This window comes from Propionivibrio pelophilus DSM 12018 (assembly GCF_059569095.1).
In genome coordinates, this window is the sequence record NZ_JCANUT010000005.1 from 1 (window position 1) to 56895 (window position 56895).

53 protein-coding genes and 1 riboswitch (1 of these 54 only partly in view) are annotated in these 56895 nt (G+C 62.5%); of the genes, 25 read left to right on the forward strand and 28 right to left on the reverse strand.

The features are described 5' to 3' along the window. Positions 1–161 precede the first annotated feature (161 nt). The 4 genes from ahcY to metK form a co-directional block, all read right to left on the reverse strand. Positions 162–1562, reverse strand: coding sequence for an adenosylhomocysteinase (ahcY, locus tag BO74_RS04010; RefSeq protein WP_496440220.1), 1401 nt, complete (start codon positions 1560–1562; stop codon positions 162–164). Positions 1563–1653: 91 nt separating this feature from the next. Continuing rightward, positions 1654–1734: riboswitch (S-adenosyl-L-homocysteine riboswitch) on the reverse strand. A gap of 39 nt (positions 1735–1773) precedes the next feature. Next, positions 1774–3483 (reverse strand): sensor domain-containing diguanylate cyclase, encoded by a 1710-nt coding sequence (locus BO74_RS04015; RefSeq protein ID WP_496440221.1) that lies wholly within the window; start codon positions 3481–3483, stop codon positions 1774–1776. Positions 3484–3502: 19 nt separating this feature from the next. After that, complete coding sequence (locus BO74_RS04020) at positions 3503–4732, reverse strand: HD-GYP domain-containing protein (RefSeq protein ID WP_496440223.1); 1230 nt, start codon at positions 4730–4732, stop codon at positions 3503–3505. Between the two features lie 124 nt (positions 4733–4856). After that, on the reverse strand, positions 4857–6023 hold the full coding sequence (metK, locus tag BO74_RS04025) for a methionine adenosyltransferase (protein WP_496440225.1): 1167 nt from the start codon (positions 6021–6023) through the stop codon (positions 4857–4859). Positions 6024–6219: 196 nt separating this feature from the next. On the opposite strand from metK, the gene BO74_RS04030 reads away from it, so the two are divergent. From BO74_RS04030 to BO74_RS04055, 6 genes are read left to right on the forward strand one after another with little or no spacing between them, the layout of a single operon-like run. Beyond that, positions 6220–7074 carry a lysophospholipid acyltransferase family protein gene (locus tag BO74_RS04030; protein WP_496440226.1) on the forward strand — a complete coding sequence of 285 codons (855 nt, stop codon included), beginning with the start codon at positions 6220–6222 and terminating at the stop codon, positions 7072–7074. Continuing rightward, positions 7074–8195 (forward strand): glycosyltransferase family 4 protein, encoded by a 1122-nt coding sequence (locus BO74_RS04035; protein ID WP_496440227.1) that lies wholly within the window; start codon positions 7074–7076, stop codon positions 8193–8195. The genes BO74_RS04030 and BO74_RS04035 overlap by 1 nt, the downstream gene beginning before the upstream one ends. Further along, a complete protein-coding gene (gene rfaP, locus BO74_RS04040; protein ID WP_496440229.1) occupies positions 8192–9016 on the forward strand; it encodes a lipopolysaccharide core heptose(I) kinase RfaP in 825 nt (274 codons plus the stop codon). Before BO74_RS04035 ends, rfaP begins: the two co-directional genes overlap by 4 nt. Next, positions 9013–9774 (forward strand): lipopolysaccharide kinase InaA family protein, encoded by a 762-nt coding sequence (locus tag BO74_RS04045; protein WP_496440230.1) that lies wholly within the window; start codon positions 9013–9015, stop codon positions 9772–9774. The genes rfaP and BO74_RS04045 overlap by 4 nt, the downstream gene beginning before the upstream one ends. After that, on the forward strand, positions 9771–11240 hold the full coding sequence (locus BO74_RS04050; protein WP_496440232.1) for a lipopolysaccharide kinase InaA family protein: 1470 nt from the start codon (positions 9771–9773) through the stop codon (positions 11238–11240). Before BO74_RS04045 ends, BO74_RS04050 begins: the two co-directional genes overlap by 4 nt. Continuing rightward, positions 11237–11833 (forward strand): BUD32 family EKC/KEOPS complex subunit, encoded by a 597-nt coding sequence (locus tag BO74_RS04055; RefSeq protein WP_496440233.1) that lies wholly within the window; start codon positions 11237–11239, stop codon positions 11831–11833. Before BO74_RS04050 ends, BO74_RS04055 begins: the two co-directional genes overlap by 4 nt. 6 nt (positions 11834–11839) lie before the next feature. Here the strand turns inward: BO74_RS04055 and BO74_RS04060 are convergent, their stop codons facing one another. From BO74_RS04060 to queF, 11 genes are all read right to left on the reverse strand, one after another. Next, complete coding sequence (locus BO74_RS04060) at positions 11840–12187, reverse strand: GlpM family protein (RefSeq protein WP_496440234.1); 348 nt, start codon at positions 12185–12187, stop codon at positions 11840–11842. A 274-nt stretch (positions 12188–12461) separates the two neighbouring features. Further along, the gene (locus BO74_RS04065; RefSeq protein ID WP_496440235.1) at positions 12462–12665 is read right to left on the reverse strand and encodes a hypothetical protein; all 204 of its coding nucleotides are present in this window, start codon (positions 12663–12665) and stop codon (positions 12462–12464) included. A 157-nt stretch (positions 12666–12822) separates the two neighbouring features. Beyond that, positions 12823–13446, reverse strand: coding sequence for an urease accessory protein UreG (gene ureG / locus BO74_RS04070; protein WP_496440236.1), 624 nt, complete (start codon positions 13444–13446; stop codon positions 12823–12825). A gap of 5 nt (positions 13447–13451) precedes the next feature. Further along, the gene (locus tag BO74_RS04075) at positions 13452–14108 is read right to left on the reverse strand and encodes an urease accessory protein UreF (protein ID WP_496440401.1); all 657 of its coding nucleotides are present in this window, start codon (positions 14106–14108) and stop codon (positions 13452–13454) included. A 29-nt stretch (positions 14109–14137) separates the two neighbouring features. Beyond that, positions 14138–14722 (reverse strand): urease accessory protein UreE, encoded by a 585-nt coding sequence (gene ureE, locus BO74_RS04080; RefSeq protein ID WP_496440237.1) that lies wholly within the window; start codon positions 14720–14722, stop codon positions 14138–14140. A 96-nt stretch (positions 14723–14818) separates the two neighbouring features. Continuing rightward, complete coding sequence (gene ureC, locus BO74_RS04085; RefSeq protein WP_496440239.1) at positions 14819–16525, reverse strand: urease subunit alpha; 1707 nt, start codon at positions 16523–16525, stop codon at positions 14819–14821. Then, complete coding sequence (locus BO74_RS04090) at positions 16522–16827, reverse strand: urease subunit beta (protein ID WP_496440241.1); 306 nt, start codon at positions 16825–16827, stop codon at positions 16522–16524. Before BO74_RS04090 ends, ureC begins: the two co-directional genes overlap by 4 nt. 10 nt (positions 16828–16837) lie before the next feature. Beyond that, on the reverse strand, positions 16838–17401 hold the full coding sequence (locus tag BO74_RS04095) for a HupE/UreJ family protein (protein WP_496440242.1): 564 nt from the start codon (positions 17399–17401) through the stop codon (positions 16838–16840). 16 nt (positions 17402–17417) lie between these two features. After that, the gene (gene ureA / locus BO74_RS04100; protein WP_496440243.1) at positions 17418–17720 is read right to left on the reverse strand and encodes an urease subunit gamma; all 303 of its coding nucleotides are present in this window, start codon (positions 17718–17720) and stop codon (positions 17418–17420) included. Between the two features lie 12 nt (positions 17721–17732). Next, positions 17733–18593: an urease accessory protein UreD gene (locus tag BO74_RS04105; RefSeq protein ID WP_496440244.1), complete on the reverse strand. Its 861-nt coding sequence runs from the start codon at positions 18591–18593 to the stop codon at positions 17733–17735. Positions 18594–18666: 73 nt separating this feature from the next. Then, positions 18667–19506 carry an NADPH-dependent 7-cyano-7-deazaguanine reductase QueF gene (gene queF, locus BO74_RS04110; RefSeq protein WP_496440246.1) on the reverse strand — a complete coding sequence of 280 codons (840 nt, stop codon included), beginning with the start codon at positions 19504–19506 and terminating at the stop codon, positions 18667–18669. A gap of 51 nt (positions 19507–19557) precedes the next feature. On the opposite strand from queF, the gene BO74_RS04115 reads away from it, so the two are divergent. The 5 genes from BO74_RS04115 (at position 19558) to BO74_RS04135 (ending at position 22918) form a co-directional block, all read left to right on the forward strand. Next, positions 19558–19755 (forward strand): hypothetical protein, encoded by a 198-nt coding sequence (locus BO74_RS04115; RefSeq protein ID WP_496440248.1) that lies wholly within the window; start codon positions 19558–19560, stop codon positions 19753–19755. A gap of 177 nt (positions 19756–19932) precedes the next feature. After that, entirely contained in the window at positions 19933–20502 is a 570-nt protein-coding gene (locus tag BO74_RS04120) for a hypothetical protein (RefSeq protein WP_496440250.1), read from the forward strand. Between the two features lie 144 nt (positions 20503–20646). Next, entirely contained in the window at positions 20647–21327 is a 681-nt protein-coding gene (locus tag BO74_RS04125) for a DUF4145 domain-containing protein (protein WP_496440251.1), read from the forward strand. 114 nt (positions 21328–21441) lie between these two features. Further along, complete coding sequence (locus tag BO74_RS04130; protein ID WP_496440253.1) at positions 21442–22392, forward strand: trypsin-like peptidase domain-containing protein; 951 nt, start codon at positions 21442–21444, stop codon at positions 22390–22392. Between the two features lie 91 nt (positions 22393–22483). Beyond that, positions 22484–22918 carry a GFA family protein gene (locus BO74_RS04135; RefSeq protein WP_496440254.1) on the forward strand — a complete coding sequence of 145 codons (435 nt, stop codon included), beginning with the start codon at positions 22484–22486 and terminating at the stop codon, positions 22916–22918. Between the two features lie 95 nt (positions 22919–23013). Here the strand turns inward: BO74_RS04135 and urtE are convergent, their stop codons facing one another. From urtE to urtB, 4 genes are all read right to left on the reverse strand, one after another. After that, complete coding sequence (gene urtE, locus BO74_RS04140) at positions 23014–23784, reverse strand: urea ABC transporter ATP-binding subunit UrtE (protein WP_496440255.1); 771 nt, start codon at positions 23782–23784, stop codon at positions 23014–23016. 525 nt (positions 23785–24309) lie between these two features. Next, the gene (urtD, locus tag BO74_RS04145; RefSeq protein WP_496440256.1) at positions 24310–25143 is read right to left on the reverse strand and encodes an urea ABC transporter ATP-binding protein UrtD; all 834 of its coding nucleotides are present in this window, start codon (positions 25141–25143) and stop codon (positions 24310–24312) included. Beyond that, positions 25140–26261: an urea ABC transporter permease subunit UrtC gene (urtC, locus tag BO74_RS04150; protein ID WP_496440258.1), complete on the reverse strand. Its 1122-nt coding sequence runs from the start codon at positions 26259–26261 to the stop codon at positions 25140–25142. The genes urtD and urtC overlap by 4 nt, the downstream gene beginning before the upstream one ends. Before the next feature lie 8 nt (positions 26262–26269). After that, on the reverse strand, positions 26270–27847 hold the full coding sequence (gene urtB, locus BO74_RS04155; RefSeq protein WP_496440259.1) for an urea ABC transporter permease subunit UrtB: 1578 nt from the start codon (positions 27845–27847) through the stop codon (positions 26270–26272). A 174-nt stretch (positions 27848–28021) separates the two neighbouring features. Here urtB and BO74_RS04160 point away from each other — a divergent pair, with 174 nt between their 5' ends. Next, entirely contained in the window at positions 28022–28867 is an 846-nt protein-coding gene (locus BO74_RS04160) for a fumarylacetoacetate hydrolase family protein (protein WP_496440260.1), read from the forward strand. An 82-nt stretch (positions 28868–28949) separates the two neighbouring features. Continuing rightward, positions 28950–29192, forward strand: coding sequence for a hypothetical protein (locus tag BO74_RS04165; protein WP_496440261.1), 243 nt, complete (start codon positions 28950–28952; stop codon positions 29190–29192). Between the two features lie 25 nt (positions 29193–29217). Here the strand turns inward: BO74_RS04165 and BO74_RS04170 are convergent, their stop codons facing one another. From BO74_RS04170 to dhaL, 4 genes are all read right to left on the reverse strand, one after another. Next, positions 29218–31548 (reverse strand): penicillin-binding protein 1A, encoded by a 2331-nt coding sequence (locus BO74_RS04170; protein ID WP_496440262.1) that lies wholly within the window; start codon positions 31546–31548, stop codon positions 29218–29220. Positions 31549–31577: 29 nt separating this feature from the next. Continuing rightward, entirely contained in the window at positions 31578–33224 is a 1647-nt protein-coding gene (locus BO74_RS04175; RefSeq protein ID WP_496440264.1) for an FGGY family carbohydrate kinase, read from the reverse strand. 162 nt (positions 33225–33386) lie between these two features. Continuing rightward, on the reverse strand, positions 33387–34250 hold the full coding sequence (locus BO74_RS04180) for a DeoR/GlpR family DNA-binding transcription regulator (protein ID WP_496440265.1): 864 nt from the start codon (positions 34248–34250) through the stop codon (positions 33387–33389). A gap of 233 nt (positions 34251–34483) precedes the next feature. Further along, positions 34484–36250: a dihydroxyacetone kinase subunit DhaL gene (dhaL, locus tag BO74_RS04185; RefSeq protein ID WP_496440266.1), complete on the reverse strand. Its 1767-nt coding sequence runs from the start codon at positions 36248–36250 to the stop codon at positions 34484–34486. A gap of 374 nt (positions 36251–36624) precedes the next feature. Here dhaL and BO74_RS04190 point away from each other — a divergent pair, with 374 nt between their 5' ends. From BO74_RS04190 to BO74_RS04240, 11 genes are all read left to right on the forward strand, one after another. Then, positions 36625–36909, forward strand: a complete 285-nt coding sequence (locus BO74_RS04190) for a hypothetical protein (RefSeq protein ID WP_496440268.1) — start codon at positions 36625–36627, stop codon at positions 36907–36909. A gap of 106 nt (positions 36910–37015) precedes the next feature. Then, positions 37016–38116 carry an alcohol dehydrogenase catalytic domain-containing protein gene (locus BO74_RS04195; RefSeq protein ID WP_496440269.1) on the forward strand — a complete coding sequence of 367 codons (1101 nt, stop codon included), beginning with the start codon at positions 37016–37018 and terminating at the stop codon, positions 38114–38116. 205 nt (positions 38117–38321) lie between these two features. Continuing rightward, complete coding sequence (locus tag BO74_RS04200) at positions 38322–38981, forward strand: DUF2291 family protein (protein ID WP_496440270.1); 660 nt, start codon at positions 38322–38324, stop codon at positions 38979–38981. After that, positions 38978–40513 carry a sugar ABC transporter ATP-binding protein gene (locus BO74_RS04205; RefSeq protein WP_496440271.1) on the forward strand — a complete coding sequence of 512 codons (1536 nt, stop codon included), beginning with the start codon at positions 38978–38980 and terminating at the stop codon, positions 40511–40513. Before BO74_RS04200 ends, BO74_RS04205 begins: the two co-directional genes overlap by 4 nt. A gap of 22 nt (positions 40514–40535) precedes the next feature. Continuing rightward, the gene (locus BO74_RS04210) at positions 40536–41651 is read left to right on the forward strand and encodes an ABC transporter permease (protein WP_496440272.1); all 1116 of its coding nucleotides are present in this window, start codon (positions 40536–40538) and stop codon (positions 41649–41651) included. Positions 41652–41707: 56 nt separating this feature from the next. After that, on the forward strand, positions 41708–42661 hold the full coding sequence (locus BO74_RS04215; protein WP_496440273.1) for a D-ribose ABC transporter substrate-binding protein: 954 nt from the start codon (positions 41708–41710) through the stop codon (positions 42659–42661). A gap of 372 nt (positions 42662–43033) precedes the next feature. Further along, complete coding sequence (locus BO74_RS04220) at positions 43034–44077, forward strand: NAD(P)-dependent alcohol dehydrogenase (protein WP_496440274.1); 1044 nt, start codon at positions 43034–43036, stop codon at positions 44075–44077. Positions 44078–44483: 406 nt separating this feature from the next. Then, positions 44484–45959, forward strand: a complete 1476-nt coding sequence (locus tag BO74_RS04225; RefSeq protein ID WP_496440276.1) for a sugar ABC transporter ATP-binding protein — start codon at positions 44484–44486, stop codon at positions 45957–45959. A gap of 17 nt (positions 45960–45976) precedes the next feature. After that, entirely contained in the window at positions 45977–46954 is a 978-nt protein-coding gene (locus tag BO74_RS04230; RefSeq protein ID WP_496440278.1) for an ABC transporter permease, read from the forward strand. A gap of 80 nt (positions 46955–47034) precedes the next feature. Next, a complete protein-coding gene (locus BO74_RS04235; protein WP_496440279.1) occupies positions 47035–48015 on the forward strand; it encodes a substrate-binding domain-containing protein in 981 nt (326 codons plus the stop codon). 76 nt (positions 48016–48091) lie between these two features. After that, complete coding sequence (locus tag BO74_RS04240) at positions 48092–48850, forward strand: GolD/DthD family dehydrogenase (RefSeq protein WP_496440281.1); 759 nt, start codon at positions 48092–48094, stop codon at positions 48848–48850. A 65-nt stretch (positions 48851–48915) separates the two neighbouring features. Here BO74_RS04240 and BO74_RS04245 read toward each other — a convergent pair whose 3' ends face one another. The 5 genes from BO74_RS04245 to BO74_RS04265 form a co-directional block, all read right to left on the reverse strand. Continuing rightward, positions 48916–50553, reverse strand: a complete 1638-nt coding sequence (locus BO74_RS04245; RefSeq protein WP_496440282.1) for an FGGY family carbohydrate kinase — start codon at positions 50551–50553, stop codon at positions 48916–48918. 233 nt (positions 50554–50786) lie between these two features. Further along, on the reverse strand, positions 50787–52058 hold the full coding sequence (urtA, locus tag BO74_RS04250) for an urea ABC transporter substrate-binding protein (RefSeq protein ID WP_496440283.1): 1272 nt from the start codon (positions 52056–52058) through the stop codon (positions 50787–50789). Positions 52059–52221: 163 nt separating this feature from the next. Further along, positions 52222–52545, reverse strand: a complete 324-nt coding sequence (locus tag BO74_RS04255) for a helix-turn-helix domain-containing protein (RefSeq protein ID WP_496440285.1) — start codon at positions 52543–52545, stop codon at positions 52222–52224. A gap of 4 nt (positions 52546–52549) precedes the next feature. Next, on the reverse strand, positions 52550–53827 hold the full coding sequence (locus tag BO74_RS04260) for a type II toxin-antitoxin system HipA family toxin (RefSeq protein WP_496440286.1): 1278 nt from the start codon (positions 53825–53827) through the stop codon (positions 52550–52552). 109 nt (positions 53828–53936) lie between these two features. Continuing rightward, positions 53937–55748: a GGDEF domain-containing protein gene (locus tag BO74_RS04265; protein WP_496440287.1), complete on the reverse strand. Its 1812-nt coding sequence runs from the start codon at positions 55746–55748 to the stop codon at positions 53937–53939. A gap of 95 nt (positions 55749–55843) precedes the next feature. On the opposite strand from BO74_RS04265, the gene BO74_RS04270 reads away from it, so the two are divergent. Next, positions 55844–56895 carry the 5' portion of an Ldh family oxidoreductase gene (locus BO74_RS04270; RefSeq protein ID WP_496440288.1) on the forward strand. It continues 28 nt past the right edge of the window, so the window shows 1052 of its 1080 coding nt (coding positions 1–1052); the start codon lies at positions 55844–55846; its stop codon lies beyond the right edge, outside the window.

A 56895-nucleotide genomic window follows, 5' to 3' on the forward strand; every position in this document is an offset into this window, starting at 1 on the left:
GCTTCGTTCCACACACAGGTCGGATATACGGTCGCAGTCGCACCCATTTGCCCTATCTCAACTCGCTCTTGCAAAACGGGAGGAGTCCATATACGGAATCCAGAAAATCCAACGAACTGGACCCCGGCCTTCGCCGGGGTGGCGAATGGTTCAGCGTTTCCTTAGTAGCGGTAGTGCTCGGTCTTGTACGGACCTTCGACCGGAACGCCGATATAGGCCGCCTGCTGTTCGGTGAGCGTGGTGAGCTCGACGTTGAGCGTCTTGAGCTGCAGGCGGGCGACCTTTTCGTCGAGATGCTTGGGCAACGTATAGACGCCGACGGGGTACTCGGCCGTCTTGGTGAACAGCTCGATCTGGGCGATCGTCTGGTTGGCGAACGACGAGCTCATCACGTACGACGGGTGGCCAGTCGCGCAGCCTAGATTCACCAGCCGGCCCTTGGCCAGCAGAATGATGCGGTTGCCCGACGGCAGGGTGATGTGATCGACCTGCGGCTTGATCTCTTCCCAGGTGTAGCCTTCGATCGAGGCGACGTTGATTTCGGAGTCGAAGTGGCCGATATTGCAGACGATGGCGTTGTGCTTCATTTTGACCAGATGCGGGTGGTCGATGACGTGGTAGTTGCCGGTGCAGGTGACGAAGATGTCGGCCTTGTCGCAGGCGTAGTCCATGGTCACGACGCGGTAGCCCTCCATCGCCGCCTGCAGCGCACAGATCGGGTCGACTTCGGTGACCCACACCTGCGCCGAGAGGGCGCGCAGTGCTTGCGCCGAGCCCTTGCCGACATCACCGTAACCGCAGACGACGGCGATCTTGCCGGCAACCATCACGTCGGTCGCACGCTTGATGCCATCGACCAGCGATTCGCGGCAGCCGTAGAGGTTGTCGAACTTGGACTTGGTGACCGAGTCATTGACGTTGATCGCCGGGAACTTGAGTTCGCCGTGCTCGTGCATCTGGTACAGGCGATGCACGCCGGTGGTGGTTTCCTCGGTGACGCCCTTGATCTGGGCGAGGCGCGTCGAGTACCAGGTCGGGTCGGTTTTGAGCTTGGCCTTGATCGCGGCGAAGAGCACGGTGGCTTCTTCGCTGTCCGGCTTGTCGAGGACCGAGATGTCCTTCTCGGCGCGGGCGCCGAGGTGCAGCAGCAGCGTCGCATCGCCGCCGTCGTCGAGGATCATGTTCGAGTAACCTCCATCGGCCCACTCGAAGATGCGGTGGGTGTAGTCCCAGTAGTCGGTCAGCGATTCGCCCTTGACGGCGAAGACCGGGATGTTCTGCGCGGCGATGGCGGCAGCGGCGTGATCCTGGGTCGAGAAGATGTTGCACGAGGCCCAGCGCACTTCGGCGCCGAGCGCGGTCAGCGTCTCGATCAGCACGGCGGTCTGGATGGTCATGTGCAGCGAACCGGTGATGCGCGCGCCCTTCAGCGGCTGGCTGGCCGCGAATTCCTCGCGGATGGCCATCAGGCCGGGCATTTCGGTTTCAGCGATGCGGATTTCCTTGCGGCCCCAATCGGCGAGGGCGAGGTCGGCGACGACGTAGTCGGTAAATGCAGCCACAGCTGTTCTCCTTTGAACTGTCGCCGGGCTGGAAGCAGGAGGTCGTGGTGCTGTGCTGTCTCACGCTGCTTACCATGTCCGGCATGGGTTGGTCAGGTGAGCGCCGTTGAGGGATCCGAGCCTGAAATCGTTCGATACGTTGATCGGCGATCTTGCAGCGCTCCTCGGATAAGTCCGCGATTATACGCGGAAAAATTTGTGACAAGTATTGTCAGGTCGACGTTGGCCGATCGTCGTCTGTCGCGTGCAGTTGTACGCGAACCTGGTTGCGCCCGCCTTCCTTGGCCGCGTAGAGCGCGTGATCTGCGCGGATCAGCGGTGCGTCCGGGTTGGGGTCCGTGCCGGTGATGAGGGTGACGCCGATGCTGATGGTGATGCGTAGTTCAGCGCTGCCGGCCTCGATCGAGCGCGCTTCGATGGCGTGGCGGATGCGCTGGGCAACCGTTTCGGCGTTGGCCGCGTCCGAATTTGGCAGGATGACGCCAAATTCCTCGCCGCCCAGGCGGCCGATCGTGTCGATCTCGCGCAGTGTCGAGTGGACTGCGCTGGCAAAGTCGACCAGCACGGCGTCGCCGGCCGCATGGCCGTAGGTGTCGTTGATGCGCTTGAAATGATCGATGTCGATCATCAGCAAGCCGCTGCTCAGCCCGGAGCGCTTGCCGGTGACGATCTCGCGCTCGAGTTGCTCGGTGAAGCGACGCCGACTGGCCAGCCCGGTCAGGCTGTCGGTGGTCGCCAGGCGGGTGAGCAGCTCGCTTTTTTCCTGCCCTTCGATGGCGCTGATCAGCATTTCCGCCAGCGAACGCAACAACCCGGGGTCGGGCTGCTTCCAGGGCGGGCCGGGTTTTCGGCTGGCGAAACAAAGAACGTAATCGCCGACCTGCTTCCGGCTGAGGAAGGTGCCCACGATGCCGTCGATGCCCAGCTCGGCGAGCGGAGAAAACCGCAGGCGCTCGATCTCCGGCATGTTGTGGATCCCGGCGAAATGGAGGTTTCCTTCGGCGTCGGGGCGGGCCAAGGCGGGCCAAAGTTTCTCTGCCGTCATTTCAGTCAATTGGCCGCTGGCGATGTGCCGATCATCGCCGGTGCTTTCGTCCGCAATCCACAACTGCAGATCGTAGCCGATCGAGTCGGCGTTCCCGGTCATCGTTCTCCGGCGGAGCAGAACGGAATGATCAGCACCGATCCGGCGGGCCATGAGATTCATCGCCCAGCGAACATCGCTTCTGACGTCGGCCGCCGTCTCGTGCGGGAGCCTGACCAGCCGTCCGGCGATATCGCCGAGCGCGCTCTCGAGGTCGCGGCGGAATGCCTGGACGCGGAAGGCATGAATCAGGGCGAGCGCGATGAAGGCAAACAAGGTTGTGACGACCGCCGCGGAGAGCAGAATGTTCCGGTGGAGGTTGTCTTCCATTTCGGTAATATGGGCGTCGGTCTGCTCACCCACGAGCGCTAGCGCCCGTGAATAGACTTCCTTGTCATTCTCGTAGGCGTCGCTGAACAAAAGCTGTTGCGCCTCCTCGAGATGCCCGGAGCGGGCGAGCGCCAGCGCGTCGGTTTCCATTTTGACGAGGCGGTCGTTGGCCTGGCTTGTCTCGTTGATGGCCTTTTCGGCCGGCGGATAAAGGCGGCGCACCCGGGCCAGTTCATTTTCGAGCAAGGGGGCATGGTGGCCGTAACGTCCCCCCCACTTGCCCCCGCCGGTAAAGGCGGCCATTCGCGCCGACATGGTCAGTACTTCATCGTAGTAACGAATTGCGCTGACCGAGGAGGTCAATTCGTGCGCATGGAGTTTCGTCGCACGATAGTCCGAGAATGTCGTGAAGCTGAGATAAGCGGCAGATCCGAACAGCAGAACGGCAACCAGCAGTGTCCGCGCGAAGCGCTTGGAAGCAGCCAGACGGGAGGGGGCGGCCGGCACGTTCCGTCTCCCGTTCGGGTCAGAGGGCGTCCAGCCCTGACCACAATGCATTCAGATCCGGAAAGTTCCACTTCGCGGGGTCTTCCCGGCTGGCGATTTTTTCCGGGCAGCCGGGCTGCGCGAGGTCGATGACTTCCGTCGGAATCCGCGTGTTGCTGCGCGTCGAGAAAAATACCTTGATCCGCGGCGTCAGCAACGACCTGGCCGACTGTTCGATGACGAGGCCCAGACGGCCGGAGTTGAGCCGGACCAGCGAGCCGATCGGGTAGATGCCGAGGCTCTTGACGAAGGCCTGGAACACTGTCGGATCGAAGTGGCCGGCCCACTCGGCCATCTTGCGCAGCGACTCGGCAGGGTCCCAGCCGGCCTTGTAGGGGCGGTTGGAGGTGATCGCGTCGTAGACGTCGCAGACGGCGCCCATCTTGGCGTACAGGCTAATTTCCTTGTTCTTGAGCCCCTTCGGGTAGCCCGAGCCGTCGGTCTTTTCGTGATGATGCAGGACCACGTCGAAGGTGATGTCGTCGATGTCGTGGCTTTCCTGCAGCAGCTTGTAGCCTTCCGCCGGATGGTTCTTCATGATCCGGAATTCGTCGTCGGTGAGCTTGCCCGGCTTGTTGAGCACCTCCATAGGCATCATCGCCTTGCCCAGATCGTGCAGCAGGCCGGCGATGCCGAGCTTGCTGACCAGATCCTCGTCGAGCTTGAGTTGACGGCCCAGGGCGATCATCAGCGCGCAGACGGCGACCGAATGCATGTAGGTGTAGTCGTCGGCGGTTTTCAGGCGGGCGAGGCTGATCAGGGCGCCGGGGTTGCGCGTCACCGAATCGGAGATTTCCTCGACAAGCTTTTTTGCGTTGCCGGCGTCGATGGCTTTGCCCATCCGCGCTTCCTGGAACATCGAGGTGACCGCGCGCCGGGCCTGGGCGCAGATCCTGGCGGCGCGGGCCAGTTCCTCCTTGGTCGACGTCGGTGCTATTTCACGTTGCGCTTCGGCGGCCTTGTGCAGCTCGGCGTCAACCTGCGCCTCCGACTCGGCCTCGGAAATCGCCGATTCATCCGGGGCAACGTCGATGCCTTTCGCGCAGTCGATCCACACTTCCTGGATGCTGCTCGCCCGGATGCGCTCGATGTCCTTCGGGTCGGTAATCACGAAGGAATTGCGCCAGAACGGGTGTTCCATCCAGGAGCCGCAGAATTCCTTGAGGAACATCCCGACGGTGAGTTGCTTGACACTGATTCTCTTGAGCATTTTGGGCGAGGATGGAGGGCGCAGGTCGAAGTTTTATCAGAAATTCTTCCTGGCCGCCATGCGCCTGAAAGATACAAAAAAGCCGACGAACGGCGTCGTCGGCTTTCCGGCTTGCGCAGGGAAATTACAGACCGGCGTCGGCGCGCAACGCGGGGGCCTTGTCGATCGCTTCCCAGGTGAATTCCGGCTCCTCGCGACCGAAGTGGCCGTAGGCGGCGGTCTTGGTGTAGATCGGCCGAAGCAGGTCAAGCGTCTGGATGATGCCCTTCGGGCGCAGGTCGAAGTGCTGGCCAACCAGTTCGGCGATCTTTTCGTCGGCGATCTTGCCGGTGCCGAAGGTTTCGACCATCAGCGACACGGGCTTGGCGACACCGATGGCGTAGGCGATCTGCACTTCGCAACGGTCGGCGAGGCCGGCGGCGACGACGTTTTTCGCCACGTAGCGCGCGGCGTAGGCCGCCGAGCGGTCGACCTTGGACGGGTCCTTGCCCGAGAAGGCTCCGCCGCCGTGACGAGCGGTGCCACCGTAGGTGTCGACGATGATCTTGCGCCCGGTCAGGCCGCAGTCACCGTGCGGGCCGCCGACGACGAAGCGGCCGGTCGGGTTGATCAGGAAGCGGGTCTTGTCGGTCAGCATGTCCTTCGGCAGGACCGGCTTGATGATTTCCTCGATCACCGCCTCGGAGAGCTGGGCGTGCGAAATGTCCGGGTTGTGTTGCGTGGAGACGACGACGGTGTCGATGGCTACCGGCTTGCCGTCGACGTAGTGCACCGAGAGCTGGCTTTTGGCGTCCGGGCGCAGCCACGGCAGGCGGCCGTCCTTGCGTACCTCGGCCTGGCGCTGCATGAGGCGGTGCGCATAGTAGATCGGGAACGGCATCAGTGTCGGCGTTTCGCGGCAGGCGTAGCCGAACATCAGGCCCTGGTCGCCGGCGCCCTGGTCGAGGTCGATGCCCTGGCCTTCATTGACGCCCTGGGCGATGTCCGGCGACTGGCGGTTGATCGCCGCGAGCACGGCGCAGCTCTTGTAGTCGAAGCCGATTTCGGAATCGTTGTAGCCGATGCGGCGCACGGCTTCCTGGGCGATCTCGCGGTAGTTGATGTGCGCCTTGGTGGTGATTTCGCCGGAAATCACGACGAGGCCGGTGGATACCAGCGTCTCGCAGGCGACGCGGCCCGTCGGGTCTTCAGCCAGGATGGCGTCGAGGACGGAATCGGAAATCTGGTCGGCGACCTTGTCGGGATGGCCTTCGCCAACCGACTCGGAGGTAAAGAGATACTCTCTGGACATGTGACATGTGCTCCAATGAAAAACCCCGGTACGACAGCGAAGTCGACTCCGGGGTTCGAGCAGACGACGCTTTAGCAGTATTTGCAGCATCTGACGATGCTTTTCGCCCTGCAAGTTGTCCTGATTAACTCGGCGAATGGGATAATTGTAGTTTTTCGGAAATCCGGGGTCAAACCCGTTATCAACAGGGTTATTCGTGGCGTTCGTCTTTCGTCTGCTCAGTCATCTGCCGCTCCTTTGGCTGCATCGCCTGGGCGCCGTCGCCGGCTGGCTGTCCTGGCTGTTTTCCCCGACCTATCGGCGGCACCTGCGCGAGAACATGCAGCTGGCGCTCGGCGAGGCGGGCGAACGCCGCGTGCGGGCGGCGGCCGTCGCCGAGGCCGGGCGGCAGTCGCTGGAGCTGCCGAAAATCTGGTTGCGCCCGTTGGAGGAAGTCGTCGGGCGTGTTGTGAAAGTGTCCGGCTGGGAGCTGGCCGAGGCGGCGATGCGCGACGGCAGGGGCATCCTCTATCTCACCCCGCATCTCGGTTGCTTCGAAGTGACCGCACAGTACCTGTCGACGCATGCCCCGATCACCGTGCTCTACCGCCCGCCGAAGCAGCGCTGGCTGCAGGCGATGATCGAGGAGAGGCGCGCGCGCGGGCAGTTGCGTATCGCGGCGGCCGATCTGGCCGGCGTGCGTTCGCTGATCAAGGCGCTGAAAAAGGGCGAGGCGGTCGGCATGCTGCCGGACCAGGCACCGAAGATGGGCGAGGGGCGCTGGCTCGACTTCTTTGGCAAGCCGGCCTACACGATGACGCTGGCGGCGCGGCTGACCGAAACCCACGCGGCGGTGATCATGGTCTGGGCCGAGCGCCTGCCGGGCGGCGCGGGTTACCATTTTCACCTGCAGGCGCCGTCGCAACCGATCACCGGGACGACCGAGGAGCGTGCGCAGCGGATCAATCACGAGATCGAACGCCTGATCATGCAGTGCCCGGCGCAGTATCTGTGGAGCTACAACCGCTACAAACGTCCGCGCGGCGTCGAGCCGCCTCCGGAGAATCGCTGATGCAACTCGCCTTCTGTCTCTACAAGTACTTTCCGTTCGGCGGCCTGCAGCGCGACTTTCTGCGCATCGCGCTGGCCTGTCAGGCGCGCGGGCACGCGATCCGCGTTTATACGATGGGCTGGGAGGGCGAAATTCCTCCCGGGTTCGAGGTCGTCGTCGTGCCGGTGAGCGCGTTCAGCAACGTCCGGCGCAATGCTCGCTTCACCGACTGGGTTTTCCGCGACCTCGAGCGGCGGCCGGCCGATCGCGTGGTCGGTTTCAACAAGATGCCCGGCCTCGATGTCTATTTCGCCGCCGATCCGTGTTACGAGGAGAAGGCGCGCACGCTGCGCAATCCACTCTACCGGCTCTCCGCCCGTTACCGCCATTTCGCCGCCTACGAGCGCGCCGTCTTTGCGCCGGAGAGCACGACCGAGATCCTGATGATCTCGCAGGTGCAGCAGCCGTTCTTCGAGAAGCACTACGGCACGCCGCCGCAGCGTTTCCACCTCTTGCCGCCGGGAATCGCGCGCGACCGGCGGGCGCCGGCCAATGCGGCGGAAATTCGCGCCGCTTTCCGCAAGGAATTCGGGCTGGGCGACGATGACCTGCTGCTTCTGCAAGTCGGTTCGGGGTTCAAGACCAAGGGGCTTGATCGCAGCCTGAAGGCGCTGGCGGGACTGCCGGACGCGCTGCGGCAGCGCACCCGGCTGATCGTCATCGGCCAGGACGATCCGGCGCCGTTCCGGCGGCTGGCCGCGACGCTCGGCGTGAGCGAGCGGGTGAGCATCCTGCCGGGGCGCGACGATATCCCGCGTTTCCTGCTCGGTGCCGATCTGCTGATCCATCCGGCGTACAACGAAAACACCGGCACGGTCCTGCTCGAAGCGCTGGTTGCCGGCCTGCCGGTGTTGACCACGGCCGTTTGCGGCTACGCGCACTATATCGAGGATGCCGACGGCGGGCGTGTGGTGCCGGAACCGTTCGTGCAGGAAACGCTGAATGCGACGCTGGCGGAAATGCTCTCCGACCCCGCGGCGCGCGCGCGCTGGCAGACCAACGCCCTGGCCTTCGCGGAGACAGCCGATATCTACAGCAATGCCGAGCGGGCGGCCGACCTGATCCTGCGGGAGCCTGCGTGAGCGAACAGATCGTGCATCTCGACGAACCGTTCCGCCGTCTGTGGGCGGGGCGCGATCCCTTCGTCGCCGTCGAGGAACTGAAAGGCGAAGTGTTCCGCGAACTCGAAGCACGCCGCACGCTGCGCACCGAGGTTGCCGGACGCGGCTATTTCGTCAAGATCCATCGCGGCGTCGGCTGGGGCGAGATCGTCAAGAACCTGCTCTGCCTGCGTCTGCCGATCCTCGGCGCGGGCAACGAGTGGCAGGCGATCCGGCGGCTGGAGCAGCTCGGCGTCGATACCATGCGCGGCGTCGCTTTCGGCCAGCGCGGCGGCAACCCGGCGAAGCAGCATTCGTTCATCGTCACCGAGGAACTGGCGCCGACGGTCAGCCTGGAAGACTACTGCCGCGACTGGCCGACGAATCCGCCGCCGCTGGCGATGAAGCGGGCGCTACTCCGACGCGTTGCGGAAATGGCGCGGCGCATGCACGAGGGTGGGGTCAATCACCGCGACTTTTACATCTGCCACTTCCTGTTGCATCTCGAACCGGCGCCGACGCCCGACAAGCTGAAGCTGTCGCTGATCGACCTGCACCGCGCGCAGATTCGCGACAGGACGCCGCGCCGCTGGCGCGACAAGGATCTCGCCGCGCTGCACTTTTCGGCACTGGCCATCGGCCTGACGCGCCGCGACATCTTCCGTTTCCTCTCGCTGTATTTCGACCGTCCCCTGCGTCGCGTCCTGAAAGAGGAATCCCGGCTACTGGCTTACCTTGCAAGCGAAGCGGCCCGCCTGCAGGCGCGCTATCTTCGCAAGTACGCGAAGGCGGGCGGGCAATGATCTTCTGGTGTTTCGATCAGCAGGACGCTACTGCCCGCCGCCTGTTTGGCTCACTCGACCAGGTGTTCAGCCTGGGCGGCGAGCGGATTACCAAGGACGCGCTCAGCGAAGTGATCCGCGTGGAGGCGGCGGGTGCGCGCTACTACGTGAAACGTTACGCCGGCAACGGCAAGAACGCGCGGCGGCGCTGGTACGGCTTGCGCCAATGGCTGGCGCCGGTGCGCGTGAAGAAGGAATGGCAGAACCTGCTCGCCTTCCGGTCGTGGGGCATCCCGACCGCGCGGCTCGCCGCGTACGGCATCGAGCGCCACTGGGGCGGCTTCCGGCGCGGCGCGCTGGTGACCGAAGAGATTCGCGACACGACCGATCTGGCGAAACTCGCGTTGCAGAACGATGACCGCCTGCGCGACCGGCGCTGGGTTGGCGAGGTGGCGGCGCAGGTGGCGCGTATCACCCGCTGCATGCACGACGCGGGCTTCGCGCACAACGACCTCAAGTGGCGCAATCTGCTGGTGGCCCACGGCGAGCGGCCGCAGGTTTACCTGATCGACTGCCCGAGTGGCAGCTATTGGTGGCAGCCGTTCCTCTCCTACCGCATCGTCAAGGACCTGGCCTGTCTCGACAAGGTCGCCAAATATCATCTGACGCGCACCCAGCGGTTGCGTTTCTATCTCGACTACGCGCAGCACGCGCGGCTGACGGCGGGAGACAAAAAACGGGTGCGGCGGATCGTGAAATTTTTCGAAGGGCGGGAATGAACGTTCAGGCAACTGTGCCGCGAGTTGACGCGAAACCCGACGCACGATTCGACGCGAAGACGCTGCGCCGTGCGCGGCAGAGCCTCGCCGTGCCCTTCCGGGTGCAAGCCGATGACGGCGAGGCGATCGGCATATCCCGTCTGCTCCGCGTGCTGCCCGGGAAACGGATTGTCGGCGAAGCGCGCTGGCGCGACACGTCGGCGCTCGTGAAGCTGTTTGTCGCCCGTGCCAACACGCGGCATTGGGAGCGCGAACGACAGGGCATCGCCGCGCTGCAGGCGGCGAATCTGCCGACCCCCGCGGTTCTCGGTGCTGGCCGGCTCGCCGGTGGCGGCCATTTCCTGCTGACCGAATTCCTCGTCGGGTCCAGGACGCTGGCCGAGCGCTGGTCGGCTGTGGACACTCTTCGCCCGGGCGACCCACAGGCGCTGGAAATCCTCCTGCCGGCGTTTGCCCTGCTCGGACGGCTGCATGCCGCCGGGTTGATCCAGACCGACCTGCATCTCGGCAACTTCCTTGAATACCAGGGCGAATTTTTCCTGATCGACGGCGACGGCATCGAGCCGGTGACGAAAGGCGCCGAGGCGTCCAGACAGCCATTGGACAACCTCGCGTTGCTGGTGGCCCAGTTGCCGCTGGCGTGGGAATCCTGTCTCGACCTGCTGGTCGCGGCCTACACTGCGGAGCAGGAGCGCTTGCGGCCGGAGCGCGATGCGCTGTTGCTGGCGGTCGAGCGCGCGCGCGAACAACGCCTGACGCATTTTCTCGGCAAGACGTTGCGCGATTGCAGCCAGTTCGCTGTGCGCGGCACCACCAGCCTGTTTACGGCCGTCGTTCGCGCCGAGAAGGACGCACTCAGGGACCTGCTGGAATCTCCCGATGCCGCGATCAAGAAAGGGCAGATGCTCAAGGACGGGAACACCTGCACGGTTGTCCGCGTCGACGTCGATGGGCGGGCGCGGGTGATCAAGCGCTACAACCTCAAGAGCTTCCGTCATGCGCTGTCGCGCTTCTGGCGGCCGAGCCGGGCGTGGCATTCCTGGGTGGCCGGGCACCGTCTGGCGTTCTTCGGCATTGCGACGCCGGCACCGCTGGCCATGCTCGAAGAACGGGTCGGGCCGCTGCGGCGGCGGGCCTTTCTGGTCACCGACTTTTGTCCGGGCGAAAGCCTGATGCAGCGCCTTTCGCCTGAGCGCGAGCCGGGCACCGATGAGGCCGCGGCGCTGGTCGATTTCTTCGGGACGCTTTTCCGTCTGAAGATTACCCACGGCGACATGAAGGCAACGAACCTGCTCTGGCACGAAGGACGGATCGTCGTCATCGACCTCGACGCGATGATCCGGCACGACTGCCACACGGCGTTCGTGCGCGACTGGCGACGCGACCGGGCGCGCTTCCTGCGGAACTGGCCGACGCATTCGGCGCTCTACCGTTGGCTGGACGCCAACCTGCCGGAGGTCCCATGATGCCGGGTTTGAAAGTCGTCGCCCACGAGGATTTCCTGGCCCTGCGGGAAGATGCCGAAGTCATCGAGGCCGATGGTCACGGCGAGAAGGTGCTGCGTCTGACCGACGGCACGCTGCTCAAACTGTTCCGCCGCAAGCGCATTCTCTCGTCCGCGGCCTGGTATCCCTACGCGCAGCGCTTCGCGAGCAATGCGTCGGTGCTGCGTGAACGCGGAATTCCGGTGCCGACGGTCATCGCCGCGGTGCGCATTCCGTCGATCAAGCGCGATGCGGTGCGCTACCACCCGCTCGCCGGCGAATCGCTGCGTGCGCTGCTGCGCCGGGGGCTCGACCCCGCGACCGAGCGCGAGTTGAAACGGAAATTCACCGACTTCGTCATCCGCCTGCATGCGCTGGGCATCTACTTCCGCTCGTTGCACCTCGGCAACGTGATCCTCACTCCGTCGGGCGAACTCGGCCTGATCGATTTCTCCGATCTGCGCGTCTATTCCCGTCCGCTACCGCTGTTCATGCGGCGGCGCAATATCCAGCGGATGCTGGGGATGGAAGGCGAGCGGGAGTGGATCGACAGCGGGGCGATCCTTCGGCGGTAAACGTGTTCAGGCTGCCGGAAAGGCCCGCGTCCAGGCGAACAGCAGGATGGCCGCGGCGACGATCCAGCCAGCGGTGGCCAGCAGCAGCGTTGTCGTCAGCGATGCCCGCACGCTCAGCCAATAGACGATGAGCAGATACAGCGCGTAGGGAATCAGCGACCACAGGCCGAACAGCGCTGTCGTGCGCAGGTCGGCGGGCGAACGTTCGCTGCCGACGATGTAGTGGGCAATCAGCGCGAAGGTCGGGAACAAGGGAACCAGCCCGGCAACGAAGAAATTGCTGGTCTTCGAGAGCAGGGCGATGATCAGGACGGCGGCGGCGCCGAGCAGCGATTTGAGGAAGAGGGCGAGCATTGCTTTCGGATTCTACCGGAGGCCGTGGTTGTCCGGGATCACGATGGCTTGCAGGGCGTGCTCGATTCGTCGGGGCGTGAGGCTGGCAGCAATAAAGGCTGCGATTGAAGCCGACGTCTTATTCAGCGGAGTTACAGAATTCGGGTGTTGCAGGGGGAAAATCAGGTTCCAGCCGAAGTGCCTTTTCCATGTCAGGCTGCGCAAAATATCGATGCGCTTCTGTCAGGGGGCGGCGGTCAGATTCTCCGGCCGGAAGTGCCTTGGCCCATGATGCTTAGCGGGCGCCGAGGGCGATGACGCGGCTCAGATTTGCGCCGTGGATGTTGCGCTTTTCTGCAGGGGTCTTGTTGGCGAGACCGGCCCAGACACTGGAGATGGCCTTGGCGATGCCGATGATGGCGAACCCGCCAACGATGGCCAGCAAACCAGCAAGAAGATGAATCTCGACAGCGTGATCAACAAAGAAATTTGCATCCATGATCGTTCCTTTCAGTAAGTCGGAAAACACATGTCTTCAAGGTGTTGAAGCGTCTTCCTATCCGACGGAACTCATGGTATCGAGCACTGGGAGGTGCGTCTGTCGTCCTTTCTTTTTCTCGTGTAACACGTGTCGCAACTATGTGACGCTGTGTAACCTAGGCCGTTATGGCTAGCATCCCTTTCTCGCGGATGAAGTTGATGACGTCGGTGAGCCCGTGTCCGGTCTTGAGGTTGGTGAAGATGAATGGCCTTTCCCCGCGCTGCGCCTTGGCGTCGCGGGCCATGACGTCCAATGAGGCACCAACCATTGGCGCGAGGTCGATCTTGTTGATCACCAGCAGGTCCGATTTCGTGATGCCGGGGCCGCCCTTGCGCGGGATCTTCTCGCCGGCGGCGACGTCGATCACGTAGATCGTGAGATCCGACAACTCGGGCGAGAAGGTCGCGGCGAGATTGTCGCCGCCGGACTCGACCAGGATCAATTGCACGTCGGGGAAGGCGCGTTGCAGACGGTCGATGGCCTCGAGGTTGATCGAGGCATCTTCGCGGATCGCCGTGTGCGGGCAGCCGCCGGTCTCGACGCCCATGATCCGCTCGGGCGGCAGCGCCGAATGCGCGACGAGGAATTTGGCGTCCTCGGCGGTGTAGATGTCGTTGGTGACGACGGCCATGTCGATCTGCTCGCGCAATGCCTGGCAGAGGGCAAGGGTCAGGGCGGTCTTGCCGGAACCGACGGGGCCGCCGATGCCGACGCGGAGGGGAGAGGTTCGTTTAGTCATGGAATTTACGATCGGAAGAGGCGGGAATATTGGGTTTCGTGGCGGGCGCAGCAGAGGGCGAACGCCGGGGTGAGGTTGCTCCAGTCTTGCTCGTCGAGTGTGTGTGCGGCTTCGGCGATAACTGGTACCGCTTGCCCGAGTTCGGCCAACAGGCGCTGACCGGCGGCTTGGCCGAGCGGTACGGCCTTGAGCGCAGCCATTACCTGGTTCTCGGCCCACGCCCACAGGTAGCCGCCAACTGCAGCTTGCGGGTCGATTTGCCAGGCGGCGGCGAGGCCGGACCAGACGGTCGGGAAGGCGATTTCGGGCAAGCGGGCGAGTTCGGCACGCAAGGTTTCCAGCGACGGATCGCGCAGGTCGGCCAGCAGGCGGTTGAGCGAGAAGCCCATCTGCACGGTCTCGGCGCGCAGTTCGGCCGACTCGCGGCTGGCGAGGAAGTCGGCGTTGAGGCGGGCGATCTCAGCGGCGTCGCCGTCAGCCCAGTACTGCATCAGTAACGCGACCAATGGCGCCTCGAAACGGCCGATGCCGTGCCGCATCAGGTCGCCGATCCATTCGCCGGCGCTGGCTTCGTCGCGAATTCGCCCGGAGTCGACGGCCCATTCCAATCCCTGCGAATAGGTGTAGGAGCCGACCGGCAGGGCCGGGCTGACGAGTTGCATGAGGCGCACCAGCGCCAGCGATGAGCGGCTCACGATTTCGCCGGTTTGAACTCGTGGATCTTCGGCATCGACCGGTGCGGGCCGTGACCAGGGTTGTGCAGGCGGGCGTGCTCTGCGCTGTGATGGTCGTGTTCTTCGCCGTGGTGGTGATGGCCGCCGTGGGAGCCCGAATTTGCCCCATAAGCGCCCGATTCGGGCTGAAACGGCGCTTCGGTTTCCGCGACGACACAACCGAGTCCCCTGACCATCTCGGCCAGCACGTGGTCTGTCTGGAAACGGAGCTTGCCGCCATCTGCGGTCGGCACGATCTGCACCGGCACGTGCCGGTTGCCGAGGTGATAGGCGGCGCGGGCGAAAAGCAGCGGCGTGTCGGCGGTCGCCTCGATCAGCTTCTCCGGCGCGGCGAGGATTTCGACGATAGAGCCACCATCCTCGGACAACAGCCGGTCACCGCCATGCAGGTGGTCGCCGCGCTCAAGGAAAATGCCCGCCTCCTTGCCGGAAGCGAGTACGACCTTGAGACGGCTGCGCTTGCGCTCGTCGTAGGCGAGGGCGACGGAGTCGGTAGGGGGGTGGTTTGTGCGGTGGTTGAGGATGAGCATGGCGATTGTCATTCAGTCTCCGTTCGTCACCCCGGCGAAGGCCGGGGTCCAGTTGGGCGGCTGTACTGGATTCCGGCTTGCGCCGGAATGACAGGGTGGGGTCATGGTCTAGAACAAGAAATAACGTTGGGTGAGCGGCAGCGAGACCGCCGGTTCGCAGACCAGCAACTCGCCGTCGGCGCGCACGACGTAGGTTTCGGGATCGACGTCGATCCTCGGCGTCGCGCCGTTGTGCACCATGTCGGCCTTCTTCACGGCGCGCGTGCCGGACACAGCGATCAGCGGCTTCTGCAAACCGAGCGCGGCGACGGCCGGATTTTCCAGCGCGGCTTGCGAGACGAAGGTGACCGAGGTCTTCAGCGCCTTGCCGAAGCTGCCGAACATCGGCCGGTAATGCACCGGCTGTGGTGTCGGGATCGATGCGTTGGGGTCGCCCATCGCGGCGGCGGCGATCATGCCGCTCTTGAGGATCAACGACGGTTTCGCGCCGAAGAAGGCGGGCCGCCACAAAACGAGGTCCGCCAGCTTGCCGACCTCGACCGAGCCGACGGCATGCGCGATGCCGTGCGTCAGCGCCGGGTTGATCGTGTACTTGGCGATGTAGCGCTTCACGCGCAGGTTGTCGTTGCGTGCGTTATCCCCCGGCAGCGTACCGCGCTGCACCTTCATCTTGTGCGCGGCCTGCCAGGTGCGGGTGATGACTTCGCCGACGCGGCCCATCGCCTGCGAGTCCGAACTCATCATCGAGAAGGCGCCGAGGTCGTGCAGGATGTCCTCGGCGGCGATCGTCTCGCGGCGGATGCGCGATTCGGCGAAGGCGATGTCTTCGGCGATCGCCGGATCGAGGTGGTGGCAGACCATCAGCATGTCGAGGTGCTCGTCGATGGTATTTACCGTGTACGGCATCGTCGGGTTGGTCGAACTCGGCAGCACGTTGGGCAGGCCGGCCGCGCGGATGATGTCCGGCGCGTGGCCGCCGCCCGCGCCTTCGGTGTGGAAGGTGTGGATGGTGCGGCCCTTGAAGGCGTCGATGGTCGATTCGACGAAGCCCGATTCGTTGAGCGTGTCGGTGTGGATGGCGACCTGCACGTCCATCTCGTCGGCGACTGACAGACAGCAGTCGATGGCGGCCGGCGTCGTGCCCCAATCCTCGTGCAGCTTCAGCCCCATCGCCCCGGCGGCGACTTGCTCGCGCAGGGCTTCGGGCAGGCTGGCGTTGCCCTTGCCGAGAAAGCCGAGGTTCATCGGGAAGGCTTCGGCGGCTTCGAGCATGCGGTGGATATGCCACGGCCCTGGCGTGCAGGTCGTCGCGAAGGTGCCGGTGGCCGGCCCGGTGCCGCCGCCGAGCATCGTGGTGATGCCGGACATCTGCGCATCTTCCATCTGCTGCGGGCAGATCCAGTGGATGTGCGCGTCGATGCCGCCAGCCGTGACGATCATCCCTTCGCCGGCGATAGCCTCGGTGCCCGGTCCGACGACGATCGTCACGCCGGGCTGGATGTCCGGATTGCCGGCCTTGCCGATGCCGGCGATGCGCCCGTCCTTGATGCCGATGTCGGCCTTGATGATGCCGGTGACAGCGTCGATGATCAGCGCGTTGGTAATCACTGTGTCGACGGTGTCCTTCGATATGCGCTGGCTCTGCCCCATGCCGTCGCGGATCACCTTGCCGCCGCCGAACTTCACTTCCTCGCCGTAGATCGTGTAGTCCTTCTCGACTTCGACGAAGAGTTCGGTATCGGCGAGCCGGAGGCGATCGCCGACGGTCGGGCCGAACATTTCGGCGTAGGCTTGCCGCGAAATCTTCGTGCTCATAGCGCCCCCTGGATCATGCCGCGGAAGCCGTAGACCTTGCGCTCACCGGTCAGCGCGACGAGTTGAATGGTCCGCGTCTGGCCGGGTTCGAAGCGCACGGCGGTGCCGGCCGCGATGTCGAGGCGGAAGCCTCTGGCGGCTTCACGGTCGAACGACAGCGCCGGGTTGGTTTCAAAAAAGTGGTAGTGCGAGCCGACCTGGATCGGCCGGTCGCCGGTGTTGGCGACGACCAGCGTCAGCGTCGGGCGGCCGCCGTTGAGTTCGAGTTCTCCGGGTTCGACGAGCATTTCTCCTGGGGTCATCGGGATTACCTCACAGTACCGTGGAGAGAACGAGACCACCGCCGATCACGGCGACGAGCTGGCCGAGACGTAGCGCCAGCGTCGGACGATTCTTCAGCACGAATTGCGCGAGGCCCATGCCGATGCCGTGCAGGCTCGCCGAGCCGAGGACAATGCCGGCCATGATCGTCGAGCCTTGTTCCAGTTCGCCACCGTGCGCCATGCCGTGGAACAGGGCGAATCCGCCGATGACGGCGAGCGCCGCGGAAAGACCGACGCGGAAGGGCAGGGTCAGCATCACGCCGAGCACCAGCACCGAGGCGGCGACGAGCGGTTCGAGTTGCGGCACGACGATGCCGTGCTGGCCCAGCGCAGCGCCGGCGGCGAGCAAGGTGACGAAGGTCAGCGGCGCCAGCCAGACGTGCCGGGCGTGCAGCACACTCCAGACGCCGACGAGCAGCATCGCCAGCAGGTGGTCGAGGCCGAGGAACGGGTGGGTGAAGCCGTCGAGGAAACCATGATCGCCGTGGCCGGTATGGGCGAACGCGGCGAGCGGAAGGGCGGTGAGCAGCAAGGTGGCGAAACGTTTTGACATGATGTACTCCTCTGGGTCAGACGATGGGGTGATGTACGGTGACGAGCTTGGTGCCGTCGGGGAAGGTGGCCTCGACCTGGATCTCCGGAATCATCTCGGCGATGCCGTCCATCACTTCGGCGCGCGTCAGGACGGTAGTGCCCTCGCTCATCAACTCGGCGACGCTCTTGCCGTCGCGCGCGCCTTCCAGGATCGCGCAGGTGATCAGCGCGATGGCTTCCGGGTAATTGAGCTTCAGGCCGCGCGCGCGGCGCCGTTCGGCAAGCAGGCCGGCGGTGAAGATGAGCAGCTTGTCCTTTTCTCTCGGGGTCAATTCCATAAACGCTCCTTCTCAGGTATTCCAGATTCGTGGGGTTAGCGCGGGCCGGCCGAGCAGGGCAGGGCGCAGGATGTGCCAAAGAGCAGCGAACCACAGGCGAGCAGCCTCGCTGTTATGTCCAAGATAGCGGGCGACCAGCAGCTTGGGCAAGGCGGTCAGCGCGTGTTCGGCACCGTCGGCCGGGGCGATGGCGCGGCAGGCGTCGAGCAGCGTGGCGACGTCGTCGCCCGCGTCCAGCGTCGCCAGCAGGGTGCCACCGATAGAGGCGCCGGCCCACCCGGCAATGCTGGCGAGCATCGGGTTGTTGCCGTCGATGCGTCCGCGTTCGAGCCACAACGGCTGGCCGTTGCGTTCGATGCGCGTGTGCAGCGCAATGTGGCCGTTGGTAAAGCGTTCGCCGGAGGCGCTGCGCCCGAGGCAGAGGATTTCCCAGCCGAGATAGCGGCTGCCTTTGCCCAAGCGCACCCGGGTGTCCATCCGGCTTTTCGCGCCGTCGAAGACGATGGTTTCCTGCGGCAGCCATTCGAGAACGGCGTTGTCGGCGACGCTGAAGTCGAGCGTCTGCGAGGCCTCTGCGCCGCCCGAGCGATACCACTTGCCGGCGCCCGGCGTGGTCAGTTGCGCGCGGGCTTCAGGACCGACCCGCGCCGTGATTTCGAGGTGGTCGCCGCCGACGATGCCCGAAGGCGGATGCAGCAGGATCGCCTGGCAGACCTCGTCGCCTTCCGGGTACAAGGCCTTCTGCACGCGCAAGGGGCCGCGGTGCCAACGCTCGTTCATGACGCAACGCTCTCCGTCCCGGGCAAAGCCGAGGCGCAACTCGGCATGCCATGACGGCGAGTTTTCCGGATTGAGCGGCAGGCGACAGGTCATGCGCCCGATTGTGCGTAACGCCAGTGGTTCGGGCCATACGCAAAATCGCGTATAGGCACGCCCGGTTCCATGGCTATTGCCGGATTTCGCGAATGTTGGCGGGGGGCGAATACTCTCCGCTGCTGCGGAACGGGTTGATGTCGAGACCGCCGCGCCGCGTGTAGCGGGCATGCACGGCGAGCGCCTCGGGCGCGCACCGGCGCTGGATATCGCAATAGATGCGCTCGACGCACTGCTCGTGAAACTCGTTGTGCTTGCGGAAGGACACGATGTAGCGCAACAGCCCCGCGCGGTCGATCGGCCGGCCGCGATAGCGGATGACCAGCATGCCCCAGTCGGGCTGACCGGTGACCAGGCAGTTCGACTTGAGCAGGTGCGAGTAAAGCGTTTCCTCGACGACAGGGGCGTCAGAGACGCTTAACAAACTTGGCGCCGGTTCGTAGGTGTCGATGGCGATATCGAGTTCGTCGAGCTGTTCGCCGTCCGGGTAGGCGATGACGGCCTGCGGGCGTTCGCCGAGCGGCTGCAGATCGACATCGACGGTGCCGCCGGCGGCGGCCGAGAGGTCGCGGGTGAGCGCCGTCGCGACGGCGTCGATGTCGGCAAACGCCGTCTGGTTGAACGAGTTGAGATAGAGCTTGAACGACTTGGATTCGATCAGGTTCGGGCTGTCGGCCGGCACGCGAAAGCGTCCGACGGCGACGACGGGCTTGCCTTTCCCGTTCAGCCAGGAAAGCTCGTAGGCGTTCCAGATGTCTTCCCCGACAAAGGGCAAGGCGGCTTCGTCGACGCCGATCTCGTCGCGCTTGATCCGGCGGGGAATGGGAAACAACAGCTCGGGCGCGTACTGGTCGCAGTAGTCCGTCGGTTTGCCGAGCGGGGAGAGCGGGCTGGGGTCGGTGTGTGCGGTCATGGGGCGGATTCTACCGGTCAACGCGCGGCGGTGATCAACGCGGACCCGCCGATGCTTGATGACGACCTTCATGCTGCTTTCGAAAGCGCCAACATGGTTGGCGACAAGGAAAACGCAGAAGGTCAACGCGAGCAGCTGGATCGGCCACGGACGGCTTTCACGCGAAATGCTCTATGCGTACAATTGACCGAAAGCCGTTTTTCGAACCGTATTCCTCCCGTCGAACGGGCCAGAAGAATCTGGAAATGAGGCTTTTTATGGGATTTTGGGCCCCGCTAAATCGGGGCTAATAGACTTTTTTATGAGTATTAACTGGTTTTTATGCAGCCAGCTATCCGTTTTATCCGTTATGACGGGAATCATTGCGTCATAATTCCTATTTATAGTTAGCCTTTCTGTCACCATCAACAGCTTGCATCGACTAGCATGAAAAAACTTTGGAAATTGCTCATCGCCATTCTTCTGGCCGGATGCGCAACATTTGGGCAGATGGAAGACGGCCTGCGCTCGCTAATGGGGAAATCAGACAGAGAAGCCTTTTCAGTTCTTGGCTACCCATCCGCAAAGCAGGAGTTCGGAAACGACACTGTTTACTCTTGGTACGTGAGTCAATCAGGCTCATTATTCGTTCCTCAGACATCTACAACAACAGGTTATGTGGGTCGCACACCTGTCTATGGGACAACAACTTATACACAAGCAATCCCAGTCAACTACAACTGTCAGATCAAACTGGTAGCTGACAAAGGCGGCATTCTGAGAAGCTGGGAATACAACGGAAATATCGGCGGCTGCGCGCAATATATCAACCGACTAAATACATACGCAGGGTCGGCAAACACAATCATGCCGACAACGCCAGTCCCCATGGAATGCCAAGTGGATTCAGATTGCGGGCAAGGGCAAAGTTGTCGGAGCCGGAAAGGGGGCGGAACGGAATGCCGAAGCAAAGCAAACGCATCGTCAATAGACGAAACCTCCTCTAATCTCAACTAATCGCAACATGCCACAACCACAATCATCCAAGTCACCAAAGAAGGCTAACCCGGCGCTTAACCCCGTTCGCTTCGCGCTCTGGACGCTGCGCGATAAAGCCGTGCAGCGCCGGTTAGCTCTACGTTAGGCCTTTAAGGTTGCGTTATGGCGACAAAAGAAACCGAGGCAATCAATGCCACTCAGGGAAAAGAAGAAAAAGTTCCTTGCTCAAAATGCGATGGAAAGACATTCCATAAAGTTGTTTTGTCCGTCGACCACTCTGGAGAGGAACACGACGGGGATTTTGATTTTTACTGGGATGCGCACTACCAAATAATTCAATGCCAAGGCTGCAAAACAATCTCGTTTAGGAAAACCAGCTCAAATTCTGAAGATTATGAACCGATAAGTTATGACGAATACGAGCACGTCGTTTACGAGGATCTTTATCCTTCTCGAATTGAAGGCCGCAAAGGGCTTGAGAAAGAAGCGCATTACTTGCCGTCCAAGGTTCAGCGAATTTACTCTGAAACATTGCAAGCCTTGAATAGCAAATCTCCAATTCTGGCAGGAATTGGGCTAAGAGCTCTCGTTGAGACCGTTTGCCAAGAGAAGGCTGCAACGGGAGGAAATCTTCTTCAAAAAATTGATGATTTAATTGCAAAGAGCGTTCTTACTCCCGCCGGAGCGCAAATTCTTCACAAAATTCGGACGCTCGGAAACGCTGCAGCGCATGAAGTAAAACCACATAGCGAAAAACAGCTTGGCCTTGCAATGGATGTGATAGAGCACCTACTCACTGATGTTTATATTTTGCCAAAGCAAGTAGAGGCCGAGTTCGATTAACGCCGTGGTCTAACAATTCCGTCGAGAGGGACGTTCCAAAGCTACGCTTTGGGTTCCCTCCGCCTTCGGCTCCGGCCGCCCCTCACGTCAAACGTTGCCCTCAATGCATGCCCTATGATCTCTTATCGAACAATTGCACTCGTCTTCTTGCTGCTGTTCTGCCCAATCGTGTCGGCGATCAATTGTGATAGAGCTAAGACCGCACCGGAGGTGGCAATCTGCTCCAATCCCGTGTTGAAAGCATTTGATGACTACTTGTCTGATGCTTACGCCGCAATTCGGAGCACGGTTCCGACTGATGTCTTCGCTGAAGTCAGAAAGAGCCAGATTCAATGGATTAAGCAGCGTGATGCACGTTGCAGCGGTGAAGTCTCATGTCTCATGCGAGAGACTCATGCGCGAACGGCTGCGTTGAATGGATTCGTGCAGAAATACATAGAACAAACCAAGCCTTGGTATCGTGCACCTGAATCAAATTCACCGCCGTCTACGGAACAGAACTCTCCGCTAAGCCCGTCAGAAATATACAAAATCGCCGCTCAGTCTGTTGTAGTTGTTATTGCATTCGACCGTAGTCGCGAAGCCATAAGTCAAGGCAGTGGCGTCGTCATAGGCACTAATACCGTTGCAACCAATTGCCATGTGCTTGAGGCGGCTAAAACTGCGGTTGTAATGTTTCGCGGCAATCCTTATGAGGCAACCACTGTCCGTGGCAGCAAAGAAATGGATTACTGCCTCCTTAACACTGTTGACCTACCTGCCAGAGTTGCCAGCATTGGCAAGCTATCGTCCGTGCTTCCGGGGCAGCGCGTCTACAGTGTCGGTTCCCCTCGCGGGTTCGAGCTAACCATAGCGGAGGGATTAGTGTCCGGGTTGCGTCAAAAACATGGGATGCCGATGCCCCTAATCCAAACATCAGCCGCAATATCCCCCGGTTCGAGTGGAGGCGGACTATTCGACGAGTTCGGTCGGGTTCTCGGCATCACCACCTTCCTGCTTAAAGATTCGCAAAACATCAACTTTGCTCTGCCAGTCGAGCTTTTCCAAAAGTTTGGGCGTCAATGAAGGCTAACCAGTTGGTGCAGCCGATGTCGTTGCCTTCGATTCGCTGCGGCAACGCCGCGGCTGAACGCGGGCGTTAGACATCGGAAATCCTATGCACGGTCACTGTCTCTGCGGACAAGTCGAGTTTGAAATTGTCGGTGAGCGTTTCAACCTCTACCAATGCCATTGCTCCCTTTGCAGAAGGCAAGGCGGCTCTCTATCCAATGCCGCGACAATTGTTCCGGATGAGAAATTTCACTGGCTTCGTGGCGCTGAGCTCATCTCATCGTGGAAGAAAGAATCAGGGTTCCGCTCTGACTTCTGTTCGACTTGCGGCTCTCCCGTGCCAAATCCGCTGAGGCACCTGCCTTACGTTTGGGTTCCTGCCGGGCTGCTTGAGGGCAACAACAACCTGGAAGTCGTAGCCCATCTCTGTATGGCCTCCAAAGCCGCATGGGACTTCGGGCTTTTTCAGGGGGCTTGCCATGACGAATTGCCGCCGAATCTATCTGAGTTCATCTCCCTTTTGCAGGCAACCGATGCCTGACGATCAAGGGGGGCGTGGTCGCGAAGCGAGCCGGTCCCGCCGAGTTCTATCGGCGGTTGCGTGTTGGGTGGCGCGATCGTGCGCCGGTGGCGCGGCTAGACGGCCAGCGCCTCGCGTACGCCGTCCTGGTCCATGTCCGCGCCGAGTCCGCGCATGATGAACTCGCCGCGTTCCATCAGCAGGTAGTTGTCGGCGAGGTCTCGGGCGAAGTCGTAGTACTGCTCGACGAGCAGGATGGCGACACGGCCGGTTTCGGCGACCTTGCGGATCGCGTCCTTGACCTCGGCGCGCTCGGTGGCGGAAGCGGTGGGCAATTGCGCGACCGGGCGGCGGGCGACGACGCGGATGGCGTGGCCGATGTCCTTGATGATCGACGGCTGGATGCCTTCGGTCGGTTCGTCGAGAATCAGCAGTTGCGGGTCCATCGCCAGCGCGCGGCCGATGGCGAGTTGCTGCTGCTGGCCTCCGGAGAGGTCGCCGCCGCGGCGCTTGAGCATGTTCTTCAGCACCGGAAAGAGTTCGAAGACCTGGTCGGGGATCTTGGCGTTGCTCGGCTTGGTGGCGAGGCCCATCAGCAGGTTCTCCTCGACGGTCAGGCGCGGGAAGATCTCTCGGCCTTGCGGGACGTAGCCGATGCCGGCCTTGACGCGGTCATGCGAGGCGGCGTGGGTGATGTCCTTGCCGTTGAAGGTGATACTGCCGGACTTGGCCTTTACCAAGCCCATCAGGCACTTCATCAGGGTGGTCTTGCCGACGCCGTTGCGGCCGAGCAGGCTGGTGACCTTGCCGGGTTCGACCTCGAAGGAGAGGCCGCGGAGGATGTGGCTGCCGCCGTAGTACTGGTTGAGGTTTTCGATTTTTAGCATTGGTTGTCTCCTCAAGCGCTTGTGTTTGATGATGCGCCGGGTTTCGCCTGCGGGCGAGGTACTTTCTTTTGTCTTGCCAAAAGAAAGTACCCAAAGAAAAGGCGTGCCCGCTGCGTCGCCCGGCTGCGCCGGGTACTCTGCGCTGCTCGTGCGCAACGGGGGGCTGCGGAACTCAGGCCTGCGGCCCTCAGACAGTCCTCGCCCTTTTCCCCGTTGCGCCCTGCGCTGCTCGACGACACAGAGGGCAAGAGGAAAACCAAGCGCAGCGGTGACCGGTCGGTGTTCAAATCCCCCTGCGAGGTGCCGAGCAACGCAGGCTTGAGCGGGGATGTGGGCGAGCACTGTCTGAGGGCGAAGCCCGAGTTGCGCAGCCCCCGCTCAAGGCGAGTAGCGCAGGGAACCCCGCCGCAGGCGGGGCGCCGACCGGGGGTCGCCTTTTCTTTGGCTCCTTTCTTTTGGCGAAGCAAAAGAAAGGACGCCCGCGCGTCAGGCGCGGAATCCAGCGGTTCAGTAAAAAACCACGTATCAGCGCCCAAGATAAACCTCAATCACCCGCTGATCATTCTGCACGGAGTCCAGATCCCCCTCCGCCAAAACCGACCCCTCATGCAGCACGGTAACCTTCCCCCCGAGCGCCTTCACGAACGCCATGTCATGTTCCACCACCACGAGCGAATGCTTGCCCGCGAGAGAAACAAACAACTCCGCCGTCCGCATCGTCTCGTCGTCGGTCATCCCGGCAACCGGTTCGTCAAGCAGCAGCAGCTTCGGTTCCTGCATCAGCAGCATCCCGATCTCCAGCCACTGCTTCTGCCCGTGCGAGAGCATCCCGGCGGGGCGGTCGGACTCCCCGTCCAGTCGGATCAATCGCAGCGTGTCGGCGATGCGGTCGCGATCGTCGTCGCGCAGCCAGGCGGTGAGCGTCTTCAGCGCGCGCTTGTCGGTGGTCATTGCCAGTTCCAGGTTCTCGAACACGCTGTGCTGCTCGAAGATCGTCGGCTTCTGGAACTTGCGACCGATACCGATGTGGGCGATCTCCGGTTCGGTGAGCCGCGTGAGGTCGATCGTCTGGCCGAAGAAAGCGGAGCCGGAATCCGGCCGCGTCTTGCCGGTGATGACGTCCATCATCGTCGTCTTGCCGGCGCCGTTGGGGCCGATGATGCAGCGCAGTTCGCCGGCGTCGATCGTCAGGTTGAGCTTGTTCAGTGCCTTGAAACCGTCGAAACTGACCGTGATGTCGTCGAGGTAGAGGATGACGTTGTGCGAGACGTCGAGCGTGCGCTGTTTGGGCGCGTAGTACGGACTGCTTTCGTCCAGCTCGATGCCGATGATTTTGCGGAATACGTCACGTGCGCTCATGCGTTGGCTCCTTGTGCGATGCGCCCCTCGCGCAGCGTTTTCCACAGTCCGACCAACCCGCGTGGCAAGAGCAGGGTGACGACGATGAACAACAGGCCGAGGAAGAACAGCCAGTATTCCGGGAAGCTCACCGTGAACCAGCTCTTCGCCAGATTCACCACGAAGGCGCCGACGATCGGGCCGATCAGCGTGCCGCGCCCGCCGACGGCGACCCAGATGGCGATCTCGATGGAATTGGCGACGCTCATTTCGGACGGGTTGATGATCCCCACCTGCGGCACGTAGAGCGCGCCGGCGATGCCGCAAAGAACGGCCGACAGCGTCCAGATGAAGAGCTTGAACCACAGCGGGTTGTAGCCGATGAACATCACCCGCGACTCGGCGTCGCGGATCGCCGTCAGCACACGGCCGTACTTCGAGCCGACCAGCCACTTGGCGAAGACGAAGGTCAGCGCGAGGACGGTCGCCGTCAGGCCGAACAGCACCAGCCGCATCTCCGACGAGGTGATCGAATGGCCGAGCACGCGCTTGAAGTCGGTGAAGCCGTTGTTGCCGCCGAACCCGGTCTCGTTGCGGAAAAAGAGCAGCATCGCGGCGTAAGTCAGCGCCTGCGTGATGATCGAGAAATAGACCCCCTTGATGCGCGAGCGGAAGGCGAAGTAGCCGAAGACGAAGGCGACGAGCGCCGGTACCAGCACGACGAGCAGGGCAACCCACAGGAAACTGTCGCTGCCCTGCCAGAACCAGGGAAGTTCCTTCCAGTCGAGGAAAACCATGAAGTCCGGCAGGTCGCTCTGATAGCTGCCGTCGCGCCCGATCTGGCGCATCAGGTACATGCCGAAAGCGTAGCCGCCGAGCGCGAAAAAGATGCCGTGGCCGAGCGAGAGGATGCCGCCGTAGCCCCAGATCAGGTCCATCGCCACGGCGACAATGGCGTAGCACATGATCTTGCCGATCAGCGTGATCGCGTAGGTCGAGACGTGGAACGGCGAGTCGGCCGGCAGCAGCAGGTGCAGGAGCGGCACGGCGACCAGCGTCAGCAGCAGGAAGGCGGCGAGTCCGGCGCGACTCTTGCTGTCGAGCGCGGAGAAGAAACGGAAGATGAAGGGGGCTCGCATGGCGGCACTCAATCGACGAAGCGACCCTTCAAGGCGAACAGGCCTTGGGGGCGTTTCTGGATGAAGATGATGATGAAGACGAGGACGACGATCTTGGCGATCACCGCGCCGGACCAGCCTTCCAGCAGCTTGGCGAAAACGCCCAGCCCGAGCGCGGCCCACACGGCGCCGGCGAGCTGCCCGACGCCGCCGAGGACGACGACCATGAACGCATCGACGATGTAGCCCTGGCCCATGTCCGGCCCGACGTTGGAGATCTGCGACAGCGCCAGTCCGCCGAGGCCGGCGATGCCGGCGCCGAGCGCGAAGGCTAGCGTGTCGATGCGCGCCGTCGGCACGCCGACACAGCCGGCCATGGCGCGGTTCTGCGTGACGGCACGGACGAACATGCCGAGCCGCGTCCTGTTCATCAGCACCCACACCAGCGCCAGGACGAACAGCGCGAAGCCGATGATGATGATGCGGTTCCACGGGAGCAGCAGGTTCGGCATCAGCTCGATGCCGCCGGACATCCAGCTCGGGTTGGCGACCTCGACGTTCTGCGCACCGAACAGCACGCGCGCGGCCTGGATCAGGATCAGCGACAGGCCCCAGGTGGCGAGCAGCGTTTCCAGCGTGCGCCCGTAGAGCCAGCGGATGACCGTGCGTTCCATGATCACGCCGACCAGCGCGGCGCCGAAAAAGGCCAGCGGAATCGCCGCCGGCAGGTACCAGTCGACGGCGTCCGGGAACCAGGCGCGGAAGAGACTCTGCATGGCGTAGGCGGAGTAGGCGCCGACCATCAGCAGTTCGCCGTGCGCCATGTTGATGATGCCCATCACGCCGTAGGTGATCGCCAGTCCGAGCGCGCCGAGCAGCAGGATGCTGCCGAGCGAGAGTCCGGAGAAGACGGCGCCGAGGGTTTCGGCCCGCGAGAGTCGGGCGTCGATCGCCTTGACTGCCGAGATGGCGGCGTAGCGCACCCGGTTGTCGGGCTCGCCGGTCTTCTCGGTCAGCGGCAACAACATGTTGCGGACGGCAGGCGAGGCGCTCTCGGACAAGGTGCGGACCGCTGTCAGCCGCGTGCTTGGGTTCTTGCTCGCCAGGCTGGCCTGGGCGTGCGCCAGCTTGAGCAGCGACTTGATCTCCGGGGCGGTTTCCTTCTTCAGCGCACGCTCGAAGAGCGGTGCCATTTCGCTGCTCACCTTGTTCTGCAGCTGGCGCGCCGAGTCGAGGCGGACGTCCCGGTCGGCGTCGAACAGATTGAGGGCGGCCAGCGCATTGTCCAGCTCGCCGCGGATACGGTTGTTGACCGTGATCGATTCCGCATTGGCCGGCATTTTGGCTGGTTCGCCCGTCGCGGCATCGAAGGCCTTGTCGTCCTCGATGATCAGTATTTTTTCGCCGGCAACCTGAAGCATATCGTCGGCCATGGCCTGGAGGACGCGCGCCGTAGCCGGGTCGCCCTCCTGGGACAGCTTCTGGATCGCTTCGATCTTTACGCTGGAATCGTCGTCGGCCAGTTGGCGGATGAGCGCGGGATCCGGCGCCGCCTGCGCGGCGAGGGCGCTGGCGAACAACAGGGTGGCAAGCACGTGTTTGAACATGAACGGGTCCGTTGGCAGATAAACTCTTTGGACGAAGCTTACGGGGCACGACCGGCAGCGGAAATACGACAAATTGCGTAGGCGTTCGCCGCGACTTTTATGCATGGCCCGGACAAGCGCGCGGGTGCCTCCTATAATTCCTTGCGTGCTTTTCAACCCAACGGGGAAACGATCGTGAAACTATTGCGCTATGGGCCTGCGGGCCAGGAAAAACCTGCGTTGCTCGATGCCGCGGGGAACATGCGGGATCTCTCCGGCCTGCTCGACGACTTCACGCCGAGAACGCTGGCGCCAGCGGCGCTGGAGGTGCTGCGCGCGCTGGATACGGAGCGTCTGCCGATCGTCGCGGGGGAACCGCGGATCGGCGTGCCCTGGAGCGGCATGGGCAAGTACGTGGCGATCGGCCTCAATTACAGCGACCACGCCGCCGAGTCCGGCATGGCCGCTCCGCAGGAGCCGACCATGTTCACCAAGTGGCTGAGCTGCGTCTGTGGCCCGAACGACGACACGATCGTGCCGCCGGAGTCGACCAAGCTCGACTGGGAGGTCGAACTCGGCATCGTCATCGGCCGGCGGGCGCGCAACGTGTCGCAGGCCGAGGCGCTGGACTACGTTGCCGGTTATTGCCTGGCCAACGACATTTCCGAGCGCTCGTACCAGATCGACCGCAGCGGCGGACAGTGGAGCAAGGGCAAGGGCTTCGACACCTTCGGTCCGGTCGGTCCGTGGCTTGTGACCCGTGACGAGATCGCCGATCCGCAGAACCTCGACATGTGGCTCGACGTCAATGGCCAGCGCAAGCAGACCGGCAACACGTCGAAGATGATCTTCCCCTGCGATTTCCTGGTGAGCTACTGCAGCCGGGTGATGACGCTGGAGCCGGGCGACCTGATCATCACCGGTACGCCGCCGGGTGTGGGGCTGGGCTGCAAGCCACCGCAGTTCCTCAAGCTGGGCGACGTGGTCGAACTGGGCGTCACGGGGCTGGGGCGTCAACGGCAGAGGGTGGTGGCGGGGTAATCTTCCTGCTGGAGTTTGCGCTTGCCTTTCGCGTGATTCGGACTAGACTGAAAGTCCCTCATTTGTTCCGAGAGGTGGTGCTATGGCCGCAACCGAGCGTCGTTTCGTGCAGGACCGTCGGCGCCGCGACGTGGGGCCGCCGTCGGGTTATTCTGAGCGCAGGATCATCGCCGAGCGGCGGTTGCCGAAAGTGGTGGAAAAGACGATTTCGGATGCCGAGTGGAAAAGCCTCTTCGGGCGCCTGGAGCGGCGGCAGGGAGTGCAGGCGATCGATTTGCAGGACCGGCCGGAGAATCTTCCCGGACGGTTGTGGACGGATCTGTAGGCGCGCCTATAGCGTCGGCCGTGTATCAGTTTCCTGATTCGGAGAGCGAGCGTATTTCCTCGCTCTTTTTCTTTTCCTCTTCAAGAATCTTGTCGATGAACTCCTGCATGGGGTCGCTCTCGTCTTCCTGACTGTCCTTTTTCTGCGGCGCCGGGAGCGGTGGCTCGGCTACGGGGGCTTCTGTCCGCCGGGTCGTCAGATGCCGGAACCATTGCGCGAATTGTGCAACTTTCGTGGAAAGACGTTGGATCAGCCCGTCGTTGGCCGGCGGCTCGAACCGCTCGCGCGTGTCGATGAGACGCGCGCGCAGCGCGCCGCGAATGACGTCGCCGACGATCGGCAGCGCGCTGTGCGCACCCTGACCCCAGTAGTCGCTGCGTAGCGTGATGCGCGGGTCGTTGAAGCCGACCCAGGCGCCGGCGACCAGTTGCGGGTGCATCAGGATGAACCAGCCATCGGCGTTGTCCTGCGTCGTCCCGGTCTTGCCGGCGACGTCGGCACGGATGCCGAAGCGGCTGCGGATGGACGCGGCGGTACCGCGGTCGACGACGTCGCGCATGACGTCGAGCAGCGTGTAGGCGACCTTTGCGTCGAGGACGTCGTCGGCGTCCGGGGCGGCGAATTCCTCCAGCACGCGCCCGTTCCGGTCCTCGATGCGCGTGACCATGACCGGCTCCCGGAAATGGCCGCCGTCGGCGATCGTCGCGTACGCCGAGACCATTTCCCGCAGCGAGACGGGGCTGGTACCCAGGGCGAGTGAGGGCACCGGCCTGAGTTCACTCTCGCGGACGCCCATCGCGCGGGCGAGCCGGGCGACGCGCGGCGCGCCCACCTTTTGTATCAGTTGTGCGGTGATCGTGTTTTTCGAGAAAGCAAGAGCATCGCCCAGGCTCATCTCGTGGCCGGAGGGCGGCTTGCCGTCGGACGGGCGCCAGAGCTCGCCGTCGCCGACCGGAATCTCGACCGCCTGGTCGATGAGGGTCACCTCGGGACTGAGGCCCTGGCGGAAGGCCTCGCCATAGACGAACGGCTTGAACGTCGAGCCGGGCTGGCGGCGCGCCTGTCGCACGTGGTCGAAGGCGTCGCGCTCGAAGTCGCGACTGCCGACCCAGGCCCTGATCTGTCCGTCGCGCGGGTCGATGGCCAGAAAGCCGGCCTGGATCATCGTCTTCTGCTGGCGCAGGTTGGGCAGGAAGGCGGGGTTGGCCGTGAGCTGGCGGATGGCGTCCGCGTCGTTGACTCCCGCTTCGCGGATCTTGCGGTACTCCGCCGTCTCGCGCACGAGTTCCCGGACCAGGTCGTTCTTCGGCGTCCAGACCGAGCGGCGCGACCAGACGGCGTTCGCCAGGTTCTGCAGTTGGTGCCCCCGGTTTTCGACCGCGCGCGTGGCCAGTGCCTGCAGGCGCGAGTCGAGGGTGGTATGGACGATCAGTCCGTCGCTGTAGATGTTGTAGTCGTTGCGGTCGGCCCAGTCGATCAACCAGCGGCGCAGTTGCTGCGCAAAATGTGGCGCCGGGCCGGATTTCTCGTACTGGCGCTCGAAGTCGAGGCGCAGCGGCGCCTTCTTGAGCGCTTCGAGCTTGCCGGCCGGCAGCTTGCCGTGCCTGGCCATCTGCGCGAGGACGACGTTGCGCCGCTGCAGCGAACGTTCCGGATTGAGCATCGGGTTGTAATAGCTGGTGCCCTTGAGCATGCCGACCAGCGTGGCGCTCTGCAGGACATTGAGCTTTTCGGCCGAGGTGTCGAAATAGGTGCGTGCGGCCATCTCGATGCCAAAGGCGTTGTACAGGAAGGGAACCGTGTTGAGATAGGTTTCGAGGATCTCGTCCTTGCTGTGCACCGCCTCGATCTTGAAGGCGGTGATTGCTTCCTTGAGCTTGCGGGTCAGCGTCGGCGCCCGGCCGATTTCTTCCGGATACAGGTTCCGCGCCAGCTGCTGCGTCAGTGTCGAGCCGCCTTGCCGATTCCCCTTGAAGGTATGGAATGCCGCGGCGAGCGTACGGCGGAAATCGAGCCCGTGATGGGTGTAGAAGCGGTGATCCTCGGTGGCGATCAGCGCGTCGATGACGTGCGGGGAAATGTCCGCCAGCCGGACCCACTGGCGGTGCGAGTGCTTGAACTCGGCGAGCTTCTTGCCGTCGGCGAAGAGGATCTGTGCCGGACGCTCGGTGGTGGCCTTGCGGATGTCGCTGATGGCGGGGGTCAGCGGTACGAGCACGGCGACGTAGATCAGGAAGAAGGCCATCGGAACGGCCAGGGCGATCGTCAGGTCGCGCCGTGTCAGGTGCCGCAGTCGTCCTGCTATGCGATCAATCAACGGGGAAAGGAGTCCGATCAGATGGGAAGGCAGGTGCATTGGTCGCGTTCGCTAGCGGATGCCGGGAATCACGTGTGCATCTTCTCGAATGCACTTTCGAGCCGATCGAGAAAACCGCCGTCCGCATGGTAACGACGCACCCATTCCGGGTCGGGAACATGCGTTGTGCTGCCCTCGTACACGGCGCGGCGCAGGGCGTCGGCGACTTCGTCACGCTGCTCCGGGCTGTCCTCCGGGACCAGTGCGACAGCGGCGGCGATGGCCGCGCCGAGGGGGGCGCCCGCCTGGCCGATATGGATCGCCGGACGGTTCCAGATCGCAGCGACCCGACGCATGATTTCGGGGCTGCCCGAGGGGCCGCCGCAAACGCTGATCGGATCGACCCTGCTGCACTGCCCACCGATCCGGCAGCCGTGGCGGAAAACCAGCCCGAGCGCGCTATCGACGATGGCCGGGTAGTCATTGGTGAAGTCATCCGGCTTGCTGTCGAGGCGGACGACGTTCGGGTTGGCGGCGATGGTCGGGAAAGACTCGGCGTCCGGGTGCCAGAAGCGCAGGCGGCTGCCGGGAGGCGTGCTGGCCAGGGCGGCTTCGCTGGCCGCGTAATCCTTGGCGCTGAGACCATGCAATTTGCGCATGCGATCGAGTGTCAGCGCGCCGTTGGTTCGACAGGCCAGATTGAACGGGCGCCCGAGCGCATCGTACATGGCATTGGCCTCGCCGCAGGGGTCGACCTCGCCGCCGGGGGTCGGGATCATGTACACGAAGCTTGTGCCAAGACTGAGCAGGCTGTCGCTGGCCAGGACTTTCGATTGGGGATTGTCTCCGGATCCGGCAATGATCCGGCAATCCGGGTGGAATCCGTATTTTTCCTGAAAGTAGGCGGCGATGCGGCCGACGACGGCAAGCGGGTGGGCAATGGCCGGCAACTTGTCGGCCAGGGCGCGCGGGCCGCCGGGCAGGTCGCGGGCGGCGGCGTCGAGCAGGGCTTCATCCCAGGCACGCCTCTTGTAGTTCATCAGGCCGGTGCCGCAGGCGTTGCCGAAATCCAGCGGGATCGCGCAATTGCCGGCGAGCAGGGCGGGAATCAGGCTGGAAATCTGCACGATGTGGCGGGTTGCCGCGTAGGCCGCGGGGTAACGCAGCGCGAGCTTGCGGTGAGCCAGGACGGAACTGCGCAGCGGCATGTCGCTGCCGGTAGCGGCGATCAGCGCGGCCGATCCGCCGAGGCGTGTCCGGATGAGTTCCGCTTCGGTCGTTGTATTGGCCGTCTTCCATATCGGCGCGCCCCCGTAGGCGAACACGTCGGCGAGCGCAGCGTTGAGAGAGTCGGGAGAGTTTTGCGTGCTGCCGGGCATGCGCAGCGACTGGAAGGCGGCAGGCGCCTTGTCGTTGAGATAAACGTGGCCGTGTTGCTGGCCCGAGGTGTTGATCGCGGCGATAGCCGCGGTGTCGATGCCGGCAGCTTTCATCTCGTCGAACAGGGCATCGAGCGCCGCGAGGAACAGGCGCGGCGGCTGCTCCGCTTCGCCGGGTTCGCGCGGCGGCAGGATGAGCGTGTCGTGCTCGAAGCCGAAGCCGAGTAGCCGGGGGTCGTCGCGGTACGCCAGCGAGCGTTGCCAGATGACGGTCCCCGTATCGACGTTCAGCAATACGGCGCTCAGGCTCTGGGTGCTGGCGTCGAGGCCGAGGGTGGTGCGATCGGCGGGCGACATGGAGGCTCCTCGTTCTCTCTCTGGTTGCGGCGGGTTCGGACCGGCATGGCTCAGCCGGAAAGCGCGATCATAATCGGAATCACGCCGGCGGGCATTGCAGCCTTTGCGCAGGAGTGTATCGCCTGCGTGTTCAACGTGCGTTCAGGCGCACGGGGGGAGGCGTCAATTGCCCGGACTGGGCGGGGAAGCGATCACGACTTCGATTCCGGCGCTCTTCAGCATCGCGAGGTCTTCACTGCTGATGCCCGCGTCGGTGATCAGCGTGCTGATGCGCGACAGTGGCAGGGAGATGTGCCGGGCCTTGATCGAGAACTTGCTGCTGTCGGCCAGAACGACCACCTCGTCGGCGTGTTTCTGCAGATTGTCGACGGCCTTGACCACGCCGGGGTGCGACTCCAGCAGCCCCCCGCCGTTGATGCCTTGCGCACCGATGAAAAGCCGCGAGGCGTAGAAGTTGAGTTCCGGGCCGCCCGGGGAGTACAGGATGCCCGGTTCGCGATGGAGTTCGCCGCCTGCGACGGTGAGATAACAGGCTCCCTGCTCGAACAGGCTGGCCGCCAGCGGCATGGAGTTTGTGCAAATTTTGACGCTTCGCCGGGCGAGGCGTTGCGCGAAAAGGAAGCACGAGGTTCCGCCAAGAACGATGATCGAATCGCCGTCCGTGCAGAGCTTCTCCGCTTCGGCGGCGATGGCTTCCTTCTGGTCGATATGAATCAGCCGGTTGGCCTCGAAGGGCTTGGCGGGAGTATGTTCGGGAGCCGCATCGTTGGCGAGCGCAATTCCCCCGAAAACCTTGCGGACCTCGCCGGTTTCGTGGAGTTTGGCGATGTCCCGGCGGATGGTGGCGGGTGAGGCGCCAAGCGTTTCTGTCAGGTCCTTGACAGTGGCAAACTGGCGTTTGTTGAGAATGTCGACGATTTTTTCCCAGCGCTCTGACTCGTTCATCTTCCCGTTCCTGGCGTATTTTTGCGCGGAACCCGGCAAGGTCACTACCGTGTCCAGCACCTGGCTTGTTTTGGCTTCCATGGCTGTGCGGTCGGCGTCCCTTGCGGTCAGGAATCGGTCAAAGCGGCCTTGTCAGGTGCTGCCAGGTTCCGTGCCGAAGAGCGCAGATCGTGCGGGGGCGTACGTTATCACAGCGGATAGCATTTCCCGTAAGCACGATTTCCGGATTCCAGGAGAAGTGACGAGGCTATTGCCCGGATGGGTGGGATGCCTGCGGCGGCCCGCACAGATGGCGAGCCGCCGCGGGGGCGGTCTTAACCCGCGAGGTGGCGTTGCAGGGACGTGCTGATCGACTGCAGGATCAGGCTGCACGACGTTGCGCCGGCATCGAGGACGCCGATCGAACGCGCTCCCAGGCGGGCGGAACGGCCGATCCGGGCCTGCAGATTCTTGGTCGAATCCTTGCCCTTCTCCGCCGCAACGCTCATCGCCTGGAGTGCCTCGGCGAAGGGCGCGCCGTTTGCCACTGCTTCGCGGAAGGCGTTGAGTGCCGGCACCATCGTGTCGATCAGTGTCTTGTCGCCGACCTGGGCATTGCCCATGCCTTGCACGTTGGCGACCGCCGCGGCGAGCGCTTCGCTGAACAAGCCAGCGTCGAGCTGGGCGTGCGGTTCGAGCGTGGTGACGAAGCCGAGGAAGAAGTTGCCGTACAGCGGTCCCATCGAGCCGCCGATGTCGTCCATCAGTGCCTGCGAGAGCTGCTCCATCGCCTTCGGCAGGTCGTTGGCAGCAGCGCCCAAGGCATCGAGCCGGGTGCCGCAGCCGGTGAAGCCCTTGCTCATGTTGATGCCGTGGTCGCCGTCGCCGATCAGGCCGTCGATTTCAGAGAGGTAGGCGCGGTTGGTGTTGATCGTGGTGATCAGGTCGCGGACGACGTCGCCGGCGGAGGCCAGGGCGATGCTCGGGCCGGTGACCGCTCGTGGCGCAGCGGCCGATTTCGCGGCGGCAGGTGCCGCAGCTTCAGCCTTTACCGTGCCGGTGACGGAACCGCTGTAGGTACGTCCCGCCGCCATGTCGCCGGCCACTGTAATGCCGACCGAATTGCACGGCGCTTGCAGGCAGCTTTCGAGCTCGTCATCGAGCTTCATCATGGTCAGCGTGACGCCCATCATTTCGAGCGACGTGAACAGGTTGCCGACCTTGTTGAAAGTGACGGTGATGCCCTTGGCCTCCAGGCGCTTGGCGATTTCGCCGTAGAGGATGTAGAGCTCCATGATCGGCGTGGCGCCGAGTCCGGAAACGAGGATGGCAACCTTGTCGCCCGACTGGAACGGCAGGTCGGGCAGGACGACGTCGAGCATCAGGTCGGCCATTTCCGCGGCGCTGACCGTCTTGCGGACGTCGATGCCCGGCTCGCCGTGGTGGCCGATGCCGACTTCCATGTTGCCGTGTTCAATCGTGAAGTTGGCGTGCCCGACTGCCGGAATGATGCATGCCGACAGGCCGATGCCGATGCTGCGGGTGTTGTCGATAGCCTTTTGCGCCGCGGCGATCACTTCGTCGAGCGATCCGCCCTGGGCTGCCTTGGCGGCGCCGACCTTCCACATCAGGATTTCGCCGGCAACGCCGCGCCGTTTGGCTTCGTCGCCCTTGGGCGCGGACGGAACGTCGTCGTTGGCGACGACGGTCTTGACCGTGATGCCTTCGCGTTCGGCCATCGACATCGCCATCTTCACGTTCATGTTGTCGCCGGCATAGTTGCCGTAGAGGCAGGCGACGCCAGCACCGCCGTTGGCGGCGCGCATCGCGTCGAGGAAGCTCTTGGCCGTTGGCGAGGAGAAGATCTCGCCGATGGCGACCGCGTCGACCATGCCGTCGCCGACGTAGCCGAGGAAGGCCGGCTCGTGGCCCGAGCCGCCGCCGGTGACGACGCCGACCTTGCCGGCTTCCGGAGCGCGAACCCGTTTGACCACGCGCGAATTGTCCGTCCCAACGACCGTGTCGGCGTGCGCCGCCAGCCAGCCCTTGAGCATGTCCTCAACCACAAGATCCGCATTGTTGATGATTCTGTTCATAGTCATGATGTGTGCAAGAGAGAGGTTGGAATAAAAAAACAGCGACGGTGAATCAATTGGTGAATGCAGCGGGAGCGCTACCTGCAAGTGCCCCGGCTGTGTTGCAAGGATCCAGCAGACTTGTCATTTTTTGATCATTGGCGTACGAAAATGAAGAATAGCCGATGATTTCCGGTAATCAAGGACGGCGAGTGCCGGTTCGAATGAGTGAATCAAATCATAAAATGATTGAGAAATACAAGAAAAATTAGCTAAAACGATTTATGCGATTCTTTCATTGATTGTGCTGTTGACATCGTAAATCGCCGGTTCCAGAATGGTCTCGTTCGTAGCAGGTTGTATGTCGAAGTAGCCTTTGCTCACTTGCGAGGAAGAAGACTTTGGAAATTGCGCTTGGCCACGAGAAGGCAGTGTGCGATCCGGTTGACGCAAGCGTGCGTCGTCGGGCCGCCGCAATTCAAGACGCTCGCTGGGAAAAAGTGCCGGCCAGCCGGATGGCGTCGCGCGCTTCCGTCGTAACAACCATTCTGATGCTTCCGATCGTTGCAGTGGAGGACGTGGCCACGAACGAAGACTTGCGCCTGGATCATTCGAATCTGCAGTCGTTGAGAAGGCCCCGTGAAGCGGCGATGCGCCCGTCCGTGATGGGCCTCATATGCCACTGAACACGAAAGTATCCACTGTGGCTGCATCGAGCAACATGAACTTCTCCCTTTGCTTTTTACGCGACGCCGGTGGCGTCGATTGCCACTAACCACAAGGAGGTTCGCTGTGACTGTGAAATACCATGATGAAGAGATGATGGCTGTCGTGTGCAAGGCACCGCATGAATACAACCTGGAGAAGGTCAAGCGGCCCGCGGCAGGTCCGAACGAGGTCGTGATCAAGATCATGTCGTGCGGCATCTGCGCCGGCGACATGAAAGGATGGTCCGGTGCGGCGCGCTTCTGGGGCGACAAGGACGCCGGTCGGCCCTCCTACATCAAGCCGCCGGTCATTCCCGGGCATGAATTCTGGGGGGTGGTCTGCGAGCTGGGCGAAGGCGCTGCCGAATACCACAACGTGCAGATCGGCGACCGCGTCGTTGCCGAGCAGATCGTTCCCTGCGGCCGTTGCCACTATTGCCGTACCGGACATCACTGGATGTGCGAAGTGCACGACGTGTATGGCTTCCAGCGTGAAACCGCCGACGGCGGCATGGCCGAGTACATGCGCCTGTCGGCGCGCGCCATCATTCACAAGATTCCGGAAACCGTCTCGTTCGAAGATGCGGCGGTGATCGAGCCGCTGTCGTGCTCGCTCCATGCCGTCAATCGCGGCGACATCCAGTTCTCGGACGTCGTGGTCATTTGCGGTGCTGGGCCGCTGGGCTTGTTCATGGTTCAGGCCGCGCACCTCAAAACACCGAAATGCCTTGTCGTGATCGATCTCGACGATCGTCGCCTTGAGTTGTCGAAGGAGTACGGTGCTGACGTCGTGATCAATCCCAAGCGTGAAGACGCGGTGGAAATCGTCAAGAAGATGACCGGAGGCTACGGCTGCGACGTGTATATCGAAGCGACGGGGCATCCGAGCGGTGTCACGCAAGGCCTGCAGATGATCCGCAAGCTGGGGCGCTTCGTCGAGTTCAGCGTGTTCAGCCATGAAACGACGGTTGACTGGTCGATCATCGGCGAAGAGAAGCACCTCGACCTGCGCGGCGCGCACCTTTCCGGCTTCTGCTATCCGGTCGCCATCGATTTGTTGAATCGCGGGTTGTGCACCTCCAAAGGCATCGTCACCCATAACTACAAGCTCTCCGAATGGGAGGAGGCACTGAAGGTGGCGCAGTCGATGGATTCGATCAAGGTGTTGCTGACACCTGACGCTTGATTCCAATCACCGTCGTTCGGTAGCTGCATCTGCACTTGCTGCAGCTACCGATAAGGTACAGCGTCTGCATCAGTCGTAATCAGGAGCAGTCAGGTTGCGCTCGCCGGTGAGGCGATGCGGGACCAAGTCCCTCCTGCGGAAGGTCATCGACAATGAAGAATGAGCAGGGTGTCAGCAATTCGATTCAGGGGGTAGGAAGTAACTTATGAGCTCGCAAGCAGAACTTTCAAGAGGGCATCATTCCGGTTCGCGTCTTGGCAAATTCGTCTTGCCGGCGATCGTCGTTGCGGTGCTCGTCGCGATGGCGCTGGATACCAAGGTCGTGCAGATCGGATCAAAGGAGGACGTTCGCGCCCAGGTGTTTTCGCCTGAAGCGTTCGGGAAAAAGGAATTTCCGAAGATTCAGGGGTGGATCGAGAAAGCCGCGGTAGACGCGAAGCAACTGGCCGAGGCCATTGCCGCCGACAAGGCCGCAGCGGCAGAGAAATACGGCAAGCCGGGAAGCGTCGGGCCGATCTTCCCGGTCAAGTTCAGTGGCGTGGTCGGCGAGGGAAGCAGCGGTGTCTTCAAGGTCAAGGTTGATGGTTTGCCGGAAGGGATCGGCGTCCGGGTGCAAACCGGGCCGGCGATCAACGGTACCGAGGTGCGCGATGCGACGGGGAGCATCAGCTTCGGCCAGTTCACTAACCAGATCGAATATCAGGATGCTGGCGCCGCGCTGAACGACCAGATCAAGGCCTTGGTCTTGGCCAAGCTGGATCGGGAGAAGCTGCCCGGCAAGACGATCGAAGTGGTCGGCGTGTTCCAGCTGATCAATCCGGCCAACTGGATGGTTACGCCGGTACAGTTGAAAGTCGCGCCATGAGTGCCTTGCCTGAAGCATCGCACGCCGATGGCGAAGCGGTGATGTCAGCACGCAACGTCGCCAAGTTTTTCGGCAGTGTGCGTGCGTTGAACGGGGTGAACTTCGACATCCATCGCGGCCAGGTGACGACCCTGTTCGGGGAAAACGGCGCGGGGAAATCAACGTTGATGAAGATCCTCGCCGGCATTCAGCCGCCAACTTCCGGCGAGATCATCCTCGATGGCCAACCGGTGAGGTTTTCCTCGTCGACGGATGCCCGCAATCGCGGCATCTCGATCATCCACCAGGAATTGAGCCTGGCGCCCAACCTGTCGGTGCGCGACAACATTTTCATGGGGCGCGAGCTTCGCACGGCGACCGGCGTTAACTTCGCGGAGGAAGCACGGCGCACCAAGGCGTTGATGGAGGAACTGGAAGAAGACATCGACCCGATGACGCTGGTCGAAGATCTCCGCCTAGGTCAGCAGCAGATCGTCGAGATCGCCCGAGCGCTGTCGGTAAATAGCCGCATCCTGATCATGGACGAGCCGACTTCGGCGCTTTCGGCGACGGAGGTCGAGGTGCTGTTCAAGGTGATTCGCGACCTGAAATCGCGGGGCGTATCCATCGTCTATATTTCCCACCATCTTGAAGAGGCGTTGCAGATTACCGATCACGCGGTGGTGCTGCGGGATGGAAACATGACGGCGAAGGCGCCGCGTTCGGAAATCGACCTCGAGTGGATCGTCCGCAACATGGTCGGCGACAACTTCGACCTTGGCAGCCCGCCGACAGGGTATGAGTTTGGCGACGTGGCGCTTTCGATCGACGACGTCGTGGTGACGGAGGCTTCCGGCGCCAACGTGGTCGACCATATGTCGCTGCAGGTACGTGCCGGTGAAATCGTCTGCATCTACGGATTGATGGGGGCTGGCCGCACCGAACTGCTCGAGGCTGTGGCGGGTCGGGGCGAACTGGTGAATGGGAAGGTGCTCCTGGAGGGCGAGGATGTCTCCGGGCTGACCATCGCCGAGCGCATCGCCAAGGGCTTGTCGCTCGTGCCGGAGGACCGCCAGCGTGACGGCCTGGTACAGACGATGACCGTCGGGAAAAACCTCTCCCTGGCGAGTATCGGTGCCTTCGTGAAGGGCTGCTTCACCTCGCCACAGCGCGAACGTGAGCTGGTCGACGAGTCGATTCGCCGTGTCACGGTGAAGACGGCCGGTGGAGGCGCCGCCATCGGTTCCCTGTCGGGCGGCAATCAGCAGAAGGTCGTGATCGGCAAGATGCTGGCGACGGATCCCAAGGTGCTGTTGCTGGACGAGCCGAGCCGCGGGATCGACATCGGCGCCAAGGCGGAGGTTTTCCGTCTGATCGCCGAACGGGCCAAGCACGGGCTTGCGGTCATCTATTCGACATCGGAGGTTGGCGAGTGCCTGAGTGTCGCGCATCGCATCATCGTGATGGCGCGGGGCAAGATCTCGGCTGAATTCGGACCCGATGTATCCAAGGAACAAATCATGGCCGCCTCGGGCGAGTCCGTGGCTGAATGAAAAATATTAGGAGAAAAATCGCATGACTACTGCGAACAAAGTCGCTCAAGGCGTTCAGGGCGCTCAGGGTGCACCATCCCAGGGCGGCATCGATATTGTGCGGATCCTTCTCGAGGGGCGCGCATTCTTTGCCTTGATCGTGATTATTCTGGTGTTTTCCATCCTGTCGCCGGTCTATTTTTCGACCGCCAACTTCCTGGTCATGGCTTCGCACGTGGCAATCTACGGATTGCTGGCCATCGGCATGCTGGTGGTGATCCTGACCGGGGGTATCGATCTTTCCGTCGGGTCGACGCTCGGCTTGTGCGGCGTGGTGGCCGGCGGCCTGATGCAGGGGGTGGAGATCGAGTCGCTGGGGTCGATCTACTATCCCTCCGTCTGGGTCGTCGTCGTGCTGACGTGTGCGCTGGGGGGCTTTATCGGCGCGATCAATGGCGTGCTCATCGCTTACCTCAAGGTGCCGGCGTTCGTCGCTACGCTCGGTGTCCTGTATTGCGCCCGGGGCGTCGCCTTGTTGCTGACCAACGGACTGACCTACAACAATCTGGGCGGAGAACCTCAACTCGGAAACACCGGGTTCGACTGGCTAGGTTTCAATACCATCTTCAACGTTCCCATCGGCGTGCTGGTTCTGGTCTTGCTGGCACTCGTCGCGGTGGTTCTGCTCAACAGAACGGCGTTCGGGCGCTGGGTCTACTCGACCGGCGGCAATGCGCGAGCGGCTGAACTCTCCGGTGTTCCGGTCAAGTTCACCACGATTTCCGTCTATGTGTTCTCCGGCGTTTGCGCCGCGATCGCCGGGCTGGTCCTGTCCTCGCAGCTTACCTCGGCCGGTCCGACGGCGGGGACGACCTACGAACTGACCGCCATCGCCGCCGTGGTTGTCGGCGGGGCAGCACTGACCGGGGGGCGCGGCAACGTGCGCGGCACCCTGCTCGGTGCCTTCGTCATCGGCTTTCTTTCGGATGGGCTCGTCATCATCGGCGTTTCGGCGTACTGGCAAACCGTCTTTACCGGTGCGGTGATCGTTCTCGCCGTGCTGATGAACTCCATTCAATACTCCAAGCGGCCCAAGTCGCTGCCCACTTCGGGGAGTCCCACCATTCCTCAGAAAGAGCCCGCAGGGAAGCTCGTCTGATGAACGTTCGCCGATCGTTCGGCACTTTGTAATGAAGCAACTTAGGAGAGGTAGATATGTTTAAAACAACACGCCGTAAACTTATCGCAGCACTGTTGCTCACCCCGCTCATGGCCGGTACCGCGATGGCACAGGGCAAGGGCCTGATGACGATCATCGTGAACGATCCGGCTAACCCGTACTGGTATACGGAAGGTCAGGTCGCCAAGGCGACTGCCGAAAAGCTGGGCTACTCGGCCGTCGTTGCGGCTCACACTGGTGACACCAACACCGAGAGCAAGCTGATCGATACGGCGATTACCAACAAGTCGGTCGCGATCCTTCTTGACCCGGCCAACGCCAGCGGTTCGGTCGGCGCGGTCCAGAAGGCTGTTGCCGCGAAGATCCCCGTTCTGCTGATCAATGCCGAAATCAACAAGGACGGTCTGGCCAAGGCCCAGCTCGTCTCGAACAATGCCCAGGGCGCTGCACTCGGAGCGCAGCAGTGGGTGAAGGTGATGGGTGACAAGGGCAAGTACGTCGAACTCTTCGGCGCGCCGTCCGACAACAACGCGGCCACCCGTTCGAACGGCTACAAGACCGTGCTCAGCCAGTACCCCGACCTGAAGAAGGCCGCCCAGGAAGTTGCGAACTGGGACCGCACGCAAGGTCACAACAAGATGCAGGCGATGATGCAGGCGAATCCCGATATCAAGGGCGTGATCAGCGGCAACGACGAAATGGCCCTGGGCGCGATTGCCGCGCTGAAGAAGGCGGGCAAGCTCAAGGATGTCGTGGTCGGCGGTTTCGATGGCTCGCCTGATGCCGTCGCGGCTGTCAAGGCCGGCGAACTGGCCTACACGGTGTTGCAGCCGGTTGCGGTGTTCTCGGAAGCCGCGGTGATGCAGGCTGACTCGTTCATCCGGACCGGCAAGACCGGTGCGAAGAGTGAGAAGCAGTTGTTCGACTGTCTGCTGATCACCAAGGACAACGTCAGCAAATACTCGTCGCCGTTCGTTCTGGACAAGTAACATCCTCTTGACGGAATTTATTGCCGTCTCTGCGGCACGGGTGCTGATCCCAGCATCCGTGCCGAAACCCAAGGACTCCCTTTGTACTGGTTGTTTTCCGGGTGGCGCCCGGAGGTACGCACACGCCTTTAGCGGTGTGTTCAATGAATCCAGGTAGATAGTAAGCAGAAGGGGGCTCGGTCTCTGTCGAACACATGAATCCGTGCGTGAGAAGTCAGCTTTTTAGCTAGTCCTTCGCCAAATGCTCGAGGCCCGTGATGCGCCTTCTGCACGTTCCTCACCCTTTCCGAGTCCGAGCGTTCGGTGAGTCCTGGCTTCCTGGAAAGCATGTTCTGTTCGCGCGGCATCTTCAAATAGCGAAAGGATTTTTTCATGGGAGTCACAATGAAAGCGGCCGTGATGTACGGCCCCCGCGACATGCGCGTGGAGGATCGCCCGCGTCCTGGCGTCGTGCCGGGTGAGTTGCTGATCAAAGTTCATCATGTGGGAATTTGCGGCTCGGATATGCACTTTCTCAAGGATGGACGCCTCGGAAACTGGGTCGTTGATTCGCCGCTGATCCTGGGGCATGAATCCGCAGGTGAGGTCATCGAGATCGGTCCCGGTGTAGAAGGTTTCTCCGTCGGCGACAAGGTGGCTCTGGAGCCGGGAGTCCCTTGCGGGTCGTGCTGGAGTTGCATGACCGGGCATTACAACCTCTGTTCGAACATGTCGTTCATGGCAATCCCGCACGAACGGGACGGCGTGTTCTGCGAATACGTGTCTCACCCCGCGAAGATGTGCTTCAAGCTTCCGTCGAATGTAAGTACGCTGGAAGGCGCCCTTTGCGAGCCGCTCTCCGTCGGGCTCTATGCGGTCGAGAAATCCGGCGCAAGACTCGGGCAAAGTGCGGTCATCTTCGGGTCGGGCTGTATCGGCCTGGTCACGATGCTGGTGCTCAAAGCCATCGGCGTGAGCGACATCACGGTTGTCGATATCGTGCAGAGGCGCCTGGATACCGCACTGGCGTTGGGGGCCAAGCGGGTCATTCGCGGGGACCAGGAGGACGCTGTCGCCGCGCTGATGAAAACGGGGGGCTGCGACGTCGTTTTCGATGCGGCCGGCAGTCCTCGCACGGCGCTGCAAGCCTCGCAGGTCGTCGCGCCGAACGGTGTCGTCGTCATTGTCGGCATGGCCGCCGATCCTGTCATCGGCATGGATATCGGCACGATGGCATCCCGGGAAGCGCGCCTCGAAACCATTTTCCGCTACCGAAACCATTATCCGACGGCCATCAAGGCGGTCGAGTCCGGCGTCATTCCGTTGAAGAAGATTGCTTCTCATGTCTTCCCCTTCGAGAAGATCGTGGAAAGCGTCCTTTTCAACATGGATAACCCGAACGAAGTCGTCAAAGGCGTCATCAGTTTTGTCGATTGAGTCCTTGAAAGTGGCTGCCGGTGCCCGGGCCATTGCCCGGGGATCGATGAAATGCTGCGATGCGTGATTGAAATAAATCACAAAGTGATTGCGTGTGGTGAAGTTGAAGAAGTTATGTGCGTTTAATTTCTTTATTTTGTGGTTGACTTGTTGACATCGTGAAACTCTGGTTTCAGAATGATTCGCAAGCCGCATCACACAAGGCTGCCACGAGCAGTCCAGTACAAATAATCGCGGCCGAGCACGTCGGGGTTGCAGACAAAGAAGAAAGAACGCGCAAGAGCCCTTTGCCTTAGGTGGGGGCCATGCGTAAGCAAGCTTCGGAGAGTCAAGCAAGATGCCTGATAACGCAACAGAGTCGACAAGTCTTCCTCTTGGGTCGCCAGTGGCGGCGCAAACAGCTGCCGTGCCATTGGTTCTCGCCAGCGGTGTGGCGAAGAGCTTCAACGGAGTCCCTGCGCTCAGGAACGGTTGCCTGGAGTTGCATGCCGGCAGTGTTCACGCGCTGTGCGGTGGCAATGGCGCCGGCAAGTCGACCTTCCTCAATGTCCTGATGGGAATCCTTCAGCGCGATGCAGGATCGATCAAGGTGCGGGGGCAGGAGGTGCATTTCGCCAATCCCAACGACGCACTCCACGCCCGGATCTCGATCATTACCCAGGAACTGTCGCCGATTCCCGGCATGACCGTCGCGGAAAACATCTTTCTCGGGCGCGAACCAAAAAAGCTGGGCGTCATCGTCGATTATCCGCGCCTGTTCGAACGAGCCGGCGAGTTGCTGGAGCGTCTGCGTTTCGACATCGACCCGCGCACGCCGATGTACCGGCTGAGCCTCGCGCAAACGCAGCTGGTGGAGATCGCCAAGGCATTCAGCCACCAGAGCGAAATCATCATCATGGACGAGCCGACCTCGGCAATCGGCGAGAATGAAACGGAAATCCTGTTCGACGCGATCCGCTCGGTGTCGTCGCAGGGGGCCGGCATCATTTACGTTTCGCACCGCCTGTCCGAGATCTTCACGATTGCCGACCGCTACACGGTTTTCCGGGATGGCGGTTTCATCGAAACAGGCAAGCTGGCCGATATCGATCGTCGCCATCTGGTGCGCCAGATCGTTGGTCGCGAACTGAACGCCGGCGAGCGCAAGGAGAAGAAGGCGGACGGAGAGGTCGTATTGTCCGTGAAGAACTTCAGCCGCGAAAGCGAGTTCGAGGACATCTCCGTCGACGTCAAACGTGGCGAGGTGCTCGGGATTTACGGTCTGATTGGTTCGGGACGAAGCGAATTCCTCAACTGCGTTTTCGGCATCACCAAGCCGGATTCCGGTAGCGCTGCGCTTCTTGGCGAGCCCATTCCCAAAGGGAAGCCCGGGCAGTCCATCCTGAAGGGCATCTCGCTGGTCACCGAGGATCGCAAGGCGACGGGGTTGGTGCTCAGTTCGTCGGTGGCCTTCAACACGACGCTGGCGGCTTTGCCCAACTTGTCTACGGCCACGTATATCGATCGCTCGAAAGAGCGCCGCTTGATGACGGGCCTGATCGAGCGCATGCGCGTGAAACTGGCGACGCCGGAAATGGATGTTTGCGAATTGAGCGGGGGCAACCAGCAAAAGGTGGTGCTGGCCAAATGCATGGCGACCGATCCGATCTGCCTGCTTTGCGATGAGCCGACACGCGGAATCGATGAGGGGGCCAAACGGGAGGTGTACGCCTTCCTGTCCGAATTCGCCGCGAAAGGCGGGGCGGTCGTGGTCGTGTCGTCGGAGGCGCCCGAAGTGCTCGAGGTCAGCGACAGGATCGCGATCTTCAAAAAGGGCCGGCTGGCGGTCGTGATCGACGGCCACCAGGCGTCACAGGAAGAACTTCTTCATCTTGCATCTTGAACAAGGTAAGACAACGCATGAACTCGACCATCTCCTCTCCCGCGATCCAGAACCGCCCCCAGCTTAGTCATCTGCTGCGTGATTACGGCATCGTCATTGCTTTTGTGGTGCTGTGCGGCGTACTCAGCGCCGTCAACGAAAATTTCCTGACGTGGGGCAACTGGGTCAACATCCTGCGCCAGACGTCGATCAACGGAATCCTCGCGATCGGGATGACCTACGTCATCCTGACCAAGGGCATCGATCTTTCGGTCGGGTCGATTCTGGCGCTTAGCGGGCTGGTGACCGGCAGTCTGGTCACCGGCAGTGAGCCGTACTCTGCGTTCGTTGGCATTCTGGCCGGCTTGCTCGTGGGAGTGGCGCTCGGGGCGGTCAACGGCCTGATCGTCGCCCGCCTTTCCGTTGCGCCCTTCGTTGTGACACTCGGTATGCTGAGCGTGGCGCGCGGCATGACCTTCATCTACAACGACGGGATGCCGATCGCCAATCTTTCCAAGCAATTCCGTTTCATCGGACAAGGCATGGTCGGCGGCATCCCCGTGCCGGTGATCATCCTGGCGATCACCTTCTTCATCTTCTGGTTCATCCTCAAATACACGACGTTCGGACGCTATGTCTATGCGGTCGGCGGCAACGAACGCAGCGCGAAAACCAGCGGTATCAGCACTCGCTGGGTGGTGTTCTCCGTTTATGTGATTTCCGGCCTGCTGTCAGGGCTCGCCGGGCAGATCCTCGCCGCGCGGACGACCTCCGCCCTGCCGCAGGCGGGCATTGCCTATGAACTCGATGCCATCGCCGCCGTGGTGATCGGTGGAACAAGCTTGAGCGGCGGCGTCGGCACCTTGTCCGGAACCCTGATCGGCGCGCTCATCATCGGCGTCATCAACAACGGTCTCGACCTGATGGGCGTCTCGTCCTATTACCAGCAGGTGATCAAGGGAACGATCATCGTGGCGGCCGTCCTGCTTGACGCCTCCCGCAAGAAACAAAGCTGAACAGTCCTTCCTGGCAGTCCTAACCGCAGTACCCATTCACTTGATGGAGAAATGATATGCGACTCTTGAAACTTGCAGCTATGACATTGGCAATCTCCCTGGCCGCCTCCGGTCCCTCGCTGGCGCAGGACAAGAAGACGTACAAGATCGGGGCCGCGGTATACGGCCTCAAGGGCGAATTCATGCAGTTGTGGTCGAACGCGCTGAAGGAGCACCCGTTGGTCAAGAACGGCACGGTCAAGGTCACCGTGTTCGACGGCAACTACGACGCGCTGACCCAGAACAACCAGTTCGACACGATGGTGACGCAGAAGTACGACGGAATCCTGTTCGTCCCGATCGACATCCAGGCCGGCGCCGCTGGCGTGGAGAAGGCAGCCGAAGCGAAAATTCCGGTCGTCGGCTCGAACACCCGGGTTAACAGCGACAAACTGACCTCGTATGTCGGCTCGAACGACGTCATTGCCGGGGAAATGGAAGCCGAGTCGGTGATCAAGGCCATCGGCGGCAAGGGCAACGTCGTGATCCTGGAAGGTCCGATCGGACAGTCAGCACAGATCGAGCGGCGCAAGGGCAATCAGAACGTCCTGGCCAAGTACAAGGACGTCAAGGTCCTCGAAATGAAGACGGCGAACTGGTCGCGTGCCGAGGCGCTGTCGCTGATGGAGAACTGGCTGACGGCGCACTCGGGCAAGATCAACGGCATCATCGGCCAGAACGACGAAATGGCACTGGGCGCCATCGAGGCGGTCAAGGCCAAGGGCATCGATCCGAAGACGATTCCGACCGCCGGCATTGACGGCGTGACCGACGCCGTGCGCGCCGTCAAGGACGGCAACATGGTCAGCGTGCTGCAGGATGCGGCAGCTCAGGCGCAAGGTGGGCTCGATGTGCTGATGCGCTCTATCGTCGGCCCGAGCTACAAGCCGCAGTCTGACATCTGGACGAAATACTCCGCGCAGGGCCTGGCCTGGGGCGATGGCACGGCCAAGCACTACAACATCCCGTGGACGCCGATCACCAAGGCAAATGCTGACGCGATGCTGGCAGCACGCAAGTAATCTGGACATGGCCTGATCACTGCGGGGCGCCGATTTTGCGCTCCGCAGTCAGTTAACGGATGAAATGGAGATAAAAATGGCAACTACGTTTGAGGCGGGCTTCCGGCTCGACGGGAAGGTGGCGTTGATTACAGGGGCTGCGGCGGGAATCGGTTACGCGATTTCCGAGTTGTTCGCGGCGCAAGGGGCGCGTCTTGTTCTGCTCGATCTGAGTGAGGACGTCCGGAATGTTGCGCAGAAATTGCCGGGCGACCATCTGGCGATTCCTTGCAATGTCGCGGAAAACGCGCAAATTCAGGCGGCGGTGGACACGGCTGTCGAGAAGTACGGGAAGATCGATATCCTCGTTAACAATGCCGGGGTCGCTCTGCTCAACAAGGCAACCGAGGTGACCGAGAAGGAGTGGGACACCACCATGGCGGTGAACCTGCGGGCCCCGTTCTTCCTGGCCCAGGCCGTGGCGAAGGTGATGACGAAAAACGGCGGCGGGCAGATTGTCAATATGGCTTCACAAGCGAGCGTTATCGCGCTGGATCGGCATGTCGCCTACTGTGCGAGCAAGGCGGCGGTCGTGTCGATGACGGAGGTTCTTGCGATCGAATGGGCGCGTGCCGGGATCACGGTCAACGCCATTTCGCCGACTGTCGTCGAAACGGCGCTCGGGAAAAAAGCGTGGGCCGGCGAAGTCGGTGAGGCAATGAAGCAGAAGATTCCGGTCGGCCGCTTTGCCCAGCCTGAGGAAATTGCCTCGGCCGCGCTCTACCTCGTCAGCGAACACACGCGGATCATGACCGGCGCCAATGTCGTTATTGACGGCGGCTATACGATCCAGTGAAGTGAAGCAAACGACCCGGTGTGAATGATGCGTTACGCACCGGGTTTCTTCTCAAAAAACAAAAATCAGCGGCGGATGGCTACGAAGGCTGCTTCGAGGCGATCGAGATAGCCATTCGGAGCGTGGTAGGCGGCGACCATCGCGGGCTCGGGGTCGGTGACCGCCTTGCCGGCGTAGAGTGCAGCACGTAGCTTCTCGGCGAGTGCCTCACGTGCGGTGCCGTCCTTCTTTTCGACCACCGCCACCGCCCCGGCCACAGCCGCGCCCAGCGCTGCGCCGGCCTGGCCGGCCTGGATGGCCGGACGATTCCAGATGGCGGCGATGCGGCGCATGATTTCCGGACTGGTCGATGGACCGCCGCAAACGCTGATCGGGTCGCCGTTCGGGCTGGGCTGGCTGATTTTCGACCCGTAGCGATAGACGAGACCGAGCGCGCTGTCGACGATTCCGGGATAGTCGTTGGCGAAATCGGCCGGGCCGTCGTCGAGCCTGACCACGTCCGGATTGGCTGTGATGAGCGGGAACGATTCGGCGTCAGGGTGCCAGAAACGCAACCGGCTGCCCGGTGGCGTATTCGCCAGCGCCGCATCGCAGGCGGCATAGTCCTTCGCCCCGAAGCCGTGAAGTTTGCGCAGGCGATCCCAGGTCAACGCGCCGTTGGTGCGGCAGCCGAAATTGAACGGCCGACCCAGTCCGTCGTACATGGCGTTCGCTGCGCCGGAAGCGTCGACGCCGCCGTCGGGGCTCGACATCATGTAGACGAAGCTGGTGCCGAGGCTCAGCAGGTCGCCGCTGGCGAGCACCTTGGATTGGGGATTGTCGCCGGAGCCGGCGATGATCCGGCAGTCCGGGTGGAAGCCGTACTTTTCCTGGAAGTAGCGGGCGATCCGGCCGACGGTGGTCAATGGATGGGCGAGTGCCGGCAGCTTTTCCGCCAGCCCTTGGGCGCCTCCCGGCAGATCGTCGGCCGCGGCGGCGATTACCGTCTCGTCCCAGGTGCGGGAACGGTAGTTCATCAGGGCGGTGCCGCAGGCGTTGCCGAAGTCGAGCGGAATGGCGCAGTCACCGGCCAGAACGGCAGGGATCAGGCTCGAAATCTGCAGGATATGCCGGGTGGCGGCATAGGCAGCGGGGTAGTGCAGCGCGACCTTGCGGTGCGCCGCGGCAGAGAAGCGTAGCGGGATGTCGCTGCCGGTACGTTCGATAATCGCCGCCTTGCCGCCGACGCGGGCGCGGATGTGCTCGGCCTCGGCAACCGTGTTGGCCGTTTTCCAGATCGGCGCGCCGCCGTAGGAAAACGCGTTGCCGAGTTGCCTCGTCAGCGATTGCTTGCAGTTTCCCGCCTGGCGCAACGCAGAAAAGGCGTCCTGTGCTTGTTCGCCGAGGAAGACATGTCCGTGCTGCTGTCCCGAGGTGTTGATGGAGGCGATGGCGCTGGTGTCGATGCCGGCTTCCTTGAGGTCGCTCAGGATGGCGTCGAGCGCAGCCAGGAAGAGGCGCGGCGGTTGCTCAGCTTCGCCGGGTTCACGCGGTGGGATGAGCAGGGTGTCGTGCTCGAACCCGTAGCCGAGCAGGCGCGGGTCGTCGCGATAGGCCAGCGAGCGGTTCCAGACGACGTGTCCGGTGTCGACATCGAGCAGGACGGCGCTGAGGCTTTGGGTACTGGCATCCAGACCGAGAGAGAAGTGGGCGAGGGGCGGCATGAGGGGAGACTCTCCTTGGTGTGAGCGCAAACACGCTTGCAACGAGTGGCTGAAGCGGATTCTTGATTCGATTTTTGGAGAAAAATTCTTCCATCGGTTCCGGCTGCCGTCAATCGGAATCCCGCTGAACTGCTGTGCAGAAATTTACACCCTCTCCGCGATCGCTCCGGGGAGTCATTCAAAAAAACGGGGGCCGAAGCCCCCGTCGATGCGTTTCCTGACTTGCCGAAGAATCACTTCCCTTCCGGCTCGTCCTTCTTCTTGTCGTTGCCGGCGATGAACGGGCTCCACGGTTGGGCCTTGACCGGACCGGGTGTCTTCCACACGACGTTGAACTGGCCGTCGGCCTTCACTTCGCCGATGAACACCGGCTTGTGCAGGTGGTGGTTCTTCTCGTCCATCTTCACGGTGAAGCCGGACGGGGCCTTGAAGGTCTGGCCGGCCATGGCGGCGATGACCTTGTCGACGTCGGTGCTCTTGGCCTTCTCGACGGCCTGCTTCCACATGTGGATGCCGATGTAGGTGGCTTCCATCGGGTCGTTGGTCACGACCGTGCTGGCGTTCGGCAGCTTCTGCTTGACCGCCCAGTCCTTGTACATCTTGATGAAACCGGTGTTTTCGGCGTTCTTCAGCGACTGGAAGTAGTTCCAGGCGGCGAGGTGGCCGACCAGCGGCTTGGTGTCGACGCCGCGCAGTTCCTCTTCGCCCACCGAGAAGGCGACGACCGGAACGTCAGTGGCCTTCAGGCCGGCGTTGCCAAGTTCCTTGTAGAACGGCACGTTCGAATCGCCGTTGATGGTCGAGACGACGGCGGTCTTCTTGCCTTCGGAAGCGAACTTCTTGATCTTGGCGATGATCGTCTGGTAATCGCTGTGACCGAATGGCGTGTATTCCTCCATGATGTCCGCGTCGGCAACGCCCTTGGACTTCAGGAAAGCGCGCAGGATCTTGTTGGTCGTGCGCGGATAGACGTAGTCGGTGCCGAGCAGGACGAAGCGCTTGGCTTCACCGCCGTCCTTGCTCATCAGGTACTCGACTGCCGGGATCGCCTGCTGGTTGGGCGCCGCACCGGTGTAGAAGACGTTCTTCTCGAGTTCCTCGCCTTCGTACTGCACCGGGTAAAAGAGCAGGCCGTTGAGTTCCTTGTAGACCGGCAACACCGACTTGCGCGAGACCGAGGTCCAGCAGCCGAAGGTGACGTCGACCTTGTCCTTGGTCAGCAACTGGCGGGCCTTCTCGGCGAACAGCGGCCAGTTCGACGCCGGATCGACGACGACCGGTTCGAGCTTCTTGCCCATCACGCCGCCGGCCTTGTTGATTTCCTCGATGGTCATCAACGCGGTTTCCTTCAGCGCAGTCTCTGAAATCGCCATGGTGCCGGAGAGCGAGTGCAGGATGCCGACCTTGATCGTGTCGGCCGCGTGGGCGCCGAGCGAGGTCAGGCCGATGGAGGCAAGGGCGGCGGAAAGAACGGTCGCCTTGATGAACGTACGACGGGATTTCATGAGAGCTCCTTGAGAGGTTGGCTGGAATGCTGGAATTCGGGCCGGGACGCGAACTCATCGTCCAGGGCACGACGCCAGAGTAAGGAACGACTCTCTCTGTCGGAATACGTCAGATGGCGTAGTGGAGAGGGGGAGGGGGATCCCGGGGCGTGGCCTGTATTCGTCAGCCGGGCAGGTCCGTGGCTGGCTCTCCCGGACGCTGAGCTTTTCGTCGCCGTAAAACGAATCCAACTTCAAGCCCGAAAATCTCCCCGAGTTTCTGCAGCGTCTCGATCTTCGGGTTGCCCTGACCCGCTTCGAGCTGCTTGAGCGCGCCGAGGCTGATGCCGCGGTGCCTGGCGAATTCGGGCTGGGTGAGGCGGCTGATCCGGCGCATGGCCTTTATCGCGTCCGGGATGGAAAGCCTGCCGGCCTGGATGTCGGCAAAGAACTGTTCGCGCAGTTGTCTTTCCGCGTCGGGGTCGATGTGCTTGCGGCGTTTGTCCACGGCGTCACATCCTGTTCAGGCGTTTGGCCTGCTCGGCAATCGTCGGCAGACAGTCTTCGATGACGAAAGCGTCGACGCCAGACTCTTTCATGATGGCGGGAAGGTTGGCGACGGTTTCGGAAAAGCGGCGAAGGCCGGTGCGAACGTCGTTCCGGTTGGCTTCGGAGAGCGCCAGGACGTCGATGATGTCATTCCATTCGACCAGTTCACGCCCGCCGTGCCGCCATTTGCAGCCGCGTACGACGAATTCGCGGTCGAGGTACATGGGAGCGAAATCGTAAATGGGGGTGAGTTGAACTCTGCCGTTCGTCAGGCGCTGGACGGAGGTGTTTCTCGCGTGGTTGTCGGTGTTGCGCAGTGCCATGTTCAGGATGTCGCGGCGCATGAATTCGATGGTCTCGGCGACGGGGTCATCCATATGCGGCAGGAACGCCCGGACCAGTTTGAAGAGCGGGGTGGGTACGCCGAAGGCGCGAATTCCGGCCAGCGAGGCAAGGGTTTCCTGCGCGAGACGATGTAGCCCGGTTTGATCGATGGCGCGGTCAAAGCGTGGCACGAACAGCATGTCACGCAAGGACATCGGTTCTCCTGCGACACGCAGGCCGCAGCGTTTGGCAACGCGGAGGTAGGCGGCTTCATTGCGCAGTACCGCGTAATCGGTTTCATGGGGGCCGCGAGGTAGTTTCACCAGCCAATGCGCGGCTTGTTCGGCATCGGGCAGTGCGGTGTCGGCAAACCAGAGTCCGTCGTGATCCTGCGTGAGCAGGAATTTGGGGGCAGCGCCTTGAACGCCAGTAGTGCCGGCGGCGAGCATGGCGTGGAGCCAGATGTGTTCGAGAAAGGCGGACTGGCGGGCGGCGATGTCGTCGAGCGTATAGCCGGCTTCCTTGGCTTCCGGGTGCTTCTTTTTGTGCGTCTCGTAGAAACTGACGGCGCTGTTCAGCCGGAGGTTGCCAATTGGATTGAATGCGCCGTGTTGGGCGAGAATCAGGTCCGCGTCGTCGCTGTCCGGGACACCGAGTTCGCGGGCGAGATAAGTCCTTCCCCGCCCTTGTGGTACGAGGTCGAGCAGGAAGGCGGGGAGCGGCTGGTATCCCGTGTCGATATCGATCCCGTGGTATGCCATCGACACGGGCAGGGAAAACGAAACCGGTGTCGGTGCATCGCCGAATACATAGTCAGGCAAATACTCGAACGTTCCGCAATAGCGGGCGCCCGCAGGCATGAATTCCGCGGCAGGAACCCATTCACCGCGCTGATGAATTTCGATGATGGAGCGCATGGCGATTTTTTAAATGGCTATCGCAATGAGCTAAATATACACACAAAAGCCGGGGAAAAGTATATTGCGATGGTCTTTGTGTTGTTATCTGCTTGCCCGCTGCAAATCCTCAGCCCATTGGTTTCGGTGGCTGCCCCGCGGTCCGATAGCAGTTCCGCCCGGCGGCCTTGGCTTCATAGAGCGCGCGGTCGGCCTGGCTGAGCACGCTGTTGAATTGTTCGCTGGCGCCGGCGATATGCCCACCGATGCTCGCGCTCAGTGGAATGTGTCGGCCGGCCGCATCGACGACGGCATGACTGGCGGCGATGGCTTGACGCAGCCGTTCGCCGAGCGAGTGCAGCACGTCCTCGTCGGTCGGGTAGAGCATGATCAGGAATTCATCGCCGCCCCAGCGCGCCGCGACGTCGTAGGGGCGGATCGTTGCGTCGATAATCCGGGCGACGGCCATCAGCGCCTGGTCGCCGGCCGCATGCCCGTGCTGGTCGTTGATTTCCTTGAAGCAGTCGAGGTCGAGCCAGAGGATGCCAAGGCGGTTCGTCTCGCGCCGGGCCCGCTTCAGTTCGGCCTCGATGCGCTCGCTCATGCCGCGCCGGTTGAGCAGTTCGGTCAGGGGGTCGATCTTGGTCAGGCGTTCGAGCGCGATGGTCCGTTCCTGTACCTTGAATTCGAGGTCGCGCCGCGAGACGGTCACCGACCTGGCCATCTGCACGAAGCGCTTCATCAGCCGGCCGATTTCGCCGGTGCCGAGCGTGTCGAGTTGCGCCGGAACGTCGCTGCCGGCCTCGACGGCCGACATGCCGGCGTCGAGCTGCTGCAGGGGGATCAGCACAAAGCGCCGCAACGCGAGGTTGAAGAGCAGCAGGATGCCGAGCAGGGTCAGCGTGTAGACGACGAGGATGCCGGTGAACTGGCTGAACGGCAGCAGCACGTCGAGGTCGAGCAGGGTGATCTCGTGCCAGTCGATCTCCGGCAGGTAGGCGATGCCGGCGATGTGCCGCTTGCCGTTGGCCTGGACGACCAGCGTCGCCACGCTCTTCTTCTGGATTTCCAGTTCCTTCATCGCTGCCAGCACGGCCTGGCGGTCGGCCTCGCGTTCGAAGAGCAGGTCGATGGTGTTCTGCTGCGACTTTGATTTGCTGATCGAGGCGAAGTCGATCAGCGCCTGGTTGCGGTGGATCTGGATGGCGCCGCCGTGATCGACGAACAGGCTGGTGACGCCCGGCGAGCCCTCCTCGACGACGTTCTTGATGAACGACGTGAGGTCGAGCCCGGTGCCGGCGATGCCGAGGATGTCGTTGCCATCGCGGATCAGCACGTCGATCCACAGCTTGGTGATGCCGAGATTCGGGTCCGGATTGACGTTGATGTGGATGTCGCGCTGCTGGCGGATCAGGTCGTAGAACCAGGCGTCCTTCTTGTTGCGCGCGTCCATCACGTAGCGGAATTCCTCGCCGGCGTACTCGTTCTGCGCGTTGTTGTGGTAGTAGCGGCCGTTGGAAAGCAGCGCGACGAAGTAGCTGTGGTCGGCGAAGTTCTGGCGGAAATTTTCCATTTCCTTGACTGCGCGTTGGGTCAGTGGCGCGTCGTCCGGTTTGCGCGCCCATTCGCGGATCGGCTGCGACGAGGCCAGCTGGCGGGAAAGCGCCACCTCGCGCAGGATCGGCTGCAACGTCCGTCCCTTGTCGTAGAGCACCTGTTTCTCGGCGTAGCGCACCGCCCACTGTTCCATGATGCCCTCGGCCAGCGCGCGCACGGCGAGCCAGGAGGGAATGGCGAAGACGACGAAGAAGACGATGGTCAGAAAGTGAAAGCGCGGCTGCAGGTTCATGGCGGTCGGGGCGGGTCGTGACTCGGGAGGCAAGTTGCGCGGCGTGTTCATGGTCTCGTTGAAGCCGGTGGCATCGATCCAATATACTGGCATGCGCGTTGAAACCGGGTTCCATTTTCCAACAATTACCGGAACCGTGGCGTCCAAAGCCGATAATTCCCTTTCTTTCATCGAAAAGAGCCTTGATCATGAGCCAACCCATCATCCCCGGGAGTGCCTTCGTTCCCCATCAAGCCGTGGCCGACTGGGCGGCGCGTTGCCTGGAAACGCTCGACATGTCCGCCGCCGATGCGCGCCTGCTCGCCGACAGCCTGGTGCAGACCAGCCTGTGGGGCATCGATTCGCACGGCATCGCCCGTCTGCCGCACTACCTGGAGCGCATCTCGCGTGGCTCGATCAAGGCGCGGCCGGCGGTGAGCGTCAAGGAAACCGGGCCGGCGACGGCGCAGCTGCACGCCGATCAGGGGCACGGCATCGTCATCGGGCATCGGGCAGCCGCTCTCGCTGCGGATCTGGCGCGCCGCTCCGGCGTCGGCGTGGTCGGCGTGTCGGACTCCTCGCATTGCGGCGCGATGGCGCTCTATACCCGGCCGGCCGCACGCGCCGGGCTGATCGCCATCGCCTTCACCCACGCCGATGCGATGGCTGCGCCGCACGGCGGCACGCGCGCCTTCTTCGGCACCAACCCGATTGCCATCGCCTTCCCCCGCGCCGGGCACGAGCCGGCCTGCCTGGACATGGCGACTACCTCGATTCCCTTCAACCGGGTGATCAACGCCCGTCGCGAAGGGCATCCGCTGCCGCCGGGGGTGGCCTACGACGAAGCCGGGAAGCTGACTACCGACGCGCAGGCCGCGCGTTCGCTGACGCCGCTCGGCGGCGCCGAATACGGGTATAAGGGTTACGGCCTCGCGCTGATGATCGACCTGCTTTGCGGGCCGCTCAACGCCAACCCCTGGGGGCCGACGATCTCCAACATGTTCACCGCCCTCGACGAACCGCGCCGCCTTGGTGCCTTCTTCCTGATGCTTGATCCGCTGCGCTTTGCCGGCGGGCCGATGCTGGCCGAAACGGTCGAACAGATCGCCCGGGCGCTGGCGGGTGAACCCGGCTCACCGCTGATGCCTGGCGACCCGGAGGTCTGCGAAGAGGTGGTGCGGCGGGTGAAGGGCATCCCGATCGAGCCGGTGCTCGCGCAGCAGATGCGCGAGTGGAGCGAGCGCCTCAAGGTCGGGAATCT

What these genes read in the sequence shown, in the direction of transcription:
- queF (WP_496440246.1), bottom strand. Translation starts at nt 19,506, where the DNA reads ATGACCGCACACACCGACCCCAGCCCGCTCTCCCCGCTCGGCAAACCG.
- metK (WP_496440225.1), bottom strand. Translation starts at nt 6,023, where the DNA reads ATGTCCAGAGAGTATCTCTTTACCTCCGAGTCGGTTGGCGAAGGCCAT.
- BO74_RS04135 (WP_496440254.1), top strand. Translation starts at nt 22,484, where the DNA reads ATGCACGGTCACTGTCTCTGCGGACAAGTCGAGTTTGAAATTGTCGGT.
- BO74_RS04230 (WP_496440278.1), top strand. Translation starts at nt 45,977, where the DNA reads ATGAACTCGACCATCTCCTCTCCCGCGATCCAGAACCGCCCCCAGCTT.
- BO74_RS04095 (WP_496440242.1), bottom strand. Translation starts at nt 17,401, where the DNA reads ATGTCAAAACGTTTCGCCACCTTGCTGCTCACCGCCCTTCCGCTCGCC.
- urtD (WP_496440256.1), bottom strand. Translation starts at nt 25,143, where the DNA reads ATGAGCGCACGTGACGTATTCCGCAAAATCATCGGCATCGAGCTGGAC.
- urtA (WP_496440283.1), bottom strand. Translation starts at nt 52,058, where the DNA reads ATGAAATCCCGTCGTACGTTCATCAAGGCGACCGTTCTTTCCGCCGCC.
- BO74_RS04180 (WP_496440265.1), bottom strand. Translation starts at nt 34,250, where the DNA reads ATGGAAGCCAAAACAAGCCAGGTGCTGGACACGGTAGTGACCTTGCCG.
- BO74_RS04105 (WP_496440244.1), bottom strand. Translation starts at nt 18,593, where the DNA reads ATGACCTGTCGCCTGCCGCTCAATCCGGAAAACTCGCCGTCATGGCAT.
- urtB (WP_496440259.1), bottom strand. Translation starts at nt 27,847, where the DNA reads ATGTTCAAACACGTGCTTGCCACCCTGTTGTTCGCCAGCGCCCTCGCC.
- BO74_RS04235 (WP_496440279.1), top strand. Translation starts at nt 47,035, where the DNA reads ATGACATTGGCAATCTCCCTGGCCGCCTCCGGTCCCTCGCTGGCGCAG.
- BO74_RS04245 (WP_496440282.1), bottom strand. Translation starts at nt 50,553, where the DNA reads ATGCCGCCCCTCGCCCACTTCTCTCTCGGTCTGGATGCCAGTACCCAA.
- ureA (WP_496440243.1), bottom strand. Translation starts at nt 17,720, where the DNA reads ATGGAATTGACCCCGAGAGAAAAGGACAAGCTGCTCATCTTCACCGCC.
- BO74_RS04175 (WP_496440264.1), bottom strand. Translation starts at nt 33,224, where the DNA reads ATGTCGCCCGCCGATCGCACCACCCTCGGCCTCGACGCCAGCACCCAG.
- BO74_RS04210 (WP_496440272.1), top strand. Translation starts at nt 40,536, where the DNA reads ATGACTACTGCGAACAAAGTCGCTCAAGGCGTTCAGGGCGCTCAGGGT.
- BO74_RS04075 (WP_496440401.1), bottom strand. Translation starts at nt 14,108, where the DNA reads ATGCAACTCGTCAGCCCGGCCCTGCCGGTCGGCTCCTACACCTATTCG.
- BO74_RS04050 (WP_496440232.1), top strand. Translation starts at nt 9,771, where the DNA reads ATGAACGTTCAGGCAACTGTGCCGCGAGTTGACGCGAAACCCGACGCA.
- BO74_RS04020 (WP_496440223.1), bottom strand. Translation starts at nt 4,732, where the DNA reads ATGCTCAAGAGAATCAGTGTCAAGCAACTCACCGTCGGGATGTTCCTC.
- BO74_RS04065 (WP_496440235.1), bottom strand. Translation starts at nt 12,665, where the DNA reads ATGGATGCAAATTTCTTTGTTGATCACGCTGTCGAGATTCATCTTCTT.
- urtE (WP_496440255.1), bottom strand. Translation starts at nt 23,784, where the DNA reads ATGCTAAAAATCGAAAACCTCAACCAGTACTACGGCGGCAGCCACATC.
- ureG (WP_496440236.1), bottom strand. Translation starts at nt 13,446, where the DNA reads ATGACTAAACGAACCTCTCCCCTCCGCGTCGGCATCGGCGGCCCCGTC.
- BO74_RS04045 (WP_496440230.1), top strand. Translation starts at nt 9,013, where the DNA reads ATGATCTTCTGGTGTTTCGATCAGCAGGACGCTACTGCCCGCCGCCTG.
- BO74_RS04215 (WP_496440273.1), top strand. Translation starts at nt 41,708, where the DNA reads ATGTTTAAAACAACACGCCGTAAACTTATCGCAGCACTGTTGCTCACC.
- BO74_RS04130 (WP_496440253.1), top strand. Translation starts at nt 21,442, where the DNA reads ATGATCTCTTATCGAACAATTGCACTCGTCTTCTTGCTGCTGTTCTGC.
- BO74_RS04200 (WP_496440270.1), top strand. Translation starts at nt 38,322, where the DNA reads ATGAGCTCGCAAGCAGAACTTTCAAGAGGGCATCATTCCGGTTCGCGT.
- BO74_RS04060 (WP_496440234.1), bottom strand. Translation starts at nt 12,187, where the DNA reads ATGCTCGCCCTCTTCCTCAAATCGCTGCTCGGCGCCGCCGCCGTCCTG.
- BO74_RS04240 (WP_496440281.1), top strand. Translation starts at nt 48,092, where the DNA reads ATGGCAACTACGTTTGAGGCGGGCTTCCGGCTCGACGGGAAGGTGGCG.
- BO74_RS04170 (WP_496440262.1), bottom strand. Translation starts at nt 31,548, where the DNA reads ATGCACCTGCCTTCCCATCTGATCGGACTCCTTTCCCCGTTGATTGAT.
- ureC (WP_496440239.1), bottom strand. Translation starts at nt 16,525, where the DNA reads ATGAGCACGAAGATTTCGCGGCAAGCCTACGCCGAAATGTTCGGCCCG.
- BO74_RS04120 (WP_496440250.1), top strand. Translation starts at nt 19,933, where the DNA reads ATGAAAAAACTTTGGAAATTGCTCATCGCCATTCTTCTGGCCGGATGC.
- BO74_RS04125 (WP_496440251.1), top strand. Translation starts at nt 20,647, where the DNA reads ATGGCGACAAAAGAAACCGAGGCAATCAATGCCACTCAGGGAAAAGAA.
- BO74_RS04035 (WP_496440227.1), top strand. Translation starts at nt 7,074, where the DNA reads ATGCAACTCGCCTTCTGTCTCTACAAGTACTTTCCGTTCGGCGGCCTG.
- BO74_RS04265 (WP_496440287.1), bottom strand. Translation starts at nt 55,748, where the DNA reads ATGCCAGTATATTGGATCGATGCCACCGGCTTCAACGAGACCATGAAC.
- BO74_RS04165 (WP_496440261.1), top strand. Translation starts at nt 28,950, where the DNA reads ATGGCCGCAACCGAGCGTCGTTTCGTGCAGGACCGTCGGCGCCGCGAC.
- BO74_RS04220 (WP_496440274.1), top strand. Translation starts at nt 43,034, where the DNA reads ATGGGAGTCACAATGAAAGCGGCCGTGATGTACGGCCCCCGCGACATG.
- urtC (WP_496440258.1), bottom strand. Translation starts at nt 26,261, where the DNA reads ATGCGAGCCCCCTTCATCTTCCGTTTCTTCTCCGCGCTCGACAGCAAG.
- BO74_RS04115 (WP_496440248.1), top strand. Translation starts at nt 19,558, where the DNA reads ATGCTTGATGACGACCTTCATGCTGCTTTCGAAAGCGCCAACATGGTT.
- dhaL (WP_496440266.1), bottom strand. Translation starts at nt 36,250, where the DNA reads ATGACTATGAACAGAATCATCAACAATGCGGATCTTGTGGTTGAGGAC.
- BO74_RS04055 (WP_496440233.1), top strand. Translation starts at nt 11,237, where the DNA reads ATGATGCCGGGTTTGAAAGTCGTCGCCCACGAGGATTTCCTGGCCCTG.
- ureE (WP_496440237.1), bottom strand. Translation starts at nt 14,722, where the DNA reads ATGACAATCGCCATGCTCATCCTCAACCACCGCACAAACCACCCCCCT.
- BO74_RS04260 (WP_496440286.1), bottom strand. Translation starts at nt 53,827, where the DNA reads ATGCGCTCCATCATCGAAATTCATCAGCGCGGTGAATGGGTTCCTGCC.
- BO74_RS04205 (WP_496440271.1), top strand. Translation starts at nt 38,978, where the DNA reads ATGAGTGCCTTGCCTGAAGCATCGCACGCCGATGGCGAAGCGGTGATG.
- BO74_RS04090 (WP_496440241.1), bottom strand. Translation starts at nt 16,827, where the DNA reads ATGACCCCAGGAGAAATGCTCGTCGAACCCGGAGAACTCGAACTCAAC.